At 67.3% G+C, this 41,346-nt stretch carries 34 protein-coding genes and 1 pseudogene; 15 read left to right on the top strand and 20 right to left on the bottom strand.

The genetic code is table 11. The features are described 5' to 3' along the window. Positions 1-45 precede the first annotated feature (45 nt). Both AC6LJ9_RS20485 and AC6LJ9_RS20480 read right to left on the bottom strand, forming a co-directional pair. Positions 46-969, bottom strand: a complete 924-nt coding sequence (locus tag AC6LJ9_RS20485; RefSeq protein ID WP_498149007.1) for a c-type cytochrome — start codon at positions 967-969, stop codon at positions 46-48. Continuing rightward, the gene (locus AC6LJ9_RS20480; RefSeq protein ID WP_498149006.1) at positions 966-1,685 is read right to left on the bottom strand and encodes a c-type cytochrome; all 720 of its coding nucleotides are present in this window, start codon (positions 1,683-1,685) and stop codon (positions 966-968) included. The genes AC6LJ9_RS20485 and AC6LJ9_RS20480 overlap by 4 nt, the downstream gene beginning before the upstream one ends. Positions 1,686-1,909: 224 nt before the next feature. Here AC6LJ9_RS20480 and AC6LJ9_RS20475 point away from each other — a divergent pair, with 224 nt between their 5' ends. After that, positions 1,910-2,680 (top strand): SDR family oxidoreductase, encoded by a 771-nt coding sequence (locus AC6LJ9_RS20475; protein WP_103274536.1) that lies wholly within the window; start codon positions 1,910-1,912, stop codon positions 2,678-2,680. Positions 2,681-2,842: 162 nt separating this feature from the next. Here the strand turns inward: AC6LJ9_RS20475 and AC6LJ9_RS20470 are convergent, their stop codons facing one another. Continuing rightward, positions 2,843-3,445, bottom strand: coding sequence for a C40 family peptidase (locus AC6LJ9_RS20470; RefSeq protein WP_498149005.1), 603 nt, complete (start codon positions 3,443-3,445; stop codon positions 2,843-2,845). A 399-nt stretch (positions 3,446-3,844) separates the two neighbouring features. On the opposite strand from AC6LJ9_RS20470, the gene AC6LJ9_RS20465 reads away from it, so the two are divergent. Together AC6LJ9_RS20465 and AC6LJ9_RS20460 are read left to right on the top strand one after the other, a co-directional pair. Beyond that, positions 3,845-5,353: an AMP nucleosidase gene (locus tag AC6LJ9_RS20465; RefSeq protein WP_498149004.1), complete on the top strand. Its 1,509-nt coding sequence runs from the start codon at positions 3,845-3,847 to the stop codon at positions 5,351-5,353. Positions 5,354-5,840: 487 nt separating this feature from the next. After that, positions 5,841-7,352 carry an amino acid permease gene (locus tag AC6LJ9_RS20460; RefSeq protein ID WP_498149009.1) on the top strand — a complete coding sequence of 504 codons (1,512 nt, stop codon included), beginning with the start codon at positions 5,841-5,843 and terminating at the stop codon, positions 7,350-7,352. A 53-nt stretch (positions 7,353-7,405) separates the two neighbouring features. On the opposite strand, the gene AC6LJ9_RS20455 is transcribed toward AC6LJ9_RS20460, so the two are convergent. The 9 genes from AC6LJ9_RS20455 to AC6LJ9_RS20415 all read right to left on the bottom strand — a co-directional run bounded on the left by AC6LJ9_RS20455 (position 7,406) and on the right by AC6LJ9_RS20415 (position 16,472). Beyond that, on the bottom strand, positions 7,406-8,836 hold the full coding sequence (locus AC6LJ9_RS20455) for an aldehyde dehydrogenase family protein (RefSeq protein WP_498149003.1): 1,431 nt from the start codon (positions 8,834-8,836) through the stop codon (positions 7,406-7,408). A 69-nt stretch (positions 8,837-8,905) separates the two neighbouring features. After that, positions 8,906-9,820 (bottom strand): LysR family transcriptional regulator, encoded by a 915-nt coding sequence (locus tag AC6LJ9_RS20450; RefSeq protein WP_103274532.1) that lies wholly within the window; start codon positions 9,818-9,820, stop codon positions 8,906-8,908. Positions 9,821-9,939: 119 nt separating this feature from the next. After that, positions 9,940-10,275, bottom strand: a complete 336-nt coding sequence (gene fdxA / locus AC6LJ9_RS20445) for a ferredoxin (RefSeq protein WP_212323071.1) — start codon at positions 10,273-10,275, stop codon at positions 9,940-9,942. Then, positions 10,275-11,048 carry an enoyl-CoA hydratase-related protein gene (locus tag AC6LJ9_RS20440; protein WP_498149002.1) on the bottom strand — a complete coding sequence of 258 codons (774 nt, stop codon included), beginning with the start codon at positions 11,046-11,048 and terminating at the stop codon, positions 10,275-10,277. Before AC6LJ9_RS20440 ends, fdxA begins: the two co-directional genes overlap by 1 nt. Continuing rightward, a complete protein-coding gene (locus tag AC6LJ9_RS20435; protein WP_498149001.1) occupies positions 11,045-12,232 on the bottom strand; it encodes a CaiB/BaiF CoA transferase family protein in 1,188 nt (395 codons plus the stop codon). Before AC6LJ9_RS20435 ends, AC6LJ9_RS20440 begins: the two co-directional genes overlap by 4 nt. After that, positions 12,229-13,614, bottom strand: a complete 1,386-nt coding sequence (locus AC6LJ9_RS20430) for an FAD-dependent oxidoreductase (RefSeq protein ID WP_212315003.1) — start codon at positions 13,612-13,614, stop codon at positions 12,229-12,231. Before AC6LJ9_RS20430 ends, AC6LJ9_RS20435 begins: the two co-directional genes overlap by 4 nt. Positions 13,615-13,782: 168 nt before the next feature. Further along, complete coding sequence (locus AC6LJ9_RS20425; RefSeq protein ID WP_498149000.1) at positions 13,783-14,622, bottom strand: ABC transporter permease; 840 nt, start codon at positions 14,620-14,622, stop codon at positions 13,783-13,785. Beyond that, positions 14,619-15,440 carry an ABC transporter ATP-binding protein gene (locus tag AC6LJ9_RS20420; protein WP_498148999.1) on the bottom strand — a complete coding sequence of 274 codons (822 nt, stop codon included), beginning with the start codon at positions 15,438-15,440 and terminating at the stop codon, positions 14,619-14,621. Before AC6LJ9_RS20420 ends, AC6LJ9_RS20425 begins: the two co-directional genes overlap by 4 nt. Before the next feature lie 3 nt (positions 15,441-15,443). Then, positions 15,444-16,472 carry an ABC transporter substrate-binding protein gene (locus AC6LJ9_RS20415; protein ID WP_498148998.1) on the bottom strand — a complete coding sequence of 343 codons (1,029 nt, stop codon included), beginning with the start codon at positions 16,470-16,472 and terminating at the stop codon, positions 15,444-15,446. 314 nt (positions 16,473-16,786) lie between these two features. Between AC6LJ9_RS20415 and AC6LJ9_RS20410 the strand changes: the two genes are divergently transcribed. Both AC6LJ9_RS20410 and AC6LJ9_RS20405 read left to right on the top strand, forming a co-directional pair. Further along, positions 16,787-17,914: a porin gene (locus AC6LJ9_RS20410; protein WP_498148997.1), complete on the top strand. Its 1,128-nt coding sequence runs from the start codon at positions 16,787-16,789 to the stop codon at positions 17,912-17,914. Positions 17,915-18,184: 270 nt separating this feature from the next. After that, positions 18,185-19,999 (top strand): flavin monoamine oxidase family protein, encoded by a 1,815-nt coding sequence (locus AC6LJ9_RS20405; protein WP_498148996.1) that lies wholly within the window; start codon positions 18,185-18,187, stop codon positions 19,997-19,999. Positions 20,000-20,165: 166 nt separating this feature from the next. Here the strand turns inward: AC6LJ9_RS20405 and AC6LJ9_RS20400 are convergent, their stop codons facing one another. Next, positions 20,166-21,098, bottom strand: coding sequence for a YicC/YloC family endoribonuclease (locus tag AC6LJ9_RS20400; protein WP_498148995.1), 933 nt, complete (start codon positions 21,096-21,098; stop codon positions 20,166-20,168). Positions 21,099-21,298: 200 nt separating this feature from the next. Between AC6LJ9_RS20400 and rph the strand changes: the two genes are divergently transcribed. Beyond that, positions 21,299-22,036 carry a ribonuclease PH gene (gene rph / locus AC6LJ9_RS20395; RefSeq protein ID WP_103274523.1) on the top strand — a complete coding sequence of 246 codons (738 nt, stop codon included), beginning with the start codon at positions 21,299-21,301 and terminating at the stop codon, positions 22,034-22,036. 74 nt (positions 22,037-22,110) lie between these two features. Here rph and AC6LJ9_RS20390 read toward each other — a convergent pair whose 3' ends face one another. Together AC6LJ9_RS20390 and AC6LJ9_RS20385 are read right to left on the bottom strand one after the other, a co-directional pair. Beyond that, on the bottom strand, positions 22,111-23,487 hold the full coding sequence (locus AC6LJ9_RS20390; protein ID WP_498149008.1) for an MmgE/PrpD family protein: 1,377 nt from the start codon (positions 23,485-23,487) through the stop codon (positions 22,111-22,113). Then, positions 23,484-24,644, bottom strand: a complete 1,161-nt coding sequence (locus AC6LJ9_RS20385; RefSeq protein WP_498148994.1) for an acyl-CoA dehydrogenase family protein — start codon at positions 24,642-24,644, stop codon at positions 23,484-23,486. Before AC6LJ9_RS20385 ends, AC6LJ9_RS20390 begins: the two co-directional genes overlap by 4 nt. A gap of 222 nt (positions 24,645-24,866) precedes the next feature. Between AC6LJ9_RS20385 and AC6LJ9_RS20380 the strand changes: the two are divergent. Beyond that, positions 24,867-26,306, top strand: a pseudogene (locus AC6LJ9_RS20380) (methyl-accepting chemotaxis protein); the annotation flags it as partial. A gap of 147 nt (positions 26,307-26,453) precedes the next feature. Here AC6LJ9_RS20380 and AC6LJ9_RS20375 read toward each other — a convergent pair. Then, on the bottom strand, positions 26,454-28,301 hold the full coding sequence (locus AC6LJ9_RS20375) for an EAL domain-containing protein (RefSeq protein WP_498148993.1): 1,848 nt from the start codon (positions 28,299-28,301) through the stop codon (positions 26,454-26,456). Positions 28,302-28,471: 170 nt separating this feature from the next. On the opposite strand from AC6LJ9_RS20375, the gene rdgB reads away from it, so the two are divergent. The 5 genes from rdgB to ntrC all read left to right on the top strand — a co-directional run bounded on the left by rdgB (position 28,472) and on the right by ntrC (position 34,821). Then, positions 28,472-29,095, top strand: a complete 624-nt coding sequence (rdgB, locus tag AC6LJ9_RS20370; RefSeq protein WP_212315032.1) for an RdgB/HAM1 family non-canonical purine NTP pyrophosphatase — start codon at positions 28,472-28,474, stop codon at positions 29,093-29,095. A 35-nt stretch (positions 29,096-29,130) separates the two neighbouring features. Further along, positions 29,131-30,348 carry a radical SAM family heme chaperone HemW gene (gene hemW, locus AC6LJ9_RS20365; protein ID WP_498148992.1) on the top strand — a complete coding sequence of 406 codons (1,218 nt, stop codon included), beginning with the start codon at positions 29,131-29,133 and terminating at the stop codon, positions 30,346-30,348. Positions 30,349-30,532: 184 nt separating this feature from the next. After that, positions 30,533-31,945: a type I glutamate--ammonia ligase gene (glnA, locus tag AC6LJ9_RS20360; RefSeq protein WP_103274519.1), complete on the top strand. Its 1,413-nt coding sequence runs from the start codon at positions 30,533-30,535 to the stop codon at positions 31,943-31,945. Between the two features lie 309 nt (positions 31,946-32,254). Then, positions 32,255-33,319: a nitrogen regulation protein NR(II) gene (gene glnL, locus AC6LJ9_RS20355; RefSeq protein WP_498148991.1), complete on the top strand. Its 1,065-nt coding sequence runs from the start codon at positions 32,255-32,257 to the stop codon at positions 33,317-33,319. Then, complete coding sequence (gene ntrC, locus AC6LJ9_RS20350) at positions 33,319-34,821, top strand: nitrogen regulation protein NR(I) (protein ID WP_498148990.1); 1,503 nt, start codon at positions 33,319-33,321, stop codon at positions 34,819-34,821. The genes glnL and ntrC overlap by 1 nt, the downstream gene beginning before the upstream one ends. Before the next feature lie 27 nt (positions 34,822-34,848). Here ntrC and AC6LJ9_RS20345 read toward each other — a convergent pair whose 3' ends face one another. Beyond that, positions 34,849-35,781, bottom strand: a complete 933-nt coding sequence (locus AC6LJ9_RS20345) for a LysR family transcriptional regulator (protein ID WP_498148989.1) — start codon at positions 35,779-35,781, stop codon at positions 34,849-34,851. A 26-nt stretch (positions 35,782-35,807) separates the two neighbouring features. Continuing rightward, positions 35,808-35,945 (bottom strand): hypothetical protein, encoded by a 138-nt coding sequence (locus tag AC6LJ9_RS20340; RefSeq protein WP_498148988.1) that lies wholly within the window; start codon positions 35,943-35,945, stop codon positions 35,808-35,810. Here AC6LJ9_RS20340 and AC6LJ9_RS20335 point away from each other — a divergent pair. Then, positions 35,944-36,642, top strand: a complete 699-nt coding sequence (locus tag AC6LJ9_RS20335) for a pirin family protein (RefSeq protein WP_212315056.1) — start codon at positions 35,944-35,946, stop codon at positions 36,640-36,642. The two genes, AC6LJ9_RS20340 and AC6LJ9_RS20335, sit on opposite strands and share 2 nt — an antisense overlap. 233 nt (positions 36,643-36,875) lie before the next feature. Next, positions 36,876-37,781, top strand: coding sequence for a pirin family protein (locus AC6LJ9_RS20330; protein ID WP_212315061.1), 906 nt, complete (start codon positions 36,876-36,878; stop codon positions 37,779-37,781). Positions 37,782-37,906: 125 nt separating this feature from the next. On the opposite strand, the gene prfH is transcribed toward AC6LJ9_RS20330, so the two are convergent. Beyond that, complete coding sequence (gene prfH, locus AC6LJ9_RS20325) at positions 37,907-38,530, bottom strand: peptide chain release factor H (protein WP_498148987.1); 624 nt, start codon at positions 38,528-38,530, stop codon at positions 37,907-37,909. Continuing rightward, on the bottom strand, positions 38,530-39,666 hold the full coding sequence (locus AC6LJ9_RS20320) for an RNA ligase RtcB family protein (RefSeq protein WP_498148986.1): 1,137 nt from the start codon (positions 39,664-39,666) through the stop codon (positions 38,530-38,532). Before AC6LJ9_RS20320 ends, prfH begins: the two co-directional genes overlap by 1 nt. A gap of 629 nt (positions 39,667-40,295) precedes the next feature. On the opposite strand from AC6LJ9_RS20320, the gene AC6LJ9_RS20315 reads away from it, so the two are divergent. Further along, the gene (locus AC6LJ9_RS20315) at positions 40,296-41,273 is read left to right on the top strand and encodes a Bug family tripartite tricarboxylate transporter substrate binding protein (protein ID WP_498148985.1); all 978 of its coding nucleotides are present in this window, start codon (positions 40,296-40,298) and stop codon (positions 41,271-41,273) included. Positions 41,274-41,346 lie beyond the last annotated feature (73 nt).

The following is a 41,346-nucleotide window of genomic DNA, read 5'->3' as shown; positions in this document are numbered from 1 at the left end:
GCGCGGCAGGGGCGAAACCCGCTGCCGCGCCGCGTTTTCAGCGGTTCAGGGCTTGGCCGCCTGCAACAGCTTGCCGCCGGGCGCGGGGGAATCGCTACCCAGCAGATGGCCGTTGACCTCGATGCCGTAGAGCGAGTCGTCGGAGTCGTGGTACTTGGCACGGGTCGCGGCCACCGACTCGGCGTAGCGCGGATCCTGCGGCCGTTCGTGGGCGTTCATGAAATAGGCCACGTCCCAGGCTTCCTGGTCGCTCAACATGCCGGCCTGTCCCAAGGGCATGTTGGCCTTGATGAAGCCGGCCGCGTTGCCGATCTGGTGCATGCCGGCGCCCCAGTTGAACGAGTCCGCTCCCCACAAGGCGGGGAAGACCCAGTGCTTGCCGTTCTTCTGGCCCTGGCCCTCGGCGCCGTGGCATACGGCGCAGTACTGGGCGTAGACCTTTTCGCCGCGCAGGTAATCGGCCTTCTGCGCCGGCGCGGGCAGCTTGCGGTAGCCCTGACCTTCCAGCGCGACGCCGGTCGGCGCCTTGCTGGCCAGCCAGAACATATAGGTCTGCAAAGCCGTCAGCACGGGATCGTCGGCGGCGGGCGGCTTGCCGTTCATGCTGTAGCGGAAACAGCCCTGCAGGCGCTCGGCCAGCGTATTGACGTGGCCGTTCTTGGCCCGGTACGCGGGATACAGCACATAGGCGGCCCACATGGGCGCCGAGTCCGGGCGGCGGCCCGCGTCCAGGTGGCAGCTGCTGCAATTCAGGTCATTGCCGACGAACTTGCCGGCGGCCTGGGGCGTGTGCAGGAAGATCTGTTCGCCCTGGCGCACGATCTTGCCGAACTCGGTGTCGGGCAAGGAGGCGGCCGACGGCGGCGTGAAGCTGGGGCGCGGCTCGGCGGCCAGCGCGGCGGTGGACATCGACAGGGCGAGGGCGGCGGCGAGCCAGGCGACGGGCGAGCGGGTCAGGCGCGGTTTCATTGCTTGGCTCCCGGAGCGGCGGCTTGCGCGGCGAGTTGCTCGGCGGCCTTGGGCAGGCCGGCGTAGTAGGCCGACACGGCATCGATCTCGGCGTCGGTCAGGCGGGTGGCCACGGCGGGCATCAGGCCCAGCGGGCCGGGCGGGCGCTGGCCCTGGCGCCAGGCGCGCAGCTGGCCGGAGATGTAGGCAGCCGATTGGCCCGCCAGCGCGGGGAAGTTATCGCCGACGCCGATGCCGCCGGGACCATGGCATTGGTTGCAGGCGGGAACATTCTTGTCCCAGGCGCCCCGGGTGGCCAGCCAGGCGCCGGTGTCGGCGGGCGCGGCCCGGCCCATCGCGGTCGCGGCGAGCTTGTCCGTATCCAGCGGCGAGGGCAGGGAGGCGTAGTACGCGGCGACGGCCTGGCGCTGGGCGGGATCGAGCGCCTGGGCCGTGGCTTTCATGATCGGACTGACGCGTCCGCCATCGGCCATGGCATCCAGCTGTTCGGCCAGGTACTTGGCGCCCAGACCCGCCAGTCGCGGGAAGCCGGCGGAGGGATTGCCTTCGCCCTTGGCGCCGTGACAGGTGACACAGGCGGGCGCGCCGTTGGCGCCCTGGGTGCTGATCTGGGCGCCGTCGGGCGCGCCGAGCGTACAGGCCGGCGCGGCAAGCAGGGCGCCCAGTACCAGGGCGCAGGCCCGGCGTCGCGCAACGGTGAGGGACCGTCTAGGCATGGAGCTTCTCCGTTTGATGCTGATTTTTGTAATAAGCAAATTTCCATAAATTATAAAGAAACTTGTGACAGATCATCGCGCAGGCCGGGGCTTGAGTCGTGTCAGGCTGCGCCCGCGCCTTGATCCCAACCCGAAAGACGGTGAAACCGCGCTGGTACGTTCGCTTGCAGCGTGCGCCATGGCCTTGGGGTAGGATTTCGCCCATCGACAAGAAGGAGAATCCGATGCATACGAACGAGATCGACGCGCAGCGCGTGGCCCTGGTGACCGGAGCGGGCACGGGCATAGGCCGGGCGGTGGCGCTGGAGTTCCTGGCCCAGGGTTACCGCGTGGTGCTGGCGGGCCGGCGCCGCGAACTGCTTGAGGAAACGCGCACGGCGGCGGGCGAAGACGGTGTGCGCGCGCTGGTGATGCCGACGGATGTGTCCGACGAGCATGCGGTGCGGGATCTGTTCGACGCGGCGCAGCGTGAGTACGGGCGCCTGGATGTGCTCTTCAACAATGCCGGACGCGGCGCGCCGGCGGTGCCGATCGAGGAATTGTCGGTCGATGTCTGGCGCGATGTGGTGAACACCAACCTGACCGGCATGTTCCTGTGCGCGCAGGCCGCCATCCGGGTCATGAAGTCGCAGACGCCGCGCGGCGGCCGCATCATCAACAACGGCTCGATCTCGGCGCATGCGCCGCGGCCGTTTTCCATCGCCTATACCGCGACCAAGCACGCGGTGACCGGCCTGACCAAGTCGATTTCGCTGGATTGCCGGCCCTACGGCATCGCCTGCGGCCAGATCGACATCGGCAACGCGGCGACCGACATGACCGAGCGCATGGCCGCCGGCATCCTGCAGGCCGACGGCAGCACCAAGGTGGAGCCGCGCATGGACGTGGCGCACGTCGCGCAGGCCGTGGCCGCGATGGCGCGCCTGCCGCTGGATGCCAACGTGCAGTTCATGACCATCATGGCCACCAACATGCCTTTCGTAGGTCGCGGCTAGGGGGGAGGCTCACCCCCCGAAGCGCTGCGCGCTTCCCCCCTCAAGGGGGGGCGCCGCTGCGGACCGGCAAAGCCGGATCCGCGCGGCCCCGCTGGCGTGGCGCCTGCTCTGGCGCCATGAGCAATTCGATTGCCCCAAGCCTACGCGCTTGGGGTGTTTCTTTTAGCGCTCAGCCTGGGCGAGCATCTGGCCGGGAGTCGGTTCCAGATAGCGGCGGGCGCCGACGTAGCGCTTGGTCCAGTAGGGATTCTTCATTTCGTCCACGCGCACCTTGGCGCCGCGGCGCGGGGCGTGCACGAACTTGTTCTGGCCGATATAGATGCCCACGTGCGAGGTGACGCCTCGGCCCCGGGTGGCGAAGAACACCAGGTCGCCGGGACGCAGGTTCTGCTTGTTCTTGATGGCTTCGCCTTCGGTGCGCTGCTGGCGCGCGGTGCGGGGCAGTTCCAGGCCGGCGATCTCGCGGAAGACATGCAGGACCAGGCCGCTGCAGTCGAAGCCCTCGGAGGCGTCGTCGCCGCCCCAGGCATAGGGGGTGCCGATGGCTTCCAGGCCGGCTTGCACGACGCGTTCGCGCAGGGTGGGGACGGTGGGTTCTTGCGCCAGGCGCAGGCCGTTGAGGTTGGCGCGGGCCTGGGTGGCGGTGGACAGCGAGGCCTGGGCGGCGCCCGGGATCCAGGACAGGGTCAGCGCCAGAAGGGGGACGGACAACAGGCGGGCAAGGCGGGGAGGGGCAGTTCGGTCTTTTCGCGTAGGCGGCGTCATTGCGTCACTTCAGGAAATCGGAGCGGGCGGCATGGCTTGGCCAGGGGTTGCGGCACTCTGGCAAGCCGGCGGAAAGGGCGCAGCGCCGGGCGGTCCTCACCGGCGCTGCAGTGCCATTGTAATGGAATAAAGTTTCATTACATTTGTCGTGCAATGCAGCATCCCGGCCGGGCCATTGTTACCTCATTCGCAGAATAAAGAGTAACGGGCCGAGGTCGGCTGCCTGGAATCGGGCGCGATGGGTTCCGTGCGCCCCTTGCGCGCGACAGTCGCCGCGATGACCGTTCATGTACGCGCGGCTCATGCATAATCAATGCATCGGCCCGGTGCCGCGCATGCCGCATGCGGCGGCGCCGCAAGGCCGACATAAAACAGATAAGAAAGCGGAGTAAAAGCGCAATGATGAACGTAGTCCACCCCGAATCCTCCATGAACCGGCCCGACGCCTTGCCTTTCGAACCCTTCCAGGACGCGGTTGCCGCGGTCGACCGGCTCGAAGAGATCTACAGCCGCAATACCGCCTTCCTGCGGGCGGCCTTCCATGAAGTGCTGGAGCACGCCGGCGCCCGGGAAGGCGACAAGTCGCGGGCGCGGGCCTACTACCCGGCCATCCGCATCCGTGTCGAGACCTACGACCCCATCGACACGCGCCTGTCCTATGGCCACGTGGCCGAACCCGGCATCTACCAGACCACGATCACCCAGCCGGCGCTGTTTCGCGACTACCTGATCGAACAGGTCGGACTGCTGCTGCAGAACCACCGCGTGGCGGTCGAGGTGGGCGAGTCGGACTCGCCCATTCCCCTGCATTTCGCCTTCCCGGAAGGCGCCTATGTCGAAGGCGAGCACCTGGAAGCGCTCAAGCGCCCGCTGCGCGACCTGTTCGACGTGCCCGACCTGGCCGTGACCGACGACGCCATCGTCAATGGCTCCTGGCGCGGCAAGGACGGCGAGCCCAAGCCGCTGGCGCCCTTCACCGCGCAGCGCGTGGACTACTCGCTGCACCGGCTGCAGCACTACACGTCGACCGCGCCCACTCATTTCCAGAACTTCGTGCTGTTCACGAACTACCAGTTCTACGTCGACGAGTTCTGCGCCCGCGCCCGCGCCTTGATGGCCAGCGGCAACCAGGATTACGAGATGCTGGTGGAACCCGGCAACCGCATCACCCGGCGCGGCGAAAGCGGCCCGGCCGAGGCGGGCGAGCCGCCGCGGCTGCCGCAGATGCCGGCCTATCACCTGGTGCGCGGCGACCATTCCGGCATCACCCTGGTCAATATCGGCGTGGGCCCGTCCAACGCCAAGACCATCACCGATCACATCGCTGTGCTGCGCCCGCACGCCTGGCTGATGCTGGGCCACTGCGCCGGCCTGCGCGATTCCCAGCGCCTGGGCGACTACGTGCTGGCGCACGGCTATGTGCGCGAGGATCACGTGCTGGACGCCGACCTGCCGACCTGGGTGCCCGTGCCGGCGCTGGCCGAGGTGCAGGTGGCGCTGGAACAGGCGGTCGAAGAGGTGGCCGGCCTGTCGGGCTGGGACCTGAAGCGCATCATGCGCACGGGCACCGTGGCCACCATCGACAACCGCAACTGGGAGCTGCGCGACCACGTCGAGCTGGTCGAACGCTTCGCCCAGTCGCGCGCCATCGCCCTGGACATGGAATCCGCCACCATCGCCGCCAACGGCTTCCGCTTCCGCGTGCCCTACGGCACCTTGCTGTGCGTGTCGGACAAGCCGCTGCACGGCGAACTGAAGCTGCCCGGCATGGCCAGCGCCTTCTATCGCCGCCAGGTCAACCAGCACCTGGAAATCGGCATCCGCGCCCTCGAACGCCTGCGCGGCATGCCGCCCGAACGCCTGCACTCCCGCAAGCTGCGCACCTTCATGGAAACCGCCTTCCAATAGCCGGCACGGCGCGTCCGGGCATATCTTCCCTGTCCCTCGTTGATTCATCAGCAATATGGGGACAGGGAATCGGCTTCCTGCTACAAGTCTGCTATTGCGGCAGCGCCAGCGCAGCGCAGCCGCTACAAGACTACCCTGATCGCATTGCACCACCGCCCCTCCCGGCAGGGCTTCCCCAAGCGGGGCCACGCGGAGCCGGCTTTGCCGGTCCGCAGTGGCGCCCCCTTGAGGGGGGAGCGCGCGAGCGCTCGGGGGTGGGTTTCACCTCACGCGGAGCCGGCTTTGCCGGTCCGCAGTGGCGCCCCCTTGAGGGGGGAGCGCGCAGCGCTCGGGGGTGGGCCCATTTTTTTGCTATGCTCGCGCGTTGCTCGGATACCCGGAGCGCCGGCGGCCTATCCCGCGGCATTTCCCGGGCTTCCCCAGATCCCATAAGGAACGCACTTTGGCACCATCGGAACACGATGAATCCCGCGCCGCCGGCAAGGCCGTGACCGGAGGCGAAAGCCCCTCCGGCCTGCGCCGCGCCCTGTCCGCGCGCCACCTGACGATGATCGCCGTCGGCGGCTCGATCGGCACCGGCCTGTTCGTGGCCTCGGGCGCGACCGTGGCCCAGGCTGGCCCCGGGGGCGCGCTGCTGGGCTACGCGCTGATCGGCATCATGGTCTATTTCCTGATGACCAGCCTGGGCGAGCTGGCCGCGGCCATGCCGGTTTCCGGCTCGTTCTCGACCTATGGCGCGCGCTACGTCGAAGAAGGTTTCGGCTTCGCGCTGGGCTGGAACTATTGGTACAACTGGGCCGTCACGGTGGCAGTGGACCTGGTGGCCGCGCAGCTGGTGATGGCCTACTGGTTCCCCGACGTTCCAGGCGTGTACTGGAGCGCGCTGTTCCTGGCGATCACCTTCGGGCTCAATGCCTTGTCCGCGCGCGGCTTCGGCGAAGCCGAATTCTGGTTCGCGTTGATCAAGGTGGTGGCGGTGCTGGCCTTCGTGGCCATGGGCGTGATGATGCTGCTGGGCATCATCCGTGGCGGCGAGACCGGCGGCCTGGCGAACTGGACCGTGGGCGACGCGCCTTTCGCGGGCGGTTTCGCGGCGTTGATCGGCGTGGCCATGGTGGTGGGCTTTTCCTTCCAGGGCACCGAACTCATCGGCATCGCGGCCGGCGAATCCAAGGATCCCGCGCGCAACCTGCCGCGCGCGGTGCGCCAGGTGTTCTGGCGCATCCTGCTGTTCTACGTGATGGCCATCCTGGTCATCGGCCTGCTGATTCCCTATACCGATCCGCAGCTGCTGCGCACCGAAGTCACCGACGTGAGCGTCAGCCCCTTCGCGCTGATCTTCGAGCGCGCCGGCCTGCTGGCGGCCGCCTCGGTCATGAACGCGGTGGTGCTGACCTCGGTGCTGTCGGCCGGCAACTCCGGCATGTACGCCGCCACCCGCATGCTGTACAGCCTGGCGCGCGACGGCAAGGCGCCCGCGGTGTTCGGCCGCGTGACCGGCAACGGCGTGCCGTTGTGGGCGCTGGTGGCCACGACCGTGGTCGCGGCGCTGTGCTTCTTCAGCTTCATCTTCAGCCCCAAGGCCGTCTACGTCTGGCTGCTGAACACCTCGGGCATGACGGGCTTCATCGCCTGGCTGGGCATCGCCATCAGCCATTACCGCTTCCGCCGCGGCTATGTGGTGCAGGGCCGCAACCTGGCGGATCTGCCCTATGTATCGCCGTTCTTCCCGTTCGGCCCGATCTTCGCCTTCGCTTTGTGCCTGATCATCACGCTGGGGCAGAACTACCAGGCCTTCCTGCAGGACCGCATCGACTGGGGCGGGGTAGTGGCCACGTACGTGGGCATCCCGCTGTTCCTGCTGATCTGGCTGGGCTATCGCCTGGTGCGCGGTTCGCGCTTCGTCAGCTATCGCGACATGCGCTTCCCGGATGCGCGGGCGCGCAGCGATTACCTGGACACGGCGCTGCGCGGCGGCGCGGTGACGGAAACGCGCTGATCGGCACGCACCGGCGCCTTCCCCGGGGAAGGCGCCGGCATCACGGCAAGCTCTCAGCCCGCCACGTAGGCGGTCTTGACCGTGGTGTAGAACTCGATCGCGTGGCTGCCTTGCTCGCGCGAACCCAGGCTGGATCCCTTCCGGCCGCCGAAGGGCACGTGGTAGTCCACGCCGGCGGTCGGCACGTTCACCATCACCATGCCGGCCTGCGCATGCCGCTTGAAGTGCTGGACATGCTTCAGGGACGTCGAGCAGATGCCGCTGGCCAGGCCGAATTCCGTGTCGTTGGCAAGGGCCAGCGCGTGCTCGTAGTCCCGGGCCGGCATGACCGCCGCGACCGGCCCGAAGATTTCCTCGCGGCAGATGCGCATGGCGTTGTCGCAGTCCGCGAAGATGGCGGGCGCCATGTAGTGGCCCGGTGTGCCGAGTCGCAGTTCGTCGCCGCCGCACAGCAGCCGCGCGCCTTCCTGCCTGCCGATGTCCACGTAGCGCAGGTTCTGTTCCAGTTGGTCGCGGCTGGCGACGGGGCCGATGTCGGTTCCAGCCTCCAGCGCGTGGCCGATCCTGAGCGAGGCCGCACGATCCTGCATTTTCCGCAGGAAGCGCGCATAGACGCCTTGCTCGACGATGATCCGGCTCGAGGCCGTGCAGCGCTGCCCCGTGGAATAGAACGCGCTTTGCACCGCGCACTCGACGGCCACGTCCAGGTCGGCGTCGTCCAGCACCACCATCGGATTCTTGCCGCCCATTTCCAGCTGCGCCTTGGCCATGCGTTGCGCGGCGGCCAGCGCCACGCGCCGGCCCGTGGCGACCGAACCGGTGAACGAAATGGCGTCGATGCGGCGGTCGTCCAGCAAGGCCTGACCCACCTGCGAGCCGCGACCCATCACCAGGTTGAAGACGCCCGCAGGCAGGCCGGCGCGGCTGATGATCTCGGCCAGCGCCCAGGCGCAGCCCGGCACCAGTTCGGCGGGCTTGAACACGACCGTGTTGCCATAGGCCAGAGCGGGCGCGATTTTCCAGGCGGGAATGGCGATCGGGAAGTTCCAGGGCGCGATGATGCCGACCGTGCCTACGGGTTCGCGCGTCACGTCGATTTCTATGCCCGGCCTGACCGAGGCCAGCTTGTCGCCGCGCTGGCGCAGGGCTTCGCCGGCGTAGAACTTGAAGATGTTGCCGGCGCGCGTGACTTCGCCGATGCCTTCGGGCAGCGTCTTGCCTTCTTCCCGCGACAGCAACCGGCCCAGCTCTTCGCGGCGCGCGAGGATTTCGGCGCCGATGCGGTCCAGGGCATCCGCGCGGGCCTGCGGGGTGCTGAGACCCCATGCCGCCTTGGCTTCGTGCGCGGCGGCGATCGCGGCATCCGCCATGCCGGCGTCGGCCTGGGCGTAATCGTCGATCGTGTCGCGCGTGTCGGAAGGATTGATGTTGGCGACGCAGGCGGCGCTGTCCAGCCACTGGCCGGCGATGTAGTTCGGTTTCATGGGATCAATGTGGGTAGAGTGAGATGGAGTTGTGGACAGAGCAGGGCGGCAGTCTTCCTGGGCCGCGCTTCAGGCATCGAGCAGCGATAGCTCCAGGCGCTTGATGCGTTGGGCGACGCCGCGGGCGAACTCCAGCGTCACCTTGGATAGCGGCCGCTGGCTCGGCACCACGATGCCGACGGTCAGGGCGTTGATATTGGGCTCCTCGATGGGACGCCATACCACTTCGCCGCTGGAGATTTCCTCCAGGAACGCCAGCTTCGAGAAAAAGGAAATGCCGCGCCCGGTGACGATCAGGCGCTTGAGCAGCAGGGTGGAGTTGCAGGTCACGCTGGGGGTCAGCAGATCCCAGAATTCGGAGAACTTCGGCGACACGCCGCCTTGCATGGGAAAGCGCCCCTCCAGCCGCAGGAAGGCATGACTGCGGCAGTCGGCAAAACTCACGACGTCCTTCCTGGCCAGCGGATGCGAGGATGCCATCACCACGCCGGGAGGCAGCGCGACCTGTGTCATCACGTCCAGCCCGGCCGGCAGCTTGGAAATGAAGGTGATGCCCACGTCGTACTCGCCGCTGAGCACCTTGGACGCCACATCCCAGGGCGTGACGGCGGTGATGGCATACGTCACGGCGGGGTATTGTCCCGAGAACTCCTCCACGGCAGCGGGCAGCAGGTCGACGAACAGCGAATCCATCGCGGCGACAGAGACATGGCCCGTGCGTTCGTCCTTCAGCTCGTCCAGCTCGCCGCGCATCAGGTGGAAATCGTTGAGGGTCGCGCGGATGTGCTGCAGCATGCGCTCGCCGGCCGCGTTCAGGCGTATGCCGTTGGGCAGGCGGTCGAACAGATCGGTGCCCATCTCGGCTTCCAGCTTGAGGATCTGCCGGTTCACCGCGCTGGAGGCGACATAGAGGTTCTGCGCGGCCTTGCGGATCGATCCGCAACGGGCGACTTCGACAAAGTACTTCAGGACGCTGGCGTGCATGGAGAGTCTTCTGGTTGCAATCCCGGGATTCTGCCCGCGATCCCGGGCGCGCCGGCACTAGCATTGGCCCTAGTGTGCCGTCCCGCGGATACGCCCGCACGACACTACGGGACAGCACACTAGCTACCCGCGCGCGCCGGATAGGCCGCGACCATCGGATGGTCGCAGGCCGAGGGCTGCACGCCGTCCGCGCCGCCAGGCGAGCCCAGGCCGCTGACGTCCGGCCCGAAGAACTCCCGGTTGATCGCCGCGAACACGGCTTCGTGAGGCGGCAGCTCCTGGGCGTCGTGGATCGCTTCGGTCGGACAGACGGACACGCAGATGCCGCAGCTGATGCACTCGTCCGGATGGATGTACAGCGTGCGGCCGCCTTCGTAGATGCAGTCGACGGGGCAGCATTTGACGCAGGCGCGGTCCTTGACGTCGATGCAGCCGGAAGCGATCACGTAGGTCATTATCTACCCCGCCATTGTGGTTTGCGCTTCTGCTGGAACGCGAGCACGCCTTCGTGCGCGTCCTCGGATTGCAGGGCCGCGACCAGCGCCGGCAGGCGCAGCGCCTGGGCGTCGGCGGGCGACAGGGTGCCGGTCCTGCGCACCACCTGCTTGATGGCCTGCTGCGACAGCGGGGCGCAGGCCAGCAGGGCGTCGACCCACCGCTGCACCGCCTCGTCCAGGCCGGCGCGGGGCACCACTTCGTTGATCAGGCCGAGCTCGGCCGCCTCGCGCGCGGGGATTCGGCGACCCGTCAGCAGCATCGCCATCGCCTTGCGGTAGGGAATCTGCCGCTGCAGCAGCGTCATGCCGCCGTCCAGCGGCATGCGGCCCACCAGCGCCTCCGGCAGGCCGAAGCTGGCCTCCTCGCAGGCCACCACGATGTCGCAGCCCAGCACCATCTCGAAACCACCGCCCAGCGCGAAACCGTTGACGCGGGCCACGACCGGCACGTTCAGGGTCTCGCGCAGCGCAATGCCGCCGAAGCCGCCGGGCCGCGCCGCGCCCCAGTATTCCAGCCCGGTGGTGGTGGGGTTCTTCAGGTCCGCGCCCACGCAGAAGGCGCGCTCGCCTTCGCCGGTGAGCACGACCACGCGGACGTCGTCGCGGCCCTCGATCTCGGTCCAGATGCGTTGCAGCGCGGCCTCGGTGGCGAGGTCGACGGCGTTGAGCACGTCGGGCCGCGCCAGCGTCACCGTGGCGACATGGTTCTCGATTCGCAGATGCACGCTCATGGCGCCTCCTTGGGGGTATCCGCAGCTTGCGCCAGCTCGCGCAGCACGTCCTCGTTGTGCTGGCCGAGCCTGGGCGGCGCGCGGCGCAGGCTGACCTGCGCGCTGGACATCGTGATCGGGCTGTTGATGAAGCGCACGCGCTGGCCCTCGCCGTCGCCCTCGATCAGCATCTGGTTGTGCAGCGTCTGCGGGTCGACCAGCGCTTCGCGCAGATCCCGCACCGGCGAGCACAGGATGTCGACCGCCTCCAGCCGCGCCAGCCAGTGTTCGCGGGTATTGCCGGCGTAGCGCTCGCGGAAGATGGCCTGCAGCGCTGCCTTGTTCTTGAACTGCTGCGTCAGGTCGCAATAGCGCGGATCGGCGGACAGGTCGTCGATTTCCAGCGCCGCGCAGATGTCGCGCAGCGGATTGGGCTTGAAGGCGCCCACCATCACCAGCGGCCCTGTGCGGGTGTCGTACACGCCACACAGGGGCATGGCCGCCCAGTTGACCTCGGAATCGGCCATCAGGATCATGGCGGCTTCCTGCATCTGCATCGCCAGCATGGAGTTGTACAGGGACACGCTGATCTTCTGGCCCTGGCCGGTACGCGCGCGGTGCAGCAACGCCAGCAGGATGCCTTGCACCATGTGCATGCCGGCCGAATAGTCCGCCAGCGCCGTCGGGTAGACCGACACAGGCACCGATGCGTCCGAGCGCCGCGCCATCACGCCGGATATCGCCTGGGCCAGCACGTCCTGGCCGCCCTTGAATGCGTAGGGGCCGGTTTCGCCATAGCCGGTGCCGACCGCGTAGATGACGCGCGGGTTGAGCGCCTTGCAGTCGTCGTAGCCCAGGCCCATGCGCTCCATGACGCCGGCGCGGAAGTTGTTGACGACGACGTCGGCGCCGGCGATCAGCGCCTTCACCTGGGCCATGTGCGCCGGATCGCGCAGATCCAGCGCCACGCTGCGCTTGTTCCGGTTCAGGCTGCAGAAGATCGGGTTGTCGGCGCCGGCCACGGGTTCGAAGGTGGAGCGGCTGAGATCGCCCGCGCCCTTGCGCTCGATCTTGATGACGTCGGCACCGTAGTCGCCCAGCGTCTGCGTGCAGACCGGCCCCATCATTACCTGGGTGAAATCGATCACGCGCACGCCGCTCAGCGGCAGGTCTTGTTGCATATCGCGGTTCTCCATGATGCTCATGCGGTTTCGGCCTGGCGTACGTAGGCGGCCAGGGCCGGGACGTCGGCGTTGCGGCCGGTCTGGTCGCCTGGGTCGGCGCCCTGGGCGCGCAGCGTTTTCTGCAAGGCGCGCACGTCGACATCGCGCGCGGCAACACCCGCGCTCAGCGCCAGCGCGGCGGCCGTGCCGGCGGCTTCGCCCATCGCCATGCACGGCGGGATCTCGCGGGATATCTTCTGGGCCTGCGAGGTCGCCGAATAGTGCCGGCCGGCCACCAGCAGGTTGTCGATCCGCTTGGGCAGCAGGGCGCGGAACGGGTAGTAGTAGTCGCGGCCGCGCGCGATGCTGTCGTCGAAGCGCACGCGCTGCACCACGTCTTCCTTGGTCATCACATACTCGCCGTCCAGCAGGCGGGTTTGGCGCACGCCGGTCTGCGGGGCCACGTCGACGACGAAGCAATGCTCGAAGCCGGGCAGCTTGCCGCGCACGAAGTCGACCAGCGCGTGGATGTGCTGGCGGCCCACGATTTCCGCGCGCGTCAGGTCTTCGACCTTGAGTCCGTCGATGCCGGCCATGTGCGGGCAGTTGCACCAGACCACGCCGGGCAGGGGCGTCTTCATCCACCAGATGCCCCACGAGCCGCCCAGCACGCGCTTGATCTGGCGGTCGAGCTCGGCATAGGCCTCGGGCTCCTCGCGCTCGTAACGCTCGGCCGCCTCGGTGTCCACGCCGCCCAGGCGGAACACGGTGGTGGTGATGTAGCTGTCGCTGATGTGCGGCGCGCCGGCCGAAGCGGCGACGTCCAGGTCGCCAGTGGCGTCAATGACCATGTCCGCCAGGATCGCCTCGCTGCCGTTCTTGGTTTCGCAGATGACGCCCTTGATCCGGTCGCCGTCGACCAGGGCCTGCGAGAACCAGGAATGCAGGCGCAACTGCACGCCGGCCTGTTGCACCATTTCGAGCGCCACGCGCTTGTAGGCGTCCGGGTCGAAGGCGGCGGCGAAGCAGATGGGGTGGGGCGTCTTCTGGCTATGGAAATCAAAGGTGCCCCAGCGGCCCCAGCGCCGGTACGCAGCGGGATCCTCGCCCCATTCGTCCGAGCGGGGGAAACGCGCCAGCCCCATCGCCGCCATGCGCTCGATCATGTCCAGGCAGTTGCCGCGCACCGAGATCTCGCGCAGATGGCTGTCCCACATGTCGTCCAGCACCAGCACCATGCCGCCGGAAGCCAGGCCGCCCAGATGGTTGTAGCGCTCCAGCAGGATGGTCCGGGCGCCGTTGCGCGCCGCCGCCAGGGCGGCGGACAGTCCGGCGGGGCCGCCGCCCACCACCACCACGTCCGCCTGCGCCGCGACTCGTGCGTCGCGGGCGGGCCGTTCAAGCCAATCGCCGATCTTTGTCATGTCTATTCTCCAGGCTGTGTTCCGAAAAAGTGTGCCGATCGCTGGGCGTGCGCGCGCCATCGAGGCGTGCGCTTGGGCTGCGGCGATCCCCGCCGGGCAGGGATGCCAGCGTTCCGGGGACCGCGTCCAGCGGGTTCTTGGGTGTTGGGCCGTTGCGCTACGTGCCGCTCAATGCGACTGCTCGGGCTTCCATTTGATGAGCCAGCGCTCCACCAGGGTGATGATCAGGAAGAAGCTGCCGGACAAGGCCGCGCACAGGACGATCGCGGCATACAGCAGGGCCGAATCGAAGGCGTAGGTGGCCTGGATGATCATGGCGCCCACGCCTGCCGTGGCTCCGATCCATTCGCCGACCACCGCGCCGATCACCGACATGGAGGCGGCGATGCGCAGCGCCGAGAAGAGATAGGGCAGCGAGTTGTACAGGCGCAGCTTGAAGAAGATCTCGCGCTTGCTGGCCGACAGCACGCGCATCAGCTCCAGCGACTGGGGGTTGACGTCTTCCAGCCCTCGCACCATGTTCACTAGCGTGGGGAAGAAGCACACCATGGCGGCGATCGTGATCTTGGGCTCGATGCCGTTGCCCATGATCAGCACCAGGATCGGCGCCTTGGCGACGATCGGGATCGAATTGATCATGCCGGCGACCGGATAGAAGATCTCCCGCAACGTCTTGCTGTGCACGAACACCGTCGCCAGCAGCGCCGCCAGCAGGTTGCCGAGCAGGAACCCGCCGGTGGCCTCGACCGCGGTCGGTATGAGGTTCTGCAGCAGGATGTCGCGCTTGTCGTACAGCGTTTGCAGCACCAGGCGCGGCGTGGGCGCGATGAAGGGCTTGACGTCGAAGATCGCCACCACCGCCCACCAGGCGGCCACGATGCCGACGATGCCCAGCGCCGGCAGCGAGCGTGAACGCCAGAGGCTGCGGCGACGGCTGGCCCGGTAGGCGTCCGCCTCGGCGTCGATGCCGGGCTTGGCCAGATTCAGTTTCATTTCGGACGCGCTCATGAGCAGGTCTCCAGAACGCGCCGCAGATGCGCGGACAGTTGAACGAATTCCGCCGTGTCGCGGGTGGCCAGCGTGCGTTGCTCCGGCAGCATCACCGGCACGATCTCCTTGACCCGGCCGGGATTGGCGGCAAGCAGCAGCACGCGCTGGCCCAGGAAGGCCGCTTCGTGGATGCTGTGCGTGACGAACAGGATCGTCAGCCCCATCTCGCGCCAGACGCGGCGCAGTTCCTCGTTGAGGCGGTCGCGCGTGATCTCATCCAGCGCGCCGAACGGTTCGTCCATCAGCAGCACGCGCGGATCGCTCACCAGCGCGCGGGCAATCGCCACGCGCTGGCGCATGCCGCCGGACATTTCATGGGGGTATGCGTCCTCGCGGCCCTTCAGGCCCACCAGTTCCAGCAGTTCGCGCGGCGTCGCCTTGCCGGCGCGCGAGCGGCCATTGGCAACCTCCAGCGGCAGCTCGACGTTCTGCAGCGCGGTGCGCCAGGGCAGCAGGGCGGCGTCCTGGAACACGAAGCCGATGTCGCGCCGGGCGCGGGCGGCGGAAGGAGCGTCGTTGAGCACCTTGATCTCGCCGCGGCTGGGTTGCACCAGGTCAGCCACCACGCGCAGGAACGTGGACTTGCCACAGCCGGAGGGGCCGAGCAGGGTCAGGAACTCGCCCGCCGGGACATCCAGGCTCAGGCCCTCGATCGCGGTCGTGCTGCGCCGGTCGCTGAAGAACCGGACATTGATGTCGCGGCAGCTGATCGACAGCTCAGGGCGTGCGCCGGCGGCGCCCGTCCTGGCGGATGGGGATTGAATCGCTTGTTGCATCGTTTACCCCGCCAGTCGCGCGGATTGGGTGGCCTGCAGGATGTCGAGCGTCATGATGTCCTCGACCTTGGGCGTGCGGGCGCGGAACTGCCCGAGCTGGGCATAGGCGGAGATCTGCTCCTGCCATACCGCCGGATCCATGTTGCCCCAGCCCTTGGCCTTGGTCTCGTCGTTGAAGACGTACTCCATGAACACGTCGATCGCGACGCGCTCGTCGGCCTGGTTCAGGCTGGGAAACTCCTTGACCAGCAGTTCCACCGCCTGGTCGCGATTGCGGTTGGCGTGGTGCCAGCCGCTGGCGGTCGCGCGCAGGAAGCGTTGCAGCAGGTCCGGATGATCGCGCAACGTGTCGGTGTGCGCGTAATAGGGCAGGGCATACAGGCGCACGCCGGAGTCCCACAGGCTCATGTCGACGCGCTCGGCGCCCAGCGCCTTGAGCGCCGAGACGTTGGTCTGCCAGCCGGCCACGGCGTCCACGCGGCCGCTGAGCAGGGGCATCATGTCGGAGCCGATCGGCACGATGCTGACCTGGCTCTCGGGGATCTGGTGCCGGGCCAGCATGGCCTTGAGCAGCACCATGCCGGTCGCGTGTATGCCGATGCGCTTGCCGATCATGTCCTGAGGCTTGCGGATCGGGTTCTTGCCCAGCGAAAAGAAGGCGTAGGGATGGCGCTGCACGCCGACGGCGAAGCACTTGATCGGCAGGCCCTCGGACACCGCCAGCATGACCGACGGGCTGGACGAGACCTGTCCGGTCTGGCCACGGCCCGATGCCACGATGGCCACGCCATCGATGTTGGGCCCGCCGGGTTCGATCTTGAGATCGATGCCTTCCCTTTCATAGAAGCCCAGCCGCTTGGCGACCACTTCGCCCACTTGTCCGCCGCCGGGAACCCAGCCCAGCTGCATGCTGATCGCCGAGCGCTGGGCGGCGGCCGCACGTACCGATAGCAGGGCGCCCAGTCCTCCCATCACGAGCGAGGCCTGCATCAGGCGCCGCCGCTTGGGGTCGTTCAAATCCAGATTTTTCATTGCCCTTGTCTCCTTGGTTTTATATGCCCGCCGCAGGCCTTGCGGGGGTGCCGGCTGTGCCGGTCGATGCGTTGTGGAATGCATTCTGGCCTTCGGGCAGTGCGCTGACAAGAACCGTTTTTCGAGCGATACCGATGCCGAAATTAGAGCGCTCGGTAATGCTCAGGCGCGCGTCGCGCGGCATGCGCCAGATCGCCGGGTGCGCGAAATATTCGAGTGGCCGTGGCAAAAATCTATGCTTCCTGCGGCGACTTTCCTGAGCCGACAATCCACGCAAATCTCACCAACAAGAGATGCCAGGAGGAGACCCCCACATGTTTTTCGCTGTCATGAAACCTAGCGTCATCGCGGCCGCGGCCGCATCGCTGGCATGCGCCTCGGCGCATGCAGAGAACACCAATGTCACGCTGTACGGCCTGCTGTCCACCGGCGTCGCCTACACCAACAACCAGGGCGGCAATTCCAGCGTGAAGGCGGTCAACGGCCCCATGCAGACGCCACGCTGGGGATTGCGCGGCGTGGAAGACCTGGGCGATGGGCTGTCGACGGTCTTCGTGATGGAAAGCGGTTTTTCCATGACCAACGGCACCGCTTCGCAGAATGGCCGGATGTTCGGACGCCAGGTCTATGTCGGCCTGCAATCGAACGACTACGGCACTATCACGCTGGGACGCCAGTACGACCTGGCCAATGCCGTGCTGTGGCCCTATGAGTCCGCCACGCAGTTCGCGGCCTATGGCACGCATATCGGCGACAGCGACAACGTGTTCAACACCTTCCGCGTCAACAATACGGTGATCTACAAAAGCCCCGTGTACGACGGGTTGCAGGTCTCGGGCATGTACAGCCTGGGCGGTCAGACGCAGTCGCAGTCGAACAACGCCTACGCGCTGGGCCTGAACTACCAGCGCGGCGGGCTGTCGCTGGGCACGATGTATGAAGTGGTGAACACACCCAACAGTCCCACCAACCAGGACGGGGCGGTGGTAGCGGACTATGGCTTCAGCTCGCCCTTCGTCAAGAGCCCTGGCGGCGCGGGCGTGGACCGTCAGCGGATCTTCGGCGCGGGCGGCGCGTACAAGTTCGGCGCGCTGGGCGTGTCGCTGCTCTACACGCATGTGCGCTTCGACTACCTGGACCGGACCCGGCTGGGGCTGAACAACGCCGAAGTGTCGGCCACGTACAACCTGTCGCCGCGCCTGCTGCTCGGGGCTGCCTATATCTACACCTGGGGCGCGTACAAGCCGTCGGAAACCCGTCCGAAATGGCACCAGATCAATATCGGCGCGGACTATTTCCTGAGCAAGCGGACGGACCTGTATGTGACGGGCATCTATCAGCGCGCGGCCGGTGACGCGCAGTTCGCGCAGATCTATACGCTGTTGCCCTCATCGGGCAGGAGCCAGGTCTCGACGGTGGTGGGCATGCGGCACAGGTTCTGAGCGCGCCGGTTTCCGGTCCGGGAGGGCATGCTTGATAGCAGGCAATTTCCTTGCCGGACCGGATTTGGCCTGGTTAATCATATTGATGCGCGTGAATATAGTATTTGATGCGCCTAGATATTATGATTCTAACGGCGGTTATGTTTTATTATCAGAATAATCAATAATGATTTTAGATTCATTTTCCTGATGCATGGACCTAGCATAGGATCAGGCCGCTGGTGATATGCCGGCGTCTGTGCTGCCATTATCAATTTCAAGGAAAATGCAATGTCCTCCATACCCGCGCGTACCCTCAGAACGCCCCTGAGGATGAACAAGGATGTCACGGCGCTTATCCCGGACTTTCCCTTTGAATATGGAAAATTCCTGGGCCAGTCGGGCAGGAATGCCTTGTGCCGTGTTTCCAATATCCATTATGGCAAGCAGGTCCTGGTCGTGGGCGCCGGGGTGTCCGGAATGGTGTGCGCCTATGAGCTGATGCGCATGGGCCTGCATCCCGTGGTGCTCGAGGCTTCCGATCGCATTGGCGGCCGTTTGTACTCGAAGAAGCTGGGGAGCCCAGGCGATGGGGTTATCTGCGAACTTGGAGGCATGCGATTCCCGGTATCGGCCAAGGCGCTCTTTCATTATTTTGAAAAGGTGGGCGTGAAAGCCAATATGGGGGTTTTTCCAAACCCAGGGACGGAGGCCGCCGTCAGCACCGTTGTCGACTACCTGGGCGAGCCGCCCGTCTATTACGAGGCCACGGGCAACGATTTCCCCAAGCCGCCGGAATACACGCAGATAGAAGATGAATTCTTCACGACGTTCCTCGGCGGCGAGCCCTTCCATTTCGCCGAAATGGAAGCGGCCATGACGGAAGGCTCCATCGATCTCGTCAAGATAAAAACGCTCTGGAACAAGATCGTCGACGATAACGGCGCAACCTGGGACGACAAGAGTTTCCTTCGCGCCCTGCAGGAACTGTCGGGCTGGGACGAGGCGCAGATCAATCTGTTCGGCCAGATCGGCTTTGGAACGGGTGGGTGGAATACTGATTTCCCCAACTCGATCCTGGAATTGCTGCGCGTCATCTATGGCGGCCTGGACGCCGATCACAGGCTGGCCTATGACGGGGCCTCCAGCATGCCCGAGCGCTTGTGGTCCATGCCCGCGAGCACGCTGGGCGACGACGTGGCGCACTGGCCCGCGGGCACCAGCGTGGAAACGCTGACCCGGCAGGCGATGCCCGATCCGTTCTGCAAGGAAGTCCGGCATATCGCGCCCAAGCCGGGCGGCGGCTTCACGGTGAAGTTCATCGACACGCGTACCCAGGAGGCGTTCAGCCGGGAATTCGACTGCGTGGTCTATACGCCCCATGTGCGCGTGCTCGACAAGCTGCGCTATGCCGATGGCGCCGCGAGCCTGGAGCAGATGAATCCGCTGCTGCCCGAGGGGACATGGGAAGCGGTGATGAACACGCACTACATGCAGTCGACCAAGATCTTCGCGTCGACGACGGCGCCGTTCTGGGAGGAACGCGATCCCGTCGACGGCAAGCGGAAAATGAGCGTCACCCTGTCTGACCGGCTGACCCGGGGCACCTACCTGGTGGACTATGGCCCCAGCCTGGGCGCCTATCGCGGCAGCGGGATGTTTCTTTCGTATACGTGGAATGACGACGCGCTCAAATTCCAGGGGCATCTTCCCGCCCCGGAAGCGCTGTGCACCAACCTGCTGGAATCCATCTATCCGAAGGCCGACATCAGCGGCTTTTATACAGGCTCGGACACCTTCGCGAAAATGAGCTGGGAAAATGAACCCCATTATCTTGGGGCATTCAAGATGAACCTGCCTGGGCAGTATGAATATCAGCGGAGGATATTCTCCCAATTCATGCAGGGCGTTGAAGACAATGCGCCCTATGGATTCATCCTGGCGGGCGACGATGTGTCGTGGACGGGAGGGTGGGCCGAAGGGGCCGTCACCACCGCGATCAACGCGGTCCACAAGGCCGCCGTCCTGTTCGGCGGCGGCAGCCAGACCGGCAATCCCGGCCCGATCGATGCCTGGGATGACCTCAAGCCCATAGAGCGGTCTTGATCCGTTGTGTGCGTTGATCCCTGAGGCTGTTCACGGCCTCAGGGATATCGTTCGGGATGGTTTTCTTCTGGCCTTGTGCACTGGGGCGTGCTGCCTCGGTGCATTTTTTTGCCGTGTGCATGCGTCGCTGCTCGGAGGAGCGGCAGTTCTCGCCACCCGCCGCGCCTTACTCGATGTTCTGCGCCTGTTCCCGCATCTGCTCGATCAGCAGCTTCAGATCCATGGCCGCGCGCGTCACATCCATGCTGCCGGCCTTGGAGCCCAGCGTATTGGCTTCGCGGTTCATTTCCTGGAACAGGAAATCCAGCCGCTTGCCGGCGCTGCCGGCGTTCTTCTTGCCCGCCGCCGGCTTGCCGCCGCCGTCGCCCAGCAGATGGCGCAGTTCTTCCAGGTGCGAGCGCAGCCGCGACAGTTCTTCGGCCACGTCGATGCGCAGCGCGAACAGATTGGCTTCCTGGGCCAGCCGTTCGGACAGCTCCGTGCCCGAGATGTGATTGAAGCCGCCGGGGAAGGCGATTTCCACGCTCTCGCGCAGCTTGGCGGCCAGCTTCTCGCGATGCTCGGCCAGCAACTGCGGCAGGTGGCTCTCCACGGTCTCGACGATGCGGCCCACGCCATCTGCGCACTCGCGCATCATCGCGGCCAGGCGCTGGCCTTCGCGCTCGCGGCCTTCCTGCAACTGCGTCAGCGCCTGCTGGGCGGCCTGCAGGCAGGCGGCGCCCCAGACCTGGGGGTCGAGCGCGTCGTTGCCGCGCTGGCCGGGCCAGTTGAACAGTTCCACCAGGCGGGGCGAGGCGATGTCGGGCAGGATGCGGCGCGCGGCCTGCAGCTGCTCGGACAGCGTCTCGAGCCAGGCCGGGTCGAGCCGGGACATGTCGGCGCTGGCATTGCGCGTGAAGGACACGCGGATCTCGACCTTGCCGCGCGCCAGTTGCGCCGTCAGCAGTTCGCGCAGCGGCGTTTCCACATGGCGCAGTTCGTCAGGCAGGCGGAAATACAGGTCGAGGAAGCGGCTGTTGACGCTGCGCAGTTCGAGCGCCAGCGTGCCTTGTTCCAGGTCTGCCTTGGCGTTGCCGAAGGCGGTCATGCTGTGGATCATGGTGTGTCTATCCTGTTCTTTGCCGGAGGGATGGTGCGTCGCGGCGCCTGCACAGGGCGTTCGCGGGCGCGCGAGCGCCAATATCGCGGCAGGATACTCCATGCCGCCGCATTTTGCGGGGTTCCCGGGCGGGGCGCGGCGTTTCGCCAGGGCGCAAGCCCTTACAATGCCGCCATCTGAATTCTTGCCCTGGAGTCATCGTGACCACCACCCCCGCCATTGCCCGCCCGTCCGGCCGCGCCGTCGACGAATTGCGCCCCTTCAGCCTGGAGCGCGGCTTTACGCGCTATGCGGAAGGTTCCGTGCTGGTCAAGGCCGGCAATACGCATGTGCTGTGCACGGCCAGCGTGCTGGAGAAAGTGCCGCCGTTCCTCAAGGGCAAGGGCGAGGGCTGGGTCACGGCCGAGTACGGCATGCTGCCTCGCGCCACGCACACGCGCGGCGACCGCGAGGCCGCGCGCGGCAAGCAGAGCGGCCGCACCCAGGAAATCCAGCGCCTGATCGGCCGCAGCCTGCGGGCGGTGTTCGACATGCGGGCGCTGGGCGAGCGCACGCTGCACCTGGACTGCGACGTGTTGCAGGCCGATGGCGGCACGCGCTGCGCCAGCATCACCGGCGCCTGGGTGGCGGCGTCCGACGCGATCGCGCTGCTGATGAAGCGCGGCGACCTGGCCGCCAGCCCGATCCGCGACGCGGTGGCGGCGGTGTCCGTGGGGCTGGTGCAGGGCCGCCCGGTGCTGGACCTGGATTACGAGGAAGATTCGGCCTGCGACGCTGACGTCAACGTCATCATGACGGGCGGCGGCGCGTTCGTGGAAGTGCAGGGCACGGGCGAGGGCGCGACCTTCACCCGCGCGGAGCTGGACCGCATGCTGGAGCTGGCCGAGGGCGGCATCGCCGGGCTGGTGCGGGCGCAGCGGGCTGCGCTGGCCGGTTGATTCAATCCTTGCGCGGTGCGAGGCTCGGTCCGCAACGGCCCAAGCCCGTTCCGGGCTGGGCCGCCACGCCTGCTTCAACCCAGCAGCGGTCCCAGGGTCTGCGCCTTTTCCAGGCCCCACACCGTGCCGATCAGCGCGCGCAGTTCGCTTTCCGTGGCGGCATCGGCGTAGCGTCCCAGGCGCAGCGTCTTGTCCTCGATCTCGGCGCGGGACAGCGTGTTGCCGGGATCTCCCTTGGGTTCGTCCACGCGGCTGCGCAGCTGGCGGCCGTCGCGGGTATGGACCGTGACCTTGCCGATCCAGCGCTGCGGGTAGGCGGCGTCGACTTCGGGATCCAGCTCCATGACGACGCGTTGACGGAACGCCGCCACGCGTTCATCGTCCAGTCCGGCATCGAATTCCGCCAGCCCGGCGCGGCCTTGCAGCGCGACCAGCGCCAGCACCGTGCCCATCGAGAACTTGGACTGATGCACGGTGCGCGGATCGGTCACCGGCCCCAGCACGTCGATCGCGCCCTGGTGCACGTGCGTGACCACGCGCTCGATATCGTCCGGACTCAGCCCATGCTCGCGCAGCGCCTGTTGCAGCGCGTCCGCCGCCGGATGCGTGTGGCGGCAGGAGGCGTGGTACTTGAATGAGGTTTCGGCCAGCGCCCAGCGCGTCCCCAGCCGGTCGCACAGCTTGGCGGGATCGGCGTCGCGCGACATGCCCGCGGCCATGCCCTGCGGGCCTTCCAGGATGTGGCGGGCGCCGGTGAAGCCGTCGCGCGCCAGGTAGGCGGCGGTCAGGCCGTCGGCGGCGGCCTTGGCGGTATGCAGCTGCTTGGAATCGGCGGCATCGCGCAGGAATTCCCATAGCCCGGCCGCCTGGGTGCCGGCCGAGCCCAGCGCATGCAGCATCTGCTCGGCGTCCAGGTTCAGCAGCCGGCCCACGGTGACGGCGGCCGCGATCGTGCCGGCGGTGCCGGTGGTGTGGAAGATCTTGTAGTGCGAACGGCCGAGGAATTCGCCGACGCGGATGCCGACCTCGTAGCCGGCCACGGCGGCGGTCAGCAGGTCGCGTCCCGAGCGTCCCAGCGCCTGGGCCACGGCCAGCGCCGGCGGGAACACCACGGCGGCGGGGTGGAACACCGAGCCGTTGTGCACGTCGTCCTGCTCGACCACATGCGCGGCGGCGGCGTTGACCATGGCCGCGAACAGCGGCGTGGTGCGCCGGCGGGTGATCAGCACCTCGCTGGGGCCGTCGGCCGGGCCCATGGCGGCGGCATAGCGCTCGATCGCCAGCACCGCCCGCGCCGAGGCGCCGGCCAGGATCGAGGCCAGGCAGTCCAGCAGCAGGTCCTCGGCGCGCCGCAGCACCGGCGCGGGAATGTCCTCGTAGCGCAGCCCGGCCGCAAAGGCGGCCAGCTCGGCGCTGAGGTGGGGGGTGTGGGAGGCGTTCGTCATCGTCAGAAGGAGCGGGGCAGGCCCAGGATGTGTTCGGCCACGTAGGACAGGATCAGGTTGGTGGAGATCGGCGCCACCTGGTACAGGCGTGTTTCGCGGAACTTGCGCTCTACATCGTACTCGTTGGCGAAGCCGAAGCCGCCGTGGAACTGCAGGCAGGCGTTGGCTGCTTCCCAGGACGCGTCGGCGGCCAGCAGCTTGGCCATGTTGGCCTGCGCGCCGCAGGGTTCGTGGGCGTCGAACAGGCGGCAGGCCTCGAAGCGCATCAGGTTGGCGGCCTCGACGTTGACGTAGGCGCGCGCGATGGGAAACTGCACGCCCTGGTTCTGGCCGATGGGGCGGCCGAACACGGTGCGCTCCTTGGCGTAGGCGGCGACCTTGTCGATGAACCAGTAGCCGTCGCCGATGCACTCCGCGGCGATCAGCGTGCGTTCGGCGTTCAGGCCGTCCAGGATGTACTTGAAACCCTTGCCTTCCTCGCCGATCAGGTTCTCGGCCGGGATTTCCAGGTTGTCGAAGAACAGTTCGTTGGTCTCGTGATTGACCATGTTGGGAATCGGGCGCACCGTCATGCCGTGCTTGATCGCGTGGTGCAGGTCCACCAGGAAGATCGACATGCCCTCGGACTTGCGCGTCACCTGGTCCAGCGGCGTGGTGCGCGCCAGCAGGATCATCAGGTCGGAGTGCTGCACGCGCGAGATCCAGACCTTCTGGCCATTGATCACGTAGCGGTCGCCTCGGCGCACGGCCGTGGTCTTGATCTTGGTGGTGTCGGTGCCGGTGGTGGGTTCGGTCACGCCCATCGATTGCAGGCGCAGCTCGCCGGTGGCGATGCGCGGCAGGTATTCGCGTTTCTGCGCCTCGGAGCCGTGGCGCAGCAGCGTGCCCATGTTGTACATCTGGCCGTGGCACGCGCCGGAATTGCCGCCGCTGCGGTTGATTTCCTCCATGATGACCGAGGCCTCGGTCAGGCCCAGGCCGGAGCCGCCGTACTCCTGCGGGATCAGCGCGGCCAGCCAGCCGGCCTCGGTCAGCGCGCGGACGAAGGCCTCGGGATAGCCGCGCTCTTCGTCGATCTTGCGGAAGTACTCGCCGGGGAATTGGGAACACAGGTCGCGCACGGCTTCGCGGATGTCCTGGTAGGCGTCGGAGGCTTGGGGCATGGGGGCTTCTTGGATCGTGATGGATGGAAATTGGGTACAGGATGGACTGTGCCGCAAGGCGCCGGGGCTGCCAATTCACAATTCATTAACACGGGGTTGCTCCGCGCCTAAGCGCGCGATCATGACAAGGGTTTGTCATGCAAGGGGCCGGGTTGTGTCAAGAATTTGCCAAACTGTGTCCGCATAATCATCCGCGATGTGCCCTGGAGGCAGGGCGATAGGATGAACATGCGGAAGAATCTCAGAGTCACCACGGCCTTGTCGGCGATCCTGGCCTTGTTCGTGGTGCTGTTCGCGGCGGCGGCCGCCGCGGGCATCGCGGTGCTGCGCGACAATCGCGCCGATATTGAAGCGCTGGGCAAGGGCAGCATCGAGCGCGCCAGCGACCTGGCCGACATGACCAGCCGTCTGTTCCAGGCGCGCGCCGCGTTGACCGACGCCAAGACGGCGATGGAAGGCGGGCTGGAAGAGGCGCGCAACGCTTCGCTCAAGCAGTCCGAGACCCTGCTCAAGCAGGCCGCCGACAGCCTGGCGCGGCTGCGCGCCAATCCGGACACCAGCGCGCAGGGCGCGCCGCTGTTCGACCAGATGCTGGCCGCCTACGCGGCCTTCGCCGACCAGACCCTCGCGCCGATGCAGAAGGCGATCCAGGGCTGGAACGGCATCGAGGTGAATCGCCTGGTCGACAAGGTGCTGCCGGGCAGCGGCAGCGCCTATGTGCGGCAGGCCGAGGCCTACCAGGCCTATGCCCGACAGCGCGGCGAGGCGGCGGTGGCCGGCGCCAGCGATACCCTGGCCAGGGTCATCCTGGTGGCGGCGGTGGTGCTGGGGCTGGTGGTGCTGCTGGCCGTGCTGATCCGGCTGGCGTTCCGGCGCGGCATCCTGCGCCCGCTGAACGAGGCCGGCGCGCATTTCGACCGCATCGCCGACGGCGACCTGACCGGCGCGATCGCGCTGCGCGGCGACAACGAGATCGGCGTGCTGTACTCGGCCATGCGCCGGATGCAGACCGGCTTGACCGAGGCGGTGGCCTCGGTGCGCCACGGCGTCGAGGAAATCCATACCGGCTCGGGCGAGATCGCCGCGGGCGGCGCGGACATGTCCGACCGCACCGCGCGCCAGGCCGGCTCACTGCAGGAAGCCGCCGCCAACATGACGCAGTTGGCGCACACGGTGCAGCTGACCGCCGGCAACGCCGACCAGGCCAGCCGCCAGGCGCAGAGCGCCACGCAACTGGCCCAGCGCGGCGGCCAGGCGGTCGACGAAGTGGTGCAGAGCATGCGCGGCATCGCCGACAGCGCGCGGCGCATCGGCGAGATCGTGGGCGTGGTCGACAGCATCGCCTTCCAGACCAATATCCTGGCGCTGAACGCAGCGGTCGAGGCGGCGCGCGCCGGTGAGCAGGGCAAGGGGTTCGCCGTGGTGGCGGGCGAGGTGCGTTCGCTGGCGCAGCGCAGCGCGCAGGCGGCCAAGGAAATCAAGGGCCTGATCGACGATTCGGCGGCGCGGGTCGAGGCCGGCGTGCGCCAGGTCGGCCTGGCCGGCGACACCATGCGCGACATGATGGTGTCGGTGGACCGCGTGACGCAGATCGTGGCCGAGATCTCCAGCGCCACGGCCGAGCAGGCCGCCGGCATCGCCTCGGTCAACCTGGCCGTGGCCGACGTGGAGCGCTCCACGCAGGAGAACGCCGCCATGGTCGAGCAGACCGCGGCGGCGGCCGCTGCGCTGGAAGGCCAGGCGCAGGCCTTGCGGCGCGCCGTGGCGGTGTTCCAGATCGCCCAGGAAGAGGATGAGGCGCGGCAGGCCTCAGCCCTGCGCCAGGGATCCGCCGGTATAGCGCTCGCTCACCAGCGACAGGTTCCCATGCTTGACCTTGTGCTTGACGTGCGCGGCGGCCGACGCGATGTCCTCCGGGCGGATGCGCTCGCATAGGGAAGGCGTGACCGTCAGCGCGCCCACGCCGAGGGTCACGAAGGGAAAGAAGCGCGGCACGCCGTAGCGGTCCTCGGCCTCGATGCCGCCGTTGCGGCGGCCCTCGTCGTCATAGAGGTCCATGGCGCGGTCGTTGAATTCGGCGATGATGCGCTGCACCCGCTCCATCCAGTCGGGGCTGCGCAGCAGCACCACGAAATCGTCGCCGCCGACATGGCCGACGAAGTCGCGCAGCGGATCGCAATGCCGCTTGATGACCTCGGCGGTCAGCAGGATCATGTCGTCGCCGCGCCAGTAGCCGTAGACGTCGTTGAAGGGCTTGAAGTTGTTCAGGTCGCCATAGCAGACGGTGAAGTCCTCGGCGTCGTCGAGCAGGGTGGCGATGTGCCGGCTGATGGGGATGTTGCCGGGCAGCGAGGTCAGCGGGTTGGCGTAGCGGGCGGCCTCGATGCGCATCTCGGTGACCGAGCGCACCAGCGTCTCGCCGGTGGCCAGGCCGTCGTAGCGGCCGTCGCGGGTGATGATCAGCCCGTCCATCAGGTAGCGCTGGTCTTCGGAGATCAGCACGTGGCTGAGCTGGTCGATCGACACGTTCAGGTCGACCAGCACCGGCTCGCCGTTCATGAAGGTGGAGCAGGTGTCGCGGCCGAACAGCTCGCGCGTGTAGCGCTGCGCGTAGTGCTCGGAGAAATCGCGGCGGTTGATGATGCCGACCGGGCGGTTGTCGGCGTCGACCACGGCCACGGCGTGCAGGTGCTTGTGTTCCATGAACAGGCGGTGCACATCGTCGTTGGTGTGCTTGTCCAGCAGGGCGGCGGGCGCCTCGACCCTCAGGCTGGCGGCGGTGCCGCCGGCCGAGCGCTGGGCCAGCGGCGTGGGCGTGCGCAACCGCAGCGAATCGCGCAGCGGCTGCGTCAGTTCGGTCAGCAGCGCCTCTTCGGGGCGGCCCAGCAGCCAGCCCTGGGCGTAGCGAATGTCCAGCTCGCGCACCACGGCCAGGTCCTCGGCCGTTTCGATGCCTTCGGCCACGATGGCCGTGCCCAGGTGCTGGGCGACCTTGAGGATGGCGCGCACCATGTTCTGCTTGCGGTCGTCCTGGCCGATGCCACGGAAGAAGTAGCGGTCGATCTTGACCAGATCGGGCTGCATCTCGGCCCACAGCTGCAGGTTGGAATTGCCCACGCCGTAGTCGTCCAGCGCGATGCGCATGCCACAGTCGCGCAGGCAGGCGAAGGCGCTGCCCAGGGTGGCCATGTGCTCGGACAGCGGATCCTGCTCGGTCAGCTCGACGATGATGCTGGTGGGTTCGAGCGCGCAATCCTTGAGCAGCCGCAGCGGCATTTCGTCGCCCCACAGCGTCCAGTAATGGATCAGGGCCGAGCCGGACAGGTTCAGGAACAGCTTGCCCTGGGCCTGGGCTTCGTGGAAGCCCTGGGCGCCGGCGCGGAAGCTGGCCAGTTCCAGCTGGGGATGCAGGCCCTGGCGGCGGGCCTCGGCGAACAGCGCGTCGGGAAAGTGCAGCGCCGAGTCCGACGGGCCGCGGATCAGGCTCTCATGGCCGTAGATGCGGCTTTGGGCCAGGTCGATGACAGGTTGGAAGCGGGGTTGCAGGAGGCGTTCGCGCAAGATGCCGGCCAGACTGGCGTGACCAGACCCCACAGCCGGAATGGAATGGGGAGCGCCGGCCGCAACCGGCCGGGGCAAAGCGTGAAGAGAGTTCATCGCCGGTGCGTCAGATACGATCAGTGACAAGATTATCCATAGTGACAATAAAATATGTCTGTCTTGTTGCGCGATTGCCATATTCATCACTCTTCCTGCGCTGGCGCAACAGCGGCATGGCAGGCCGGGGCGGGCAGGGCGGCGCCGGCCGGCTCCCTTACAATGCCGCCATGACTTCCCCCAAGATTCCCGAATCGCTGCGCCGCGTGGTGCTGGCGTCCAACAATGCCGGCAAGCTGCGTGAATTTTCCGCCTTGTTCGCCCCGCTGGGCATGGAGCTGGTGCCCCAGGGCGAGCTGGGCGTGCCCGAGGCCGAAGAGCCGCACGTCACCTTCATCGAGAACGCGCTGGCCAAGGCCCGCCATGCCAGCCGCCTGACCGGCCTGCCGGCCCTGGCCGACGACTCCGGCCTGTGCGTGGCCGCGCTGCAGGGCGCGCCCGGCGTGTATTCGGCGCGCTACGCCAAGATGCACGGCGGCGAGAAATCCGACCAGGCCAACAATGCGCTGCTGGTCCAGAAGCTGGCCGGCCAGGCCGACCGGCGCGCCTGGTACGTGGCGGTGCTGGCGCTGGTGCGCGCCGAGAACGATCCGTGTCCGCTCATCGGCGAAGGCCATTGGCACGGCGAGATCATCGACCAGCCCGAGGGCGCCAACGGCTTTGGCTACGATCCGCATTTCTACCTGCCTGACCTGGGCCTGACCGCCGCATCGCTGGATCCGGCGGAAAAGAACGCCGTCAGCCACCGCGCCCGCGCGCTGCGCGAGCTGCTGGGCAAGCTCAACCAGGCCTGAGCGGCGCGCCGCCCTCCCAGCATTCGTACCGCAGCATGTCCATCACCATTCCCATCCGCGCCGAGTCGGGCGCTTCGCGCCCGCGCCTGGCGGCGGGCTCCGCCCTGACCAGCCTGCCGCCGCTGTCGCTCTATGTGCACGTGCCCTGGTGCGTGCGCAAGTGCCCGTACTGCGATTTCAATTCGCATGCATCGCCGGGCGAGGGCATTCCGGAACGCGCCTACCTGGATGCGCTGCGCAGCGACCTGGAGCAGGCGCTGCCCGGCATCTGGGGCCGGCAGGTCGTGTCGGTGTTCATCGGCGGCGGCACGCCCAGCCTGCTGTCGGCCGCCGGGCTGGACGAGCTGCTGGCGATGCTGCGCGCCTGCCTGAACCTGTGGCCGGACGCCGAGATCACGATGGAAGCCAACCCCGGCACGGCCGAGGCCAGCCGCTTCCGGGACTACGCCGCCAGCGGCGTGACGCGCTTCTCGCTGGGCATCCAGAGCTTCGATGATGTCCAGCTCAAGAAGCTGGGCCGCATCCACGACGCAGCCCAGGCCCGCGCCGCGATCGAGATGGCGCAGCGCGCCGTGCCGCGCGTCAACCTGGACCTGATGTTCGCCTTGCCGGGCCAGACGCTGGCGGCCTGTACGGACGATCTGCGCCAGGCGCTGGCCTTCGGCACCGAGCATCTGTCGCTCTATCATCTGACGATGGAGCCGAACACGGTCTTTGCCAAGTTCCCGCCCGAGGACCTGCCGGACGACGATGCCAGCGCCGCCATGCAGGACCTGGTCGAAACCGAACTGGCCGCCGCGGGCCTGGCCCGCTATGAGGTGTCCGCCTACGCCCGGCCGGGCGCGCGCTGCCGGCACAACCTGAATTACTGGGAATTCGGCGACTACCTGGGCATCGGGCCGGGCGCGCACGGCAAGCTGTCCTTCCATGACCGCATCGTGCGCGAGGCGCGGCTGCGCAACCCGGAATCCTGGATGCAGGCCGCCGCCGCGCGCGACGGCAGCCATCTGGCCGAAAGCCGCCAGGTCGGACCGGACGAGCTGCCATTCGAGTTCATGCTGAACGCCTTGCGCCTGAAGGATGGCGTGGCGGCGACCCTGTTCAGCGAGCGCACCGGCTTGTCGCTGGCCGTCATCGCGCACCAATTGGAGGCAGCGGCCAAGCGCGGCCTGCTGGACGCCGATCCCACCCGCCTGCAGGCGACCGCCCTGGGCTGGCGCTTCCTGAACGACCTCCAGGAAATGTTCCTATAGCAAAAAGGCACCAAGATGGGGCGTTTATGCCCCATCTTTTGCACCATATTGGTGCTACATTTTCCTTCTTACTCGCCGTTGTCCCCGGGGATTCCCTGGGGGCAAACCTGGCACGCTTATTGCTTCCCTCTTTCATGCCAGTCGAGCGGCAGCGCCCTCGACCCTTTTATCTAATGGAGATGACATGGCAAGCCCGAAAGACGTCCTGAAACAGATCGCCGACAACGAAGTCAAATTCGTCGACTTCCGCTTTACCGACACCGTGGGCCGCGAGCACCACGTGTCCGTGCCCACGAGCGCGATCGATGAAGACAAGCTGGAAAGCGGGCAAGCCTTCGACGGTTCGTCGATCGCCGGCTGGAAGGGCATCGAAGCCTCGGACATGCTGCTCATCCCCGACCTGTCCACCGCCAACATGGATCCGTTCCGCGAAGAGCCGACGCTGATCCTGTCCTGCGACGTGGTCGAACCTTCGGACCTGAAGGGCTATGACCGCGATCCTCGCTCGCTGGCCAAGCGCGCCGAAGCCTACCTGAAGTCCTCGGGCCTGGGCGACACCGCCTACTTCGGTCCGGAACCCGAATTCTTCGTGTTCGACGGCGTGACCTGGAACACCGACATGTCGGGCACCTTCGTCAAGATCAAGTCGGAAGAGGCCTCCTGGTCCACCGGCCTGGACTTCGAAGGCGGCAACACCGGCCATCGTCCCTCGGTCAAGGGCGGCTACTTCCCCGTGCCCCCGGTCGATTCGTTCCAGGACATGCGCTCGGAAATGTGCCTGCTGATGGAACAGATGGGCGTGCCGGTCGAAGTGCACCACCACGAAGTGGCGGGCGCCGGCCAGCTGGAAATCGGCACCAAGTTCAGCACGCTGGTGCAGCGCGCCGACTGGACGCAGATCACCAAGTACATCATTCATAACGTGGCCCACGCCTACGGCAAGACCGCCACCTTCATGCCCAAGCCCATCGTCGGCGACAACGGTTCGGGCATGCACGTGCACCAGTCCATCTGGAAGGACGGCCAGAACCTGTTCGCGGGCAACGGCTACGCCGGCCTGTCGGACTTCGCGCTGTACTACATCGGCGGCATCATCAAGCACGCCCGCGCGCTGAACGCCATCACCAACCCGGGCACCAACTCGTACAAGCGCCTGGTCCCGCACTACGAAGCCCCGGTCAAGCTGGCCTACTCGGCCCGCAACCGCTCGGCCTCGATCCGCATCCCCTACGTCGGCAACCCGAAGGGCCGCCGCGTCGAGGCGCGCTTCCCGGACCCCCTGGCCAACCCGTACCTGGCCTTCTCGGCCCTGATGATGGCCGGCCTGGACGGCGTGCAGAACAAGATCCACCCGGGCGATCCGGCCGACAAGAACCTGTACGACCTGCCGCCGGAAGAAGACGCCAAGATCCCGACCGTGTGCGCCTCGCTGGAAGAAGCGCTGGAAGCCCTGGACAAGGACCGCGAGTTCCTGACCCGTGGCGGCGTGTTCAGCAACGACATGCTCAACGCCTACATCGACCTGAAGATGGGCGATGTGAACCGTCTGCGCATGACGACGCACCCGATCGAGTTCGACATGTACTACAGCCTATGAGGTGACACCCACCCCCGAAGCGCCTTTGGCGCTTCCCCCTCAAGGGGGCGCAGCTGCGGACCGGGGGGCGAGTCCCACCCCCGAAGCGCTACGCGCTTCCCCCTCAAGGGGGCACCGCTACGGACCGGCAAAGCCGGCTCCGCGCGGTCTTGGGTGGGGGAGCATCGCTGAATTGAGGCGTTGCTGCCCGGAGTGTTTGTCTCCATGGGTGACGCTGGCGGGCCGGCTTGGCCGGTTCCGCTGCGTTCTCGATGGAGTTGTGTTGATTTCTTGCGTTGCGGGTGGCGCGTAGCGCGATGGGTAACTGAGATGAATGTAGAAGCTCTAGACCTGCTCGCCACGTCCGTTTTCCTGGTGAACGGGCGAGGCCACATCGAATACGCCAACGCCGCCGCCGAGGATCTGTTCGGGCGGTCGCGCAAGCAGCTGTGCGGGCATTCGGCCGCCACGCTGTTCGACAACCCCGAGCACATACAGTCCTCCATCGATCGCGCCGCTGGCGGCCGCTATGCCGACGTCAGGCAACTGGCGTTCCTGCGCCGCGCCATGGAGTCGGTGGAGGTGTCGGTCACGACCGTCGGGCTGACGGGCCAGCGCTGGCCCGTGCTGATCGAGGCGCGCGAGATCGAGCAGCGCGTGCTGGCCGATCGCAGCCATCGCCTGGTCGAGGAGATCGAGGCGCACCGCGAATTGCTGCGCAATCTCGCGCATGAAGTGAAGAATCCCCTGGGCGGACTGCGCGGCGCCGCCCAATTGCTGGAGGCCGAGCTGCCCAATGCGGCGCTGGCCGAGTACACCCAGGTCATCATTTCCGAAGCCGACCGCCTGCAGGCGCTGGTGGACCGCCTGAGCGGACCGCAGCGCGTGCCGCTGAACGCGCGGCCGGTGAACATCCACGAGATCTGCGAGCGCGTCTGCGCGCTGATACAGGCCGAGTTCCGCGACGCGATCACGCTGCTGCGCGACTACGACGCCTCCGTGCCCGACCTGAAGGGCGACGCGGCCCGGCTGATGCAGGCGGTGCTGAACGTGGCCCGCAATGCCGCGCAGGAACTGATGGCGCGTCCCAGGGACGCCGGCGTGGAGCATGGCGTGGTGACGCTGCGCACGCGGGTGGCGCGGCAGGTCATGCTGGCGCACCGGCAGCACCGGCTGGCGCTGGTGCTGTCCATCATCGACAACGGTCCGGGCGTGCCCGAGCACATCCGCGACCGCATTTTCCACCCGCTGGTGACAGCCCGTGCCGGCGGCACGGGACTGGGCCTGAGCCTGGCTCAGGACTTCGTGCAGCAGCACGGCGGCATCATCGAATTCGAATCCCGGCCCGGGCGCACCGAGTTCCGCCTGGTCCTTCCGATGGAGCCCGCACACTGATGAAACCTGTATGGATCGTCGACGATGACCAGGCCATTCGCTGGGTGCTTGAAAAGGCCCTGGCGCGCGCTGGCATCCCCACCCGCAGTTTCTCCCAGTCGGCCGACGTGCTGGACGCCTTGGCGCGTGACATCCCGTCTGCGCTGGTGTCGGACATACGCATGCCGGGCGGCAACGGCCTGGAGCTGTTGCGCCAGCTGAAGGAACGCCACGCCGGCCTGCCCGTGATCGTGATGACGGCCTTCGCCGACCTGGACAGCACCGTGTCCGCCTTCCAGGGCGGCGCGTTCGACTACCTGGCCAAGCCCTTCGATGTGAACGAGGCGGTGGCGCTGATCCAGCGCGCGATGCAGGAGTCCTCGCAGCAGGACGAGGCCGCGCCCGGGCAGGACGAGGCGCAGAACAACGAGCGCTGGATGATGACGCAGTCCTCGTCCACCGCCATGCAGGAAGTCTTCCGCGCCATCGGCCGGCTGGCCCAGTCCAAGGTCACCGTGCTGATCACGGGCGAGTCCGGCACCGGCAAGGAACTGGTGGCGCGGGCGCTGCACGGCCATGGCGTGCGCGCCGGCGGTCCCTTCGTCGCGCTGAACGCGGCGGCGATTCCGCGCGACCTGCTGGAGGCCGAGCTGTTCGGCCACGAACGCGGCGCCTTCACCGGCGCCAACACGCTGCGCCGAGGTCGCTTCGAGGAAGCGCACGGCGGCACGCTGTTCCTGGATGAGATCGGCGACATGCCGATCGAGCTGCAGACCCGTCTCCTGCGCGTGCTGGCCGAAGGCAGCTTCTACCGCGTGGGCGGCGCCCAGCCGGTGCGCGTGGACGTGCGCATCGTCGCCGCTACCCACCAGCCGCTGGAGCAGCGGGTGGAGCAGGGCCTGTTCCGCGAGGATCTGTTCCACCGCCTGAACGTGATCCGGCTGCGCCTGCCGCCCTTGCGCGAGCGCACCGAGGACATTCCGGCGCTGGCCAACCACTTCCTGACGGCCAGCGCACGCGCGCTGGGCGTGCCGGTCAAGCGCTTGACGCCCGAGGCGCTGGCGGTGCTGACCCGCTTCGACTTCCCCGGCAACGTGCGCCAGCTGGAGAATTTCTGTCACTGGCTGACCGTGATGGCGCCGGGGCAGACGGTGGAGCCCGCCGATCTGCCGCCCGAAATCCGCGCGGCGGACCCGCAGCAGGCATCCGGCGCGTCGATGGCGCCGCGCCCGCCCGTGGCCGCCATCGGCACGGTGTTGCCGACCGCGATGCCGGCGCAGGCCGAGCCGGATGCGGCGACGCCGCGCAACTGGCAGGATCCCTTGTTGCGCGACGCGCAGCATCGGCTGGAGCGCGGCGAGCCGGCCGTCATGGCCACGCTGACGCGCCAGTTCGAGAAGATCCTGCTGCAAAGCGCGCTGGATGCCAGCCGTGGCCGCCGCGTCGAGGCCGCGACGCGGCTCGGTATCGGCCGCAATACCATCACGCGCAAGCTGCGCGAACTGGGCATCGAGGACGACTGAGGCGCGGGCGCGGCATCGCGCCCGCCCTCAGCCCAGCCCGAGCAGGCTTTCGCACAGCCGGGGTGACTTGAGCTTTTCCAGCCACCACTTCAATGCCTCGCCCGGCGGCTCCGCGCGCCACGCGTAGGCCACATGCTCCGTCAAGGGCATGCCTTCCTCCGTTTCGCAGATCGTCAGGAGGCCTTGCGCCAGATACGGCGCGGCCAGCGTCATCGGCAGGTAGCCGCAGCCCAGGCCGCGCACTTGCGCGTCGATCTTGGCCTGCATCGTGGGCATGACCAGCACCGGCTGTTCCGACAGGATCCCGCGCGTCTGCGGCGGCAGGCCACGGCTGGTATCGGCCACCACCACCGCGCTATAGCGGTTGAGATCGGCCGGGCCCAGCGGGCGGTCCAGCGCCGCCAGCGGATGGCTGGCCGCCACGCAGAACGCGAACTGCACCTGGCCCATGGCCTGCGAGCGATACGGGCCGGTCGGCTCGCCGGCCGCGCCGGCGCCGACGACCAGATCGGCGCGCCCGGAGGTCAGCGCATCCCAGTTGCCGCTCAGCACCTCGGTGGAAAAACGCAGCGCGGTGGCGCTGCGTAGCGCCTGGAATTCCTCGATCAGGTCATACAGCGGGCGCCATGGCAGCACGGCGCTGACCGCGATGCGCAGCTCCACCTCCCAGCCCGTGGCGATGCGTTTGACGCGGCAGGCCAGGTCGTCGAGCGATTGCAGGACGTGGCGGCCTTCCCGCAGCAGCGCCTCGCCGGCGGGGGTGAGCCGCGCGCGCTGCCCGCTGCGGTCGAACAGCAGCACGTCCAGTCCGTCCTCCAGCTTGCGGATGGCGTAGGTCACGGCCGAGGGCACCTTGCCCTGTTCGCGGGCGGCCTTGGCGAAGCTGCCGTGGCGCGCGATGGCGTCCACCAGGGTCAGCAGCTCGGGAGTGATGGGCTGGGAGAGCGGGGTCGTGGCCATGCATTCAAAAATTATGAACGTTGTCTTCAAAAACAGGCGACAAAGCAGGCTGCCGTCAGGCGCAGAATATCACTCATGCCGGTTGTGCAGCCAGAAACCGAACGGCGATTCCCGCCAGCAGGTACGGCACAACCATTCATTTTATTGAAATAGGAGTCAGCCATGCTTACCATCCGCCGCAGCGCCGAACGGGGCCATGCCAACCACGGTTGGCTCGACTCGTTCCACACCTTCTCCTTCGCCAACTACTACGACCCGGCGCACATGGGCTTTGGCGCGCTGCGCGTGATCAACGATGACCGCATCGCCGCCGGACGCGGTTTCGGCACCCACGGGCACCGCGACATGGAGATCATCACCTATGTGCTGGACGGCGCCGTCGCCCACAAGGACAGCATGGGCAGCGGCTCGACCATCCGGCCGGGCAATGTGCAGCGCATGAGCGCGGGCCGGGGCGTGCTGCATTCTGAGTTCAACCCGCTGCCGGATGCCGAAACGCATCTGCTGCAGATCTGGATCGAGCCCGACGTGGCCGGCATCGCGCCGGAGTACGAAGAGCGTGAATTCAGCGATGCACAGAAGCGCGGCCGCTTGCAGGCTCTGGTGTCGCCGGATGGCGCCGAGGGCTCGATGAAGATCCACCAGGACGCCCGGCTGTACGGTGGGCTGTTCGACGGCGATGAAAGCGCCGAGCTGCCGCTGGCGGCGGGGCGTCGCGCCTGGGTCCATGTGGCCCGGGGCGAGATCGTCGCCAATGGCGAGACGCTGAAGGCCGGCGATGCGCTGGCGCTCAGCGATGAGGCTGCCGTGAAGCTGTCGAACGGCAAGGATGCCGAAGTGCTGGTGTTTGACCTGAAGTAGAAGGCCCCCCCGAGCGCTGCGCGCTTCCCCCAGGGGCGCCGCTACGGACCGGTGGGGAAGCCCACCCCGAAGCGCTGCCGCGCTTCCCCCTCAAGGGGCGCCGCTACGGACCGGCAAAGCCGGCTCCGTGCGGCCCCGCTTGGGAGGTTTTGCCGCGATTGGTGGGTGGCGTGACGGGGGCCGGTGTTACTAAGATGGAACGTAGTTGCAGGATTCAATTGGGAGAAATGACCATGACGACCTTGTCTGATGATGGCGCGAGCCAGATTGAAACGGTGGTGGTGCCGCGCAGCAGCGATCTGGGCGGGTTCGAGGTTCGGCGGGCGCTGCCTTCGGCGCAGAAGCGCACCGTCGGGCCTTTCGTGTTCCTGGATCACATGGGGCCGGTCGAGTTCAGGGCCGGCAGCGGCATCGATGTGCGGCCGCATCCGCATATCGGGCTGTCCACGGTCACGTATCTGTACGAAGGGTCGATGGTGCATCGCGATGGCGCGGGGCATACGCAGACCATCCTGCCGGGCGAAGTGAACTGGATGACGGCGGGCCGGGGCATCGTGCATTCGGAGCGCTCGTCGCCCGAAAGCCGGCAGGCCGACCAGCGGCTCTGTGGCCTGCAGATCTGGGTGGGGCTGCCGAAGCAGCATGAGGAAACCGATCCCGGTTTCGTGCATTACGGGCTGGACGCGCAGCCGGTGGTGGAAGGCGAGGGCGTGCGCGCCCAGGTGGTGGCCGGCGAGCTGTTCGGCAAGACTTCCAGCGTCAAGACGCTGTCGCCGCTGTTCTATGGTGATATCCAGATGCGCGCCGGTTCGACCCTGGTCTTGCCTGCCGAGCATGAAGAGCGCGCGGCCTATCTGGCCACGGGCTCGATAGAGGTCGATGGGCAGGTGTTCGAAAGCGGCCGCCTGGTCGTGTTCGCGCCGGGCAGGCCGGTACAGATCCGCGCGGTGAGCGATGCGCGCTACGCGGTGCTGGGCGGCGAGCCGCTGGACGGTCCCCGCTTCCTCTGGTGGAACTTCGTGTCCAGCAGTAAGGACCGTATCGAGCAGGCCAAAGAGGACTGGCAACGCGATCGTTTCGGCCAGACCGTGCCGGGCGACGAGACGGAGTTCATTCCCTTGCCGCCACCCAAGGCCTGACGGGCCTCAGAAATCTCCCCTGTACGGCTTGTGCTTGCCGCCGGGGAGATGACGGCTCGGCGAAAAAACGGCCGGTGACTCGCGTCCCGGCCGTTTCACGCTTGCGCAAGGCGCCCGTGCGCGGACTACGCGCCGTCGGCCGGCTCGAAGGCGGCGCCCTTGAACACCCGCCTGGGGCTGCCGCGCTCGACCTCATGGTGGAACTGACGGCGGCGGGCGCGTTGCGCCGCATCCCGCGCCTGTTCGTGGCTGGTCAGCCGATGCGCGATCAACAGCACGGCGAGGCGCTTGTTGGCATGCTGGCTGCGCTCGGTCTGTACCTTCACGCTGATGCCGGTGGCGACGTGCGTGGCGCGCACGGCGGATTCCGTCTTGTTGACATGCTGGCCACCTGGTCCGGACGAGCGCGTCGTTTCAAAGCGTATGTCGGCGGCCAGGCTGGGCGCGGGCGCTTCGCAGCGCAAGACGCCGATGAACCAGTTCTTGCGCGGGTGGGACGGACGGTAAGGGCTGGGGCAGGTCCATTGGATTGAGCCCTCCCAGTTCGCCGCCAGTTCCGCCGCGCCGTCGCCGTCCAGGCTCAGCAGCACGGAGCGGTAAGTGCCGGCCTTGCCGCCGCTTTCGCTTTCGACTATGTCCACATCGATCGAGCGGGCCTGCGCTTCGCGCGACAGCCGCGCCAGCGCCTTGGCCACCGCCAGGCAGCACTCGTCCGGCCCCTGGGCCGAGGATAGTTGCAGCAGGATCATCAGCAGCATCCTCCCCGGGTCTTGTAGGTCAGCACCGGACGCAGCTTGGCCAGCACCGTCAGCAGGCCGGCCTGTTCCAGGCTGGCGATGATGCTGTCCACCGGCTTGTAGGCCTCGGGCGCTTCTTCGTAGATCAGCTGCTTGTCTTCGCAGACGACGTGGCTGCCCAGCCGGGTCTTGGCGAGTTGCGCGGGGCTGTAGCGCTTGAACAGCCGGTCCTTGCACTCGCTGCGCATCCACTTGCGGCCCGCGCCGTGCGCCAGCGAGTACAGGCTGGTCGCGCTGGGCACCGGCGCCACCAGATAGCTGAAGTCGCCGCGCGAGCCCGGGATCACAACCAGTCCGCCGTCGGACGGCGTGGCGCCCTTGCGGTGCAGCCAGCCATGTTCGCCCTGGACCTCGGCGCGCGTGACCAGGTTGTGGTGCACGTCCAGCACCTGTCCGCCGTCCGTGCCGAGCCGGTCCAGCATGCGGCGCGCGACCAGCTGGCGGTTGGCCTGGGCGTAGCGCAGGGCGGCGTCGTGCCGCGCCAGGTAGGCCTGGCAATCGGCGCTGTCTTCGGCAAGGCCATCGTGGCCGTGCCGCTGGACATGCTCTTCCAGGATGGCGCGGCCCAGGCCGCGCGAACCGCTGTGGACCAGCAGGACGAGCCGGTCCAGATCCAGCCCCAGCGCGTCGACGGCCTGCGGGTCGTAGACGGTGTCGATGCGCTGCAGTTCGGCGAAGTGGTTGCCTCCGCCTATGGTGCCCAGCGCCTGCCGATAGCCGACATCGGCGGGCGCCAGCTCGGCGACCAGCGGCTGCCAGCTGTCGTCCAGCGGTCCGTCGATATCGCCGAGCCGCTTCTCCAGCTTGGCGGTCGCGGCCTTGCGGGCGTCGATGCCGGTGGTCCATAGCGACATGCCGCAGCCGATATCGCCGCCGATCAGGGCGGGATACAGGCGTCCGGTGGAGAAGAAGGCGGCGCCCACCGGATAGCCGCGACCCGGATGCAGGTCGGGCATGCCGGCGACGCGGCGCATGCCGGCGAGCCTGGCGGTCGTGTGTAGTTGCTGGATCGCGTTGCCTTCGATCCAGGTGTCGTCCGAGGCGATCAGCGTGACGCTCTCGGACAGTGCTTGAATGCAATTGCCCATGGAATTTCCATAATCAGGTCTTGGAAAGGGCTTGCTTCCACAGGCATCGGCTCCGCAAGGCGCGGCCACGGCTCGTCGGCGCGGCGCATGGCGCGGACGCGGCGATTGCGGCGCGGCGGACTGTCAGGCAGTGGCCGTGCGGGCGTGATGCGTATGAAAGACCCTGTATGGCAGGACCGGACCAGGGCAGTGCGAATGTCTTGCCGGCTTGTCTGCGGCAAGAAGAATTCAGTCGGGCTGGACGCGGCCTGCAAGGCGGGAAGTCGGTTGTTGTTGCATGATGATTCCTCCTGTGCAGTTCGGTTGATGGGGGTGATGGCGTCGCGGGTATGGCCATTCAAATGGCCGTTCATGGCGTGCGCGGCGCGGCTTCCACGGCGGATGCTCGCTGGCGCCGGTACGGGGCGTTACGCGGGCGTCAGGCCGGAAAGAGCGCAACTCTATCATTGAACTTCGCGGCCTGTCTCGCGGTTGCCGCAAGCGAGGCCGTCATGCGCGTCGATACGTATGAATTGCGCCACAGTGCGTGCGCTCGGCGCCGCCAGGGCGACTGGCGCCGCGCAGTATGATGCGCGTCCGGCATCGACCACAACGCGATCGCCGCGAGACAACAACGGGATGGAGACATCATGCAACGCTTTACCTTGAACGCGCTGCGCGGCCTGGCCGCGCTGGCGCTGGTCCACGGCGCGACCGCCGCGCAGGCCGCCGGCTATCCGGCCAAGCCCATCGTATTCATCGTGCCTTACACCGCGGGCGGCACCACCGATCTGGTCGCGCGCACCGCCGGCCAGAAGGTCGCGGAAAAGCTGGGCCAGCCCGTCATCGTCGAGAACCGTCCGGGCGCGGGCGGCAACATCGGCATGGACGCCGTGGCCAAGGCCGCGCCGGACGGCTACACCATCGGCTTCGGCGCCATTTCCACCAATGCGCTCAATCCCTTCGTCTATCCGTCGATGCCGTTCGATCCGACCAAGGACTTCACCGGCATCAGCATGCTGGGTGCGTCCTCGGTGGTGCTGGAGACCGGCCCGTCGATCAAGGTCGACAGCGTCAAGGATCTGGTCGCCTATGCCAAGCAGCATCCGGGCACCGCGTTCGGCACGCCGGGCACGGGCACGTCGATGCATCTGGCGGGCGTGATGTTCGACCAGCTGACCGGCGCCGGCATGCAGCACATTCCGTACAAGGGCAGCGCGCAAGGCATCAACGATCTGCTGGGCGGCCATCTGCCCATCATGTTCGACAACCTGCCGGCCTCGCTGCCGCATATCAAGTCGGGCAAGGTTCGCGCGCTGGCCGTGACCGGCAGCAAGCGCGCGCCGGCGCTGCCGGACGTGCCCACGCTGGCCGAACTGGGCTATGGCGCGGCCGTGGTCGATCCGTGGTTCGCGGTCTATGGTCCGGCCAAGATGCCGCCGGAGATCACCAAGACCTTGAGCGAGGCGTTCCAGGCGGCGCTGGCCATGCCCGAGGTCAAGACCAAGCTGGAGCAGGCGGGCTTCATGCCGTATGGCTCGACGCCGGAGGATGTGGAAAAGCTGACGCGCAGCCAGCACGAGGCCTTCAAGGCCCTGTCGCAGAAGGTGAAACTGTCGGCGGATTGACGCTGGGAGGGAAGTGACGGCGGCCTGGATGGGCGCGCCGTTCGCGCGGGCGGCCCGGACCCTGGTCCAGGCC

Source organism: Achromobacter sp. 1011811831 (assembly GCF_059760905.1).
This window is presented reverse-complemented; position numbering and strand designations above follow the sequence as displayed.

Coding starts and splice junctions, on each gene's coding strand:
- AC6LJ9_RS20485 (WP_498149007.1), bottom strand. CDS start 969: ATGAAACCGCGCCTGACCCGCTCGCCCGTCGCCTGGCTCGCCGCCGCC.
- AC6LJ9_RS20480 (WP_498149006.1), bottom strand. CDS start 1,685: ATGCCTAGACGGTCCCTCACCGTTGCGCGACGCCGGGCCTGCGCCCTG.
- AC6LJ9_RS20475 (WP_103274536.1), top strand. CDS start 1,910: ATGCATACGAACGAGATCGACGCGCAGCGCGTGGCCCTGGTGACCGGA.
- AC6LJ9_RS20470 (WP_498149005.1), bottom strand. CDS start 3,445: ATGACGCCGCCTACGCGAAAAGACCGAACTGCCCCTCCCCGCCTTGCC.
- AC6LJ9_RS20465 (WP_498149004.1), top strand. CDS start 3,845: ATGATGAACGTAGTCCACCCCGAATCCTCCATGAACCGGCCCGACGCC.
- AC6LJ9_RS20455 (WP_498149003.1), bottom strand. CDS start 8,836: ATGAAACCGAACTACATCGCCGGCCAGTGGCTGGACAGCGCCGCCTGC.
- AC6LJ9_RS20450 (WP_103274532.1), bottom strand. CDS start 9,820: ATGCACGCCAGCGTCCTGAAGTACTTTGTCGAAGTCGCCCGTTGCGGA.
- fdxA (WP_212323071.1), bottom strand. CDS start 10,275: ATGACCTACGTGATCGCTTCCGGCTGCATCGACGTCAAGGACCGCGCC.
- AC6LJ9_RS20440 (WP_498149002.1), bottom strand. CDS start 11,048: ATGAGCGTGCATCTGCGAATCGAGAACCATGTCGCCACGGTGACGCTG.
- AC6LJ9_RS20435 (WP_498149001.1), bottom strand. CDS start 12,232: ATGAGCATCATGGAGAACCGCGATATGCAACAAGACCTGCCGCTGAGC.
- AC6LJ9_RS20430 (WP_212315003.1), bottom strand. CDS start 13,614: ATGACAAAGATCGGCGATTGGCTTGAACGGCCCGCCCGCGACGCACGA.
- AC6LJ9_RS20425 (WP_498149000.1), bottom strand. CDS start 14,622: ATGAGCGCGTCCGAAATGAAACTGAATCTGGCCAAGCCCGGCATCGAC.
- AC6LJ9_RS20420 (WP_498148999.1), bottom strand. CDS start 15,440: ATGCAACAAGCGATTCAATCCCCATCCGCCAGGACGGGCGCCGCCGGC.
- AC6LJ9_RS20415 (WP_498148998.1), bottom strand. CDS start 16,472: ATGAAAAATCTGGATTTGAACGACCCCAAGCGGCGGCGCCTGATGCAG.
- AC6LJ9_RS20410 (WP_498148997.1), top strand. CDS start 16,787: ATGTTTTTCGCTGTCATGAAACCTAGCGTCATCGCGGCCGCGGCCGCA.
- AC6LJ9_RS20405 (WP_498148996.1), top strand. CDS start 18,185: ATGTCCTCCATACCCGCGCGTACCCTCAGAACGCCCCTGAGGATGAAC.
- AC6LJ9_RS20400 (WP_498148995.1), bottom strand. CDS start 21,098: ATGATCCACAGCATGACCGCCTTCGGCAACGCCAAGGCAGACCTGGAA.
- AC6LJ9_RS20385 (WP_498148994.1), bottom strand. CDS start 24,644: ATGCCCCAAGCCTCCGACGCCTACCAGGACATCCGCGAAGCCGTGCGC.
- AC6LJ9_RS20375 (WP_498148993.1), bottom strand. CDS start 28,301: ATGAACTCTCTTCACGCTTTGCCCCGGCCGGTTGCGGCCGGCGCTCCC.
- rdgB (WP_212315032.1), top strand. CDS start 28,472: ATGACTTCCCCCAAGATTCCCGAATCGCTGCGCCGCGTGGTGCTGGCG.
- hemW (WP_498148992.1), top strand. CDS start 29,131: ATGTCCATCACCATTCCCATCCGCGCCGAGTCGGGCGCTTCGCGCCCG.
- glnA (WP_103274519.1), top strand. CDS start 30,533: ATGGCAAGCCCGAAAGACGTCCTGAAACAGATCGCCGACAACGAAGTC.
- glnL (WP_498148991.1), top strand. CDS start 32,255: ATGAATGTAGAAGCTCTAGACCTGCTCGCCACGTCCGTTTTCCTGGTG.
- ntrC (WP_498148990.1), top strand. CDS start 33,319: ATGAAACCTGTATGGATCGTCGACGATGACCAGGCCATTCGCTGGGTG.
- AC6LJ9_RS20345 (WP_498148989.1), bottom strand. CDS start 35,781: ATGGCCACGACCCCGCTCTCCCAGCCCATCACTCCCGAGCTGCTGACC.
- AC6LJ9_RS20335 (WP_212315056.1), top strand. CDS start 35,944: ATGCTTACCATCCGCCGCAGCGCCGAACGGGGCCATGCCAACCACGGT.
- AC6LJ9_RS20340 (WP_498148988.1), bottom strand. CDS start 35,945: ATGGCTGACTCCTATTTCAATAAAATGAATGGTTGTGCCGTACCTGCT.
- AC6LJ9_RS20330 (WP_212315061.1), top strand. CDS start 36,876: ATGACGACCTTGTCTGATGATGGCGCGAGCCAGATTGAAACGGTGGTG.
- prfH (WP_498148987.1), bottom strand. CDS start 38,530: ATGATCCTGCTGCAACTATCCTCGGCCCAGGGGCCGGACGAGTGCTGC.
- AC6LJ9_RS20320 (WP_498148986.1), bottom strand. CDS start 39,666: ATGGGCAATTGCATTCAAGCACTGTCCGAGAGCGTCACGCTGATCGCC.
- AC6LJ9_RS20315 (WP_498148985.1), top strand. CDS start 40,296: ATGCAACGCTTTACCTTGAACGCGCTGCGCGGCCTGGCCGCGCTGGCG.